This window comes from Rhodococcus sp. MEB064 (assembly GCF_000834565.1).
In the GTDB taxonomy this organism is placed as follows: Bacteria; Actinomycetota; Actinomycetes; order Mycobacteriales; family Mycobacteriaceae; genus Rhodococcoides.
The window spans coordinates 230,319-285,668 of record NZ_JXQS01000058.1; the positions used below are offsets into that span (position 1 = coordinate 230,319).

Annotated in this window: 57 protein-coding genes and 1 pseudogene (2 of these 58 running past the window's edge); 36 read left to right on the forward strand and 22 right to left on the reverse strand. The window is 67.3% G+C overall.

What is annotated here, in order from left to right; all coding sequences use genetic code 11:
* Positions 1 to 274, forward strand: partial view of a hypothetical protein gene (locus tag RU01_RS19705; RefSeq protein ID WP_042576257.1) — the 3' portion only. It extends 134 nt beyond the left edge of the window; only the last 274 of its 408 coding nucleotides appear in the window; the start codon falls outside the window, past its left edge; it ends in the stop codon at positions 272 to 274.
* Between the two features lie 3 nt (positions 275 to 277).
* On the opposite strand, the gene RU01_RS19710 is transcribed toward RU01_RS19705, so the two are convergent.
* A complete protein-coding gene (locus tag RU01_RS19710; protein ID WP_042576258.1) occupies positions 278 to 1,252 on the reverse strand; it encodes a pyridoxal-phosphate dependent enzyme in 975 nt (324 codons plus the stop codon).
* A gap of 24 nt (positions 1,253 to 1,276) precedes the next feature.
* Positions 1,277 to 1,705, reverse strand: a complete 429-nt coding sequence (locus tag RU01_RS19715; RefSeq protein ID WP_042576259.1) for a type II toxin-antitoxin system Rv0910 family toxin — start codon at positions 1,703 to 1,705, stop codon at positions 1,277 to 1,279.
* 108 nt (positions 1,706 to 1,813) lie between these two features.
* Here RU01_RS19715 and RU01_RS19720 point away from each other — a divergent pair, with 108 nt between their 5' ends.
* Together RU01_RS19720 and RU01_RS19725 are read left to right on the forward strand one after the other, a co-directional pair.
* The gene (locus RU01_RS19720; RefSeq protein ID WP_042576260.1) at positions 1,814 to 4,099 is read left to right on the forward strand and encodes an ATP-dependent DNA ligase; all 2,286 of its coding nucleotides are present in this window, start codon (positions 1,814 to 1,816) and stop codon (positions 4,097 to 4,099) included.
* Between the two features lie 189 nt (positions 4,100 to 4,288).
* A complete protein-coding gene (locus RU01_RS19725; RefSeq protein ID WP_042576261.1) occupies positions 4,289 to 5,497 on the forward strand; it encodes a lipase family protein in 1,209 nt (402 codons plus the stop codon).
* Between the two features lie 8 nt (positions 5,498 to 5,505).
* Here the strand turns inward: RU01_RS19725 and RU01_RS19730 are convergent, their stop codons facing one another.
* Both RU01_RS19730 and lon read right to left on the reverse strand, forming a co-directional pair.
* Positions 5,506 to 7,380, reverse strand: a complete 1,875-nt coding sequence (locus RU01_RS19730) for an ABC transporter ATP-binding protein (protein ID WP_042576262.1) — start codon at positions 7,378 to 7,380, stop codon at positions 5,506 to 5,508.
* Between the two features lie 123 nt (positions 7,381 to 7,503).
* On the reverse strand, positions 7,504 to 9,825 hold the full coding sequence (lon, locus tag RU01_RS19735) for an endopeptidase La (protein WP_042576372.1): 2,322 nt from the start codon (positions 9,823 to 9,825) through the stop codon (positions 7,504 to 7,506).
* 265 nt (positions 9,826 to 10,090) lie between these two features.
* Between lon and RU01_RS19740 the strand changes: the two genes are divergently transcribed.
* On the forward strand, positions 10,091 to 10,441 hold the full coding sequence (locus RU01_RS19740) for a DoxX family protein (protein WP_042576263.1): 351 nt from the start codon (positions 10,091 to 10,093) through the stop codon (positions 10,439 to 10,441).
* Here RU01_RS19740 and RU01_RS19745 read toward each other — a convergent pair whose 3' ends face one another.
* A complete protein-coding gene (locus RU01_RS19745; protein WP_042576264.1) occupies positions 10,442 to 10,837 on the reverse strand; it encodes an OsmC family protein in 396 nt (131 codons plus the stop codon).
* A 46-nt stretch (positions 10,838 to 10,883) separates the two neighbouring features.
* Positions 10,884 to 11,699 (reverse strand): alpha/beta fold hydrolase, encoded by an 816-nt coding sequence (locus RU01_RS19750; RefSeq protein WP_042576265.1) that lies wholly within the window; start codon positions 11,697 to 11,699, stop codon positions 10,884 to 10,886.
* A 116-nt stretch (positions 11,700 to 11,815) separates the two neighbouring features.
* Here RU01_RS19750 and RU01_RS19755 point away from each other — a divergent pair, with 116 nt between their 5' ends.
* Both RU01_RS19755 and RU01_RS19760 read left to right on the forward strand, forming a co-directional pair.
* Entirely contained in the window at positions 11,816 to 12,343 is a 528-nt protein-coding gene (locus RU01_RS19755) for a DUF4190 domain-containing protein (RefSeq protein ID WP_042576266.1), read from the forward strand.
* A gap of 43 nt (positions 12,344 to 12,386) precedes the next feature.
* Complete coding sequence (locus tag RU01_RS19760; protein ID WP_042576267.1) at positions 12,387 to 12,653, forward strand: hypothetical protein; 267 nt, start codon at positions 12,387 to 12,389, stop codon at positions 12,651 to 12,653.
* On the opposite strand, the gene RU01_RS19765 is transcribed toward RU01_RS19760, so the two are convergent.
* Entirely contained in the window at positions 12,650 to 13,135 is a 486-nt protein-coding gene (locus RU01_RS19765) for a ribonuclease H family protein (RefSeq protein ID WP_042576268.1), read from the reverse strand. The genes RU01_RS19760 and RU01_RS19765 overlap by 4 nt on opposite strands.
* A 117-nt stretch (positions 13,136 to 13,252) precedes the next feature.
* Between RU01_RS19765 and RU01_RS19770 the strand changes: the two genes are divergently transcribed.
* The 6 genes from RU01_RS19770 to RU01_RS19795 all read left to right on the forward strand — a co-directional run bounded on the left by RU01_RS19770 (position 13,253) and on the right by RU01_RS19795 (position 18,670).
* Positions 13,253 to 14,275, forward strand: coding sequence for an oxidoreductase (locus tag RU01_RS19770; protein WP_042576269.1), 1,023 nt, complete (start codon positions 13,253 to 13,255; stop codon positions 14,273 to 14,275).
* Complete coding sequence (locus RU01_RS19775) at positions 14,223 to 15,191, forward strand: DNA-3-methyladenine glycosylase family protein (RefSeq protein WP_042576373.1); 969 nt, start codon at positions 14,223 to 14,225, stop codon at positions 15,189 to 15,191. Before RU01_RS19770 ends, RU01_RS19775 begins: the two co-directional genes overlap by 53 nt.
* Positions 15,192 to 15,364: 173 nt before the next feature.
* Complete coding sequence (locus tag RU01_RS19780) at positions 15,365 to 15,880, forward strand: VOC family protein (RefSeq protein ID WP_042576270.1); 516 nt, start codon at positions 15,365 to 15,367, stop codon at positions 15,878 to 15,880.
* A 36-nt stretch (positions 15,881 to 15,916) separates the two neighbouring features.
* A complete protein-coding gene (locus RU01_RS19785; protein WP_042576374.1) occupies positions 15,917 to 16,864 on the forward strand; it encodes an aldo/keto reductase in 948 nt (315 codons plus the stop codon).
* Between the two features lie 10 nt (positions 16,865 to 16,874).
* Positions 16,875 to 17,351: a DUF309 domain-containing protein gene (locus tag RU01_RS19790; protein WP_042576271.1), complete on the forward strand. Its 477-nt coding sequence runs from the start codon at positions 16,875 to 16,877 to the stop codon at positions 17,349 to 17,351.
* Between the two features lie 62 nt (positions 17,352 to 17,413).
* Positions 17,414 to 18,670, forward strand: coding sequence for a multidrug effflux MFS transporter (locus RU01_RS19795; protein WP_042576272.1), 1,257 nt, complete (start codon positions 17,414 to 17,416; stop codon positions 18,668 to 18,670).
* On the opposite strand, the gene RU01_RS19800 is transcribed toward RU01_RS19795, so the two are convergent.
* From RU01_RS19800 to RU01_RS19815, 4 genes are all read right to left on the reverse strand, one after another.
* On the reverse strand, positions 18,656 to 19,420 hold the full coding sequence (locus RU01_RS19800; RefSeq protein ID WP_042576273.1) for a deoxyribonuclease IV: 765 nt from the start codon (positions 19,418 to 19,420) through the stop codon (positions 18,656 to 18,658). The two genes, RU01_RS19795 and RU01_RS19800, sit on opposite strands and share 15 nt — an antisense overlap.
* Before the next feature lie 9 nt (positions 19,421 to 19,429).
* Positions 19,430 to 19,771: a carboxymuconolactone decarboxylase family protein gene (locus RU01_RS19805; RefSeq protein WP_082043273.1), complete on the reverse strand. Its 342-nt coding sequence runs from the start codon at positions 19,769 to 19,771 to the stop codon at positions 19,430 to 19,432.
* Positions 19,772 to 19,812: 41 nt separating this feature from the next.
* Entirely contained in the window at positions 19,813 to 20,781 is a 969-nt protein-coding gene (locus tag RU01_RS19810; protein WP_042576275.1) for an NADPH:quinone oxidoreductase family protein, read from the reverse strand.
* Between the two features lie 66 nt (positions 20,782 to 20,847).
* Entirely contained in the window at positions 20,848 to 23,109 is a 2,262-nt protein-coding gene (locus RU01_RS19815; protein ID WP_042576276.1) for a putative bifunctional diguanylate cyclase/phosphodiesterase, read from the reverse strand.
* A gap of 186 nt (positions 23,110 to 23,295) precedes the next feature.
* Here RU01_RS19815 and RU01_RS19820 point away from each other — a divergent pair, with 186 nt between their 5' ends.
* Both RU01_RS19820 and RU01_RS19825 read left to right on the forward strand, forming a co-directional pair.
* Entirely contained in the window at positions 23,296 to 23,979 is a 684-nt protein-coding gene (locus RU01_RS19820; protein ID WP_082043259.1) for a TetR/AcrR family transcriptional regulator, read from the forward strand.
* Positions 23,976 to 25,181, forward strand: a complete 1,206-nt coding sequence (locus RU01_RS19825) for an acetyl-CoA C-acetyltransferase (RefSeq protein WP_042576277.1) — start codon at positions 23,976 to 23,978, stop codon at positions 25,179 to 25,181. Before RU01_RS19820 ends, RU01_RS19825 begins: the two co-directional genes overlap by 4 nt.
* On the opposite strand, the gene RU01_RS19830 is transcribed toward RU01_RS19825, so the two are convergent.
* On the reverse strand, positions 25,182 to 26,369 hold the full coding sequence (locus RU01_RS19830; protein WP_042576278.1) for an AAA family ATPase: 1,188 nt from the start codon (positions 26,367 to 26,369) through the stop codon (positions 25,182 to 25,184).
* A gap of 228 nt (positions 26,370 to 26,597) precedes the next feature.
* Here RU01_RS19830 and RU01_RS19835 point away from each other — a divergent pair, with 228 nt between their 5' ends.
* Positions 26,598 to 27,071, forward strand: coding sequence for an alpha-isopropylmalate synthase regulatory domain-containing protein (locus RU01_RS19835; RefSeq protein ID WP_042576279.1), 474 nt, complete (start codon positions 26,598 to 26,600; stop codon positions 27,069 to 27,071).
* Position 27,072: 1 nt separating this feature from the next.
* On the opposite strand, the gene RU01_RS19840 is transcribed toward RU01_RS19835, so the two are convergent.
* Positions 27,073 to 27,663 carry an Rv1733c family protein gene (locus tag RU01_RS19840; protein WP_156149009.1) on the reverse strand — a complete coding sequence of 197 codons (591 nt, stop codon included), beginning with the start codon at positions 27,661 to 27,663 and terminating at the stop codon, positions 27,073 to 27,075.
* 209 nt (positions 27,664 to 27,872) lie between these two features.
* Between RU01_RS19840 and RU01_RS19845 the strand changes: the two genes are divergently transcribed.
* The 3 genes from RU01_RS19845 to RU01_RS19855 are packed head-to-tail and all read left to right on the forward strand — an operon-like array spanning position 27,873 to position 30,747.
* Entirely contained in the window at positions 27,873 to 28,754 is an 882-nt protein-coding gene (locus RU01_RS19845; protein ID WP_042576281.1) for a metal-dependent hydrolase, read from the forward strand.
* Positions 28,751 to 29,815 carry a PDR/VanB family oxidoreductase gene (locus RU01_RS19850; protein WP_042576282.1) on the forward strand — a complete coding sequence of 355 codons (1,065 nt, stop codon included), beginning with the start codon at positions 28,751 to 28,753 and terminating at the stop codon, positions 29,813 to 29,815. The genes RU01_RS19845 and RU01_RS19850 overlap by 4 nt, the downstream gene beginning before the upstream one ends.
* A gap of 17 nt (positions 29,816 to 29,832) precedes the next feature.
* The gene (locus RU01_RS19855) at positions 29,833 to 30,747 is read left to right on the forward strand and encodes an alpha/beta fold hydrolase (protein ID WP_042576283.1); all 915 of its coding nucleotides are present in this window, start codon (positions 29,833 to 29,835) and stop codon (positions 30,745 to 30,747) included.
* Here RU01_RS19855 and RU01_RS19860 read toward each other — a convergent pair.
* Positions 30,729 to 31,073 (reverse strand): YchJ family protein, encoded by a 345-nt coding sequence (locus RU01_RS19860; protein ID WP_042576284.1) that lies wholly within the window; start codon positions 31,071 to 31,073, stop codon positions 30,729 to 30,731. The genes RU01_RS19855 and RU01_RS19860 overlap by 19 nt on opposite strands.
* Positions 31,074 to 31,367: 294 nt before the next feature.
* Positions 31,368 to 32,357 carry a malate dehydrogenase gene (locus tag RU01_RS19865; RefSeq protein ID WP_042576376.1) on the reverse strand — a complete coding sequence of 330 codons (990 nt, stop codon included), beginning with the start codon at positions 32,355 to 32,357 and terminating at the stop codon, positions 31,368 to 31,370.
* Between the two features lie 187 nt (positions 32,358 to 32,544).
* Between RU01_RS19865 and RU01_RS19870 the strand changes: the two genes are divergently transcribed.
* Positions 32,545 to 33,243: a FadR/GntR family transcriptional regulator gene (locus RU01_RS19870; RefSeq protein ID WP_042576285.1), complete on the forward strand. Its 699-nt coding sequence runs from the start codon at positions 32,545 to 32,547 to the stop codon at positions 33,241 to 33,243.
* Positions 33,244 to 33,516: 273 nt separating this feature from the next.
* On the forward strand, positions 33,517 to 34,935 hold the full coding sequence (locus tag RU01_RS19875) for a stealth family protein (protein WP_442970574.1): 1,419 nt from the start codon (positions 33,517 to 33,519) through the stop codon (positions 34,933 to 34,935).
* On the opposite strand, the gene RU01_RS19880 is transcribed toward RU01_RS19875, so the two are convergent.
* On the reverse strand, positions 34,932 to 35,852 hold the full coding sequence (locus tag RU01_RS19880; protein WP_042576286.1) for a phosphodiesterase: 921 nt from the start codon (positions 35,850 to 35,852) through the stop codon (positions 34,932 to 34,934). The genes RU01_RS19875 and RU01_RS19880 overlap by 4 nt on opposite strands.
* Positions 35,853 to 36,022: 170 nt before the next feature.
* Between RU01_RS19880 and RU01_RS19885 the strand changes: the two genes are divergently transcribed.
* The gene (locus tag RU01_RS19885) at positions 36,023 to 36,232 is read left to right on the forward strand and encodes a heavy-metal-associated domain-containing protein (RefSeq protein WP_042576287.1); all 210 of its coding nucleotides are present in this window, start codon (positions 36,023 to 36,025) and stop codon (positions 36,230 to 36,232) included.
* A complete protein-coding gene (locus RU01_RS19890; protein WP_269430159.1) occupies positions 36,229 to 38,451 on the forward strand; it encodes a heavy metal translocating P-type ATPase in 2,223 nt (740 codons plus the stop codon). Before RU01_RS19885 ends, RU01_RS19890 begins: the two co-directional genes overlap by 4 nt.
* Before the next feature lies 1 nt (position 38,452).
* On the opposite strand, the gene RU01_RS19895 is transcribed toward RU01_RS19890, so the two are convergent.
* A complete protein-coding gene (locus tag RU01_RS19895) occupies positions 38,453 to 38,863 on the reverse strand; it encodes a DoxX family protein (RefSeq protein WP_042576288.1) in 411 nt (136 codons plus the stop codon).
* 92 nt (positions 38,864 to 38,955) lie between these two features.
* Here RU01_RS19895 and RU01_RS19900 point away from each other — a divergent pair, with 92 nt between their 5' ends.
* Positions 38,956 to 39,942, forward strand: a complete 987-nt coding sequence (locus RU01_RS19900; RefSeq protein WP_042576289.1) for a sigma-70 family RNA polymerase sigma factor — start codon at positions 38,956 to 38,958, stop codon at positions 39,940 to 39,942.
* Positions 39,943 to 39,946: 4 nt separating this feature from the next.
* On the opposite strand, the gene RU01_RS19905 is transcribed toward RU01_RS19900, so the two are convergent.
* Together RU01_RS19905 and RU01_RS19910 are read right to left on the reverse strand one after the other, a co-directional pair.
* Positions 39,947 to 40,372, reverse strand: a complete 426-nt coding sequence (locus tag RU01_RS19905; protein WP_042576290.1) for a VOC family protein — start codon at positions 40,370 to 40,372, stop codon at positions 39,947 to 39,949.
* A gap of 89 nt (positions 40,373 to 40,461) precedes the next feature.
* Positions 40,462 to 41,454 carry an LLM class flavin-dependent oxidoreductase gene (locus tag RU01_RS19910; protein WP_042576291.1) on the reverse strand — a complete coding sequence of 331 codons (993 nt, stop codon included), beginning with the start codon at positions 41,452 to 41,454 and terminating at the stop codon, positions 40,462 to 40,464.
* A gap of 273 nt (positions 41,455 to 41,727) precedes the next feature.
* Here RU01_RS19910 and RU01_RS19915 point away from each other — a divergent pair, with 273 nt between their 5' ends.
* Positions 41,728 to 42,099, forward strand: a complete 372-nt coding sequence (locus RU01_RS19915) for a histone-like nucleoid-structuring protein Lsr2 (protein WP_042576292.1) — start codon at positions 41,728 to 41,730, stop codon at positions 42,097 to 42,099.
* Here RU01_RS19915 and RU01_RS19920 read toward each other — a convergent pair.
* Positions 42,093 to 43,371: pseudogene (locus RU01_RS19920) on the reverse strand (APC family permease). The gene RU01_RS19915 and the pseudogene RU01_RS19920 overlap by 7 nt on opposite strands.
* 97 nt (positions 43,372 to 43,468) lie before the next feature.
* On the opposite strand from RU01_RS19920, the gene RU01_RS19925 reads away from it, so the two are divergent.
* Positions 43,469 to 45,088: an AMP-binding protein gene (locus RU01_RS19925; RefSeq protein WP_042576293.1), complete on the forward strand. Its 1,620-nt coding sequence runs from the start codon at positions 43,469 to 43,471 to the stop codon at positions 45,086 to 45,088.
* A gap of 7 nt (positions 45,089 to 45,095) precedes the next feature.
* Here RU01_RS19925 and RU01_RS19930 read toward each other — a convergent pair whose 3' ends face one another.
* A complete protein-coding gene (locus RU01_RS19930) occupies positions 45,096 to 46,136 on the reverse strand; it encodes a type III polyketide synthase (protein ID WP_042576294.1) in 1,041 nt (346 codons plus the stop codon).
* A gap of 95 nt (positions 46,137 to 46,231) precedes the next feature.
* Between RU01_RS19930 and RU01_RS19935 the strand changes: the two genes are divergently transcribed.
* The 6 genes from RU01_RS19935 to RU01_RS19960 all read left to right on the forward strand — a co-directional run bounded on the left by RU01_RS19935 (position 46,232) and on the right by RU01_RS19960 (position 51,498).
* Positions 46,232 to 47,308, forward strand: a complete 1,077-nt coding sequence (locus RU01_RS19935) for a PLP-dependent cysteine synthase family protein (RefSeq protein WP_042576295.1) — start codon at positions 46,232 to 46,234, stop codon at positions 47,306 to 47,308.
* Positions 47,305 to 48,069, forward strand: coding sequence for a hypothetical protein (locus RU01_RS19940; protein ID WP_197074837.1), 765 nt, complete (start codon positions 47,305 to 47,307; stop codon positions 48,067 to 48,069). Before RU01_RS19935 ends, RU01_RS19940 begins: the two co-directional genes overlap by 4 nt.
* A 39-nt stretch (positions 48,070 to 48,108) precedes the next feature.
* Positions 48,109 to 48,942, forward strand: coding sequence for an SGNH/GDSL hydrolase family protein (locus tag RU01_RS19945; protein ID WP_197074830.1), 834 nt, complete (start codon positions 48,109 to 48,111; stop codon positions 48,940 to 48,942).
* A gap of 144 nt (positions 48,943 to 49,086) precedes the next feature.
* On the forward strand, positions 49,087 to 50,265 hold the full coding sequence (locus RU01_RS19950; protein ID WP_042576296.1) for a dihydrolipoamide acetyltransferase family protein: 1,179 nt from the start codon (positions 49,087 to 49,089) through the stop codon (positions 50,263 to 50,265).
* A 7-nt stretch (positions 50,266 to 50,272) separates the two neighbouring features.
* Positions 50,273 to 50,707, forward strand: a complete 435-nt coding sequence (locus tag RU01_RS19955) for a GNAT family N-acetyltransferase (protein ID WP_042576297.1) — start codon at positions 50,273 to 50,275, stop codon at positions 50,705 to 50,707.
* A complete protein-coding gene (locus tag RU01_RS19960) occupies positions 50,704 to 51,498 on the forward strand; it encodes an SDR family NAD(P)-dependent oxidoreductase (protein WP_042576298.1) in 795 nt (264 codons plus the stop codon). Before RU01_RS19955 ends, RU01_RS19960 begins: the two co-directional genes overlap by 4 nt.
* On the opposite strand, the gene RU01_RS19965 is transcribed toward RU01_RS19960, so the two are convergent.
* Entirely contained in the window at positions 51,474 to 52,403 is a 930-nt protein-coding gene (locus RU01_RS19965) for a DUF5996 family protein (RefSeq protein ID WP_042576299.1), read from the reverse strand. The genes RU01_RS19960 and RU01_RS19965 overlap by 25 nt on opposite strands.
* A 48-nt stretch (positions 52,404 to 52,451) precedes the next feature.
* On the opposite strand from RU01_RS19965, the gene RU01_RS19970 reads away from it, so the two are divergent.
* The 5 genes from RU01_RS19970 to RU01_RS19990 all read left to right on the forward strand — a co-directional run.
* Entirely contained in the window at positions 52,452 to 53,402 is a 951-nt protein-coding gene (locus tag RU01_RS19970) for a ring-cleaving dioxygenase (protein ID WP_042576300.1), read from the forward strand.
* Positions 53,399 to 54,028: an MSMEG_1061 family FMN-dependent PPOX-type flavoprotein gene (locus tag RU01_RS19975; protein ID WP_042576301.1), complete on the forward strand. Its 630-nt coding sequence runs from the start codon at positions 53,399 to 53,401 to the stop codon at positions 54,026 to 54,028. Before RU01_RS19970 ends, RU01_RS19975 begins: the two co-directional genes overlap by 4 nt.
* A 17-nt stretch (positions 54,029 to 54,045) precedes the next feature.
* A complete protein-coding gene (locus tag RU01_RS19980) occupies positions 54,046 to 54,450 on the forward strand; it encodes an Rv3143 family two-component system response regulator (protein ID WP_042576302.1) in 405 nt (134 codons plus the stop codon).
* A 146-nt stretch (positions 54,451 to 54,596) separates the two neighbouring features.
* Positions 54,597 to 54,956, forward strand: a complete 360-nt coding sequence (locus tag RU01_RS19985; RefSeq protein ID WP_042576303.1) for an NADH-quinone oxidoreductase subunit A — start codon at positions 54,597 to 54,599, stop codon at positions 54,954 to 54,956.
* Between the two features lie 27 nt (positions 54,957 to 54,983).
* On the forward strand, positions 54,984 to 55,350 hold the 5' portion of the coding sequence (locus tag RU01_RS19990) for a NuoB/complex I 20 kDa subunit family protein (RefSeq protein WP_042576304.1). The gene runs 188 nt beyond the window's last position; the window shows 367 of its 555 coding nt (coding positions 1-367); it begins with the start codon at positions 54,984 to 54,986; its stop codon lies off the right edge, out of view.

Consider the following 55,350-nt stretch of genomic DNA (forward strand, 5'->3'; position numbering starts at 1 on the left):
CGCGTACCTGCTCTCGGCGTTCGCCGCCCTCGTCTACATCGTCGGCACGGTCTGTCTGGCGCGAGCGTCCGTGGTGTCGCGCCGGATCGCCACCGTGTCGTGCATCGTGGAGATCGTCGGCGTGATCGGCGTGTCCATCGCGAGTTACGTGGTGCCGCAGGAGTTCCCGGAGCCCACCGTGTGGTCGCACTTCGGATCCGGATACGTGTTCATTCCGGTCATCCTGCCGATCGCCGCTCTGTGGTGGTTGCGCAGAACCGACGGACGGCCGTGACGATCAGTCGACGGTGAGGTCCTGCGCCTGCGGATGGCCGAACAGGCCGGGTAGACCACCGCTCACGAGGAACACGACGTCGGTTCCGGGTACGACGTCGCCGTCGGCGACTGCCGCGACGAGTCCGGCGAGTGCCCGCGCAGAATAGGTCGGATCGAGGACGAGGCCCTCCGTGCGCGCCGAGATCGTCGACGCGTGCCGGGCTCCCGCAGCGAGGCTCTCGTAGCCGGCACCCACCTGATCGGTGCGGATACGCAGTGCAGCCGTCGCCGACACGCCGTCCATGCCGCCCAGGATGTGCCGCACGCGATCTGCCGCATCGGGCACCGCGCCCGTGTCGACACCCAGCACGTGATCGGCTCCGAGGCCGGCGACCAGCCCGGCCATCGTGCCGCCGGACCCCACCGCGCACACCACCAGGTCGACGTTCGGCGCCTGCTCGAGGATCTCGTGCCCCGCGAGCCGGTACCCGTGTGCACCGACGCTGTTCGAGCCACCGAACGGAATGATCGCGGGGTGCCGACCCTGCCGTCGCAGCCTGTCGGCGACCCGCTGCGCTGCGGCATCGAGCTCGGTCTGCGTGTCGGACCCGCCATCGATCGGACCGATCCACTCGATGTCGGTGCCCAGCAGCGCGTCGAGCAGCAGATTCCCCACGAACGGTCGTGGATCACCCGGGAACACCAGGACCGAGTCCAGCCCCAGCCGGGCGGCCGCGGCCGCGGTCAGCCGCGCGTGGTTGGACTGTGGCGCACCGGTGGTGATCAGAACGTCGGCACCGTCGGCGACCGCAGCCCCCACCGTCCACTCCAATTTGCGGATCTTGTTGCCGCCCGCTCCGAGTCCCGTGAGATCGTCTCGTTTGAGTCGCAGATCGCCGGCCCGGAGGCCGATCGACTCGGACAACCGCGGCGCGGGTTCGAGGGGCGTCGGCCAGGTTGCGAGTCGGACACGTCGATCGTCGCGAGGAGCAGTCATCGGGGACCTTCCGGCCGGGGTGGTCTAACCCAGTTTCGCGAGATTGGTGACGCTGTCACGCACGTCGGACTCGAGCACCTTGGCAACGACCCCACCGATCGGCCCGGACAGCAAACCACCGCGGAAGTTCGCGTCGAGCGTGAACTCCGAGCCCGCATCCTTCGGTGCCACCGACATCTTCAGATCGATCTTGATGCCGCCCTTGCCTTTTCCGAGCAGCGCGATCTCGTAGGGCTTGTCGTACTCGGTGATGGTCCACGTGATGACGTTGCGGAAACCCTTCACCTTGATCAGCGAATCGATGGTCACGCCTTCGCTCAGGGTGGTCGGCACGGGACCGCGCCACCCGCCGAAGATGGTCATCCACTCCTGGAAACTCGACAGGTCGGACGCCCTGGCCCATGCCTCGTCCGGTGTCATCGTCGATTCCACCGACACGTTCACTCCGGCCACGCGGTCCTCATTCCTTGGTGCGGTGATGCTTGCAGGATGGATCCGGGAAGCCCCGGTCACCGTCTCGAACATACCCACCATGGCGGGCGTGCAACCTATCCTGGCGTCATGGCATCGCTCGACGTCGCAGGGCAGCGGATCCCGCTCACCAACGTGGACAAGGTGCTGTTCCCCGAGACCGGCACCACCAAGGGCGAGGTGATCGACTACTACGTCGAGATCGCCCCCGCCATGCTGCCTCACCTCGCGGGGCGGCCCGTCACCCGTAAACGCTGGCCGAACGGCGTCGAGTCGGGAGCGTTCTTCGAGAAGAACCTGGCAGCGTCCGCACCGGACTGGCTGGACCGTCGTCGTCTGCATCATTCCGACCGAGTGGTCGTCTACCCGGTGTTCCACACCGCCGCGGATCTGGCATGGCTGGGACAACAGGCCTCGCTGGAAGCCCATGTGCCGCAATGGCGTTTCGAGGGCGACGAGCAAGGGAAGGCGACGCGCATCGTCTTCGACCTGGACCCCGGCGAGGGGGTCGACCTCGACACCTGCGCGGAGGTCGCGCTCGAAGTGCGCAGCATGATCGACGGCATCGGACTGACCGCATTCCCCCTCACGAGCGGCAGCAAGGGAATTCACCTCTACGTCCCCCTGGACAAACCCGTGTCGTCGTCCGGCGCGTCGACGGTCGCGAAACGCGTTGCGACGCTTCTGGAAGAGCGGATGCCGGACCTGGTCACCGCCTCGATGTCGAAAGCCGTCCGGCCCGGGAAGATCTTTCTCGACTGGAGTCAGAACAACGGCAAGAAGACCACCATCGCGCCCTATTCACTGCGGGGACGTAGCCGGCCGACAGTTGCCGCACCACGGACCTGGGACGAGATCTCTGGGGGCGGCCTCGCACAGCTGAGCTTCGAGGACGTCCTCGAGCGATACCGCCGCGACGGCGACCTGCTCGCGGCACTCGACCCGGAGATCGATCCCACGCCCGACACCGACTCGCTCGGCCCGTACCGAGGCAAGCGAACTGCCTCGCGCACACCGGAACCCGTCCCCACACGCACCGAGAAGAAGGACGCCACCGACCCCGTCTTCGTCATCCAGGAACACCACGCGCGGCGCCTGCACTACGACTTCCGACTCGAACACGACGGGGCCCTGGTGTCCTGGGCCGTGCCGAAGAACCTCCCGACCGACGAGAAGAAGAACCACCTCGCCGTGCACACCGAGGACCACCCGATGGACTACGCCGACTTCGAAGGCACCATCCCGAAGGGTGAATACGGCGGCGGTGAGGTCACCGTGTGGGACCACGGCACCTTCACCACCGAGAAGTGGAGGGACGACGAGGTCATCGTCGAGCTCACCGGCTCACGCATCACCGGCCGGTACGCCCTGATCCGGACGGACGGGGACCAGTGGCTGGTCCACAGGATGAAACCTCGACCCGGGTCCGCCGGAGATCAGCCCGCTGCGGACCTCCCCAAGCATCTCCGCCCGATGCTGGCCTCCCCCGGCGACCTGGCGGGGCTCGATGCGGACGAGTGGTCGTTCGAGGGGAAATGGGACGGCGTCCGCGTCGTCGCGACGATCGACCACGGCGACATCGTGCTCGAGAGCAGGACGGGGCAGGACCTCACGCGTCGCTACGCAGGGATCGCGGCGTTGGCGGCCGATCTCAGCGATCACGCCGTCGTCCTCGACGGCGAGGCCGTCGTCTACCGGGAGGACGGGGTGACCAGCTTCCAGATGCTGCAGGACGCGCATCCGGACGACGTGCAGTTCATCTGCTTCGACGTGCTGTACCTGGACGGAACGGACCTGACGGGCAAACGGTTCTCCGACCGGCGGCGCATTCTCGAGCTCCTGCTGTCCGGGCTCGAGACGGTCACGGTGTCTGCGTTGATGCCGGGGACGGCCGCCGGGGCGTTGTCCGAGAGCGAGCGGCGCGGCTGGGAAGGCATCGTCGCCAAGCGCCGGGAATCGACGTACGAGGTCGGTCGCCGCAGCTCGGCATGGATCAAGGTCAAGAACTGGCGCACGCAGGAGGTCGTGATCGGCGGGTGGCGAGCCGGCCAGGGGTCCCGCAGCGGCGGTATCGGATCGCTGCTGCTGGGCATCCCGTCGGACGACGGCCTGCGCTATGTGGGACGCGTCGGCACCGGGTTCACGGCGCGTCAGCGCGACGAGCTGCTGGACGTGCTGACACCGACGGTGGTCGAGACGTCCCCGTTCGACCGGCCACTGCCGACGGCCGATCGTCGGGACGCGACATGGGTGACACCGACCCTGGTCGGAGAGGTCCGATTCTTCGAGTGGACCGACGGCGGTTCGTTGCGGCATCCGAGCTGGCGGGGCCTGCGCGAGGACAAGAGCATCGCGGATGTGCGGCGCGAAACCTGACCACACGCGAAACGAAGAACTTTGGAGCCTACACAGGAACCGCTTCTACTGGTTGCCTACGTCGGCGTGGCTGTTTACGGTTCGGTAACGAGGCGGGGGCGTCGGTAACTCGGGTGGAGTCAGACGCTCGGGCGGTGTTCAATGCATCTGTCGTTCGATAACCGCACAGTCGGTTCGTAGGAGTGTTCTGTGAGATCCATTCGTCGCCTCGTGTTGGCAACCGTCACTGCGGCGCTGTTCGCAGCCGCACTTCCCGGCACCGCATCGGCCGATGCGCAATATCCGATCCCCAACGCCGACCCGTTCTACTCGGCGCCGGGAGACATCTCCGGCCTCGCTCCCGGCACCGTGCTGGCCAGCCGTCCGATGCCGAATCCGCCGAACTTCGTCGGCGTGAACACCTGGCAGCTCGCCTTCCGCAGCACCGGCGGCGAGGGCAATCCCATCGTCGGCGTGACCACGGTGTTCATCCCGCAGGTCAAGGCCCCCGACGGCCCCTTGCTGTCGTACCAGCAGATCGTCAACGCACTCGGCCTCAAGTGCGCGCCGTCGCAGGCGCTGTACTCGGAGGATCCGAACGTCGTCATCCGCGACGCTGCAGCGCTGAACGTCGTCTTCTCCCGCGGCTGGTCGGTGGCTATGCCCGATCACCTCGGCCCCAACAGTGCATACGGCGCCGCCAAGATGGGTGGTCAGATCACCCTCGACGGCATCCGCGCCGCCAAGAACTTCGAGCCGCTGCAGTTGCGCAACAGTCCCGTGGGCATGGGCGGCTACTCCGGTGGTGGCATGGCCACAGCCTGGGCTGCCGCACTGGCACCGTCGTACGCACCCGAGCTCGACATCGTGGGAAGCGCGCAGGGCGGCGTTCCGATGAACCTGGTCAAGATGGCCTACATGCTCGGCGAGAACACCCCTCACCCCGTGTTCGGGCTCGCGCTCGCCGCGGCAATCGGCTTGGGCCGCGAGTACCCGGACCGGATGCCGGTGTCGCAGAGCCTGACTCCCCAGGGCACGTCGATGATGAACCAGATCGCCAACTCCTGCACCAACGACATCCTGTCCGTGGGTGCCAACCACAGCGCCGCGGAGATCACCGCGAACAGGTCGGTCTTCGCGGATCCGCAGGGACGCGCCGTGGTGGAGGAGAACAGCGTCGAGCTCTACCCCGGAGTTCCCCGCGCGCCCATCTTCGAGTGGCACAGCCCTACCGACGCGCTGATCCCCGTCGACGCCATCGACAGCTCCACCGCCCGGTACTGCCGCGCCGGAACCCCGGTGCAGACGCTGCTCACACCCAGCCCGGACCACCTCAGCGCTGCGCTGCTCGGATTGCCGGCAGCACTGCAGTGGCTGAACGACCGGTTCGCCCGACTCCCGGCGCCCAGCACCTGCTGAGCTGCTGCTCAGGCCCGGACGGGCTCGTCGAACTGCGTGCGGTACAGCTGCGCGTAGCGACCCGACCGGGCCAGCAGCTCCGCGTGCGTCCCGCTCTCCGCGACCCGCCCGTCCTCGATCACCAGGATCTGGTCCGCCGCGCGAATGGTGGACAAACGGTGAGCGATGACGATGGACGTCCGACCCACCAGGGCCTCGGACAGTGCTTCCTGCACCGCCGCCTCGGACGTGGAGTCCAGCGACGCCGTGGCCTCGTCGAGCACCACGACAGTCGGCTGAGCCAACAGCAGCCGTGCGATGGTGACCCGCTGGCGCTCTCCACCCGAGAAGCGGTAGCCGCGCTCACCGACCACGGTCTCGAGCCCGTCGGGCAAGGATCGGACCAGGTCTTCGAGTCGTGCGCGTCGGAGCGCGGACCAGATGTCGTCCTCCGTCGCATCGGGACGCGCCAATGTCAGATTGGAGCGCAGCGTCTCGTGGAAGAGGTGCCCGTCCTGCGTCACCATGCCGACGGTGTGGCGGATCGACTCCGCCGTCAGGTCTCGCACGTCGATACCGCCGATCCGCACGGCCCCGGAATCCACGTCGTACAACCGTGAGACCAGCTGTGCGATGGTCGACTTACCGGCACCCGAGGACCCGACCAGGGCCACCATCTTGCCCGGCTCTGCGCGGAACGACACTCCGTGCAGCACTTCCTCGCCGCCGCGCGAATCCAGCACGGACACGTCTTCGAGCGATGCCAACGACACCTTGTCCGCCGACGGGTAGGCGAACCGGACGTCGTCGAACTCGACGGTGACAGGACCCTCCGGAACCGTCCGGGCATCGGGCGCATCCGTGATCAGCGGATCGAGGTCGAGGATCTCGAACACTCTCTCGAAGCTGACGACCGCGCTCATCACGTCGACGCGCGCGCTCGCCAGAGCTGTCAACGGTGCGTACAACCTGGTGAGCAGCAGCGCCAACGTGACGACGGCTCCGGCGTCCAGCTGGCCGCGCAATGCATAGAACCCTCCGAGCCCGTAGACCAGCGCGAGCGCGAGAGCCGAGACGAGAGTCAGCGTCGTGACGAAGACGGTCTGCACCATCGCCGACCGAACGCCGATGTCGCGGACTCGGCCTGCACGCAGCGCGAACTCCGACGATTCGTGGTCGGGGCGCCCGAACAGCTTGATGAGTGTCGCTCCGGGCGCGGAGAAGCGCTCGGTCATCTGCGTCGACATGGCCGCGTTGTGGGCAGCGGCCTCCCGCTGCAGACGCGCCAACCGGGTGCCCATCCGTCGGGCGGGGAGGACGAACACCGGGAGGAGCAGGAGCGCGAGCAGTGTGATCTGCCAGGAGATGCCGACCATCACGACCAGCGTCAGCAGCAACGTGACCACGTTACTGACCACGCCGGAGAGCGTTCCACTGAACGCGCGCTGCGCACCGATCACGTCGTTGTTCAGCCGACTCACCAGCGCGCCGGTACGGGTGCGGGTGAAGAACGCGATCGGCATCTTCTGCACGTGGTCGAACACCCGCGTGCGGAGATCGAGGATCAGGTTCTCCCCGATACGCGACGACAGCCAGCGGTTGACCAGGCCCGTCCCCGCGTCGAGGAGCGCCACGACCGCGATGACGACGGCCAGGATCAGGACGATCCGATAGTCCTTGCCCTGCACGATGGCGTCGACCACGCGGCCGGCCAATACCGGCGTCGCCACGGCGAGGACCGCCGCGACGACGCTGAGCACGAGGAATCCGATGAGCAGCGTGCGGAGCGGCCGCGCGAACACCATGATCCGGCGCACCGTGACGCGGGAGAACGGACGTCTGCCCTTGTCGTCGGTATGCATGGACCGATACATCTGGTTCCACGCGGTCATTTCCATACTCATCGGGAATCCCCCTTGCTCGTTCGGCGCCTCTGGTGCGTGGTCCCCCCGGGTCGCATCGCGAGGTCGTCTGCCTGTGGGGCAACTGTCCGTGACAACCTCGGCGAGCTCCCCGTCATTCCGCCGTCACGCTGCGGCGGCCGCGTCCTCCGCACGGGGTTCGAGCGCCAGGGCGACGATATCGGCGACGTCCGACATCGGGCGCACCTCGACCGCAGCGAGCACGTCCGCCGACACGTCGTCCAGGTCCGGCTCGTTGCGGGACGGGACGAAGACCGTCGTCAGTCCGGCACGTTGGGCGGCCAGCAACTTCTGCTTCAGTCCGCCGATCGGCATGACCCGGCCGTTCAGCGACACCTCCCCGGTCATGCCCACGTCGGACCGCACGGGCCGTCCGGTCGCCATGGACACCAGCGCGGTCACCATGGTCACGCCGGCCGAGGGGCCGTCCTTCGGCACCGCACCCGCAGGAACGTGGATGTGGATGGCCTTGTCCAGCGCTGCCGGGTCGACACCCAGCTGCTCCGCGTGCGACCGGACGTAGGACAGCGCGATCTGCGCAGACTCCTTCATCACGTCGCCCAGCTGGCCGGTCAACGTGAGCCCGGCCTTGTCGCCCGTCGAGCTCGCCTCGATGAACAGCACGTCCCCGCCGAGACCGGTCACGGCGAGACCCGTCGCCACGCCGGGAACCTCGGTGCGTTCGTGCACCTCGGGCGTGAATCGGGGTCGACCCAGGTAGGTGCGGAGATCCGGTTCGTCCACCGTCAGCATCCGCTCACCGGTGGCCAGTTCGATGGCGACCTTGCGCAGCACCTTCGCCAGCAGTCGTTCGAACTGACGCATACCCGGCTCACGCGTGTAGTCGGCGGCGATCTTGCGCAGCGCCGCGTCGGTGACGGCCACGTCGGAGTCCGTCATCGCCGCACGTTCGAGCTGGCGCGGCAACAGGTAGTTCCGCGCGATGACCACCTTGTCGTCCTCGGTGTAGCCGTCGATGGTCACCAGCTCCATACGATCGAGCAGTGCCGTCGGAATCTGGTCGACGACGTTGGCCGTGGCCAGGAACACCACGTCCGACAGGTCCAGATCCAGGTCGAGGTAGTGATCTCGGTACGTGTGGTTCTGCGCGGGGTCGAGCACCTCGAGCAGTGCCGCGGCGGGATCCCCGCGGAAGTCCGATCCGATCTTGTCGATCTCGTCGAGCAGCACCACGGGGTTCATCGATCCTGCCTCGGCGATGGCCCTCACGATCCGACCGGGCAGCGCACCGACGTACGTGCGCCGGTGCCCTCGGATCTCCGCCTCGTCGCGGACGCCGCCGAGCGCGACGCGAACGAACTTGCGGCCCAGGGCTTTCGCGACCGATTCACCCAGGGACGTCTTGCCGACACCGGGAGGACCGGCGAGCACCATGACGGCTCCGGAACCACGTCCACCCACCACTGCCATGCTTCGTTCAGCGCGGCGCGAGCGCACGGCGAGGTACTCGGTGATGCGGTCCTTCACATCGTCCAGGCCGTGATGATCCGCGTCGAGCACGGCACGGGCCGCTTCGATATCGGTGGTGTCGACGGTGGTCACCGTCCACGGCAGCTCCAGCACCGTGTCCAACCACGTTCTGATCCAGCCACTCTCGGGGCTCTGGTCGCTGGACCGCTCCAGCCGACCGACCTCCCGCAGCGCGGCCTCACGCACCGCGTCCGGCAACTCGGCGGACTCGACGCGGCCGCGGTAGTCGTCGGCACCGTCGGGTTCACCCTCACCGAGTTCCTTGCGGATCGCGGCCAATTGCTGACGCAGCAGAAATTCCTTCTGCGTCTTCTCCATGCCGTCGCGGACGTCGCCGGCGATCTTGTCCGTCACCTCGACCTCGGCGAGGTGGTCGGTGGTCCACTCGGTCAGCACCGTCAATCGTGCTGCCACGTCCGGGGTCTCGAGCAACTGTCGCTTCTGGACATCGGTGAGCCACGACGCGTAGCCGGCTGTGTCGGCCAGCGCGGACGGGTCGAGAAGCTTGTTCACCGAGTCGATCACCTGCCACGCCTCACGGCGCTGCAACATGGCCAGAACGAGCTTCTTGTACTCCGCGGCGAGAGTGCGTACGGCCTCCGTCGGCTCCGGTTCCGACACCGGCTCGGCCTCCACCCACAGAGCGGCGCCGGGGCCACTGACGCCGGTGCCGATGTGCGCACGCTTCTCCGCCTTCAGCACCGCAGCCGGCTCACCGGTCGCGAGACGTCCGACCTGCACGATCGTCGCCACGACGCCGTAGGCGGGGTAGCGGTCGTCCAGTCGTGGGGCGATCAGCAGAGTGCCGTCGGCGCTGGTCCGCGCGGCGTCGACCGCAGCGCGGGCAGCATCGTCCAGTTCGACCGGCACAACCATGCCGGGCAGGACGACGGGGTCGGTCAGGAACAGAACGGGCAAGCGAGTCGATTCGCTCATGGGGTCCTCCAAGGTTGCGCGTGATCAGCTCAACTTATCGATGCGCCCGCGTGTTCCCGCTGGTGAGCACGTTCGCTGGAGGCGTACAGGACGGTGTGAACGGCCGGCGCACTGCCTGCTCCGGCGCCCCTGGCGTCATTCCCGCGCTAAATCCGTCTTTCCGCTGCTACTGCAGCAACCACGGTAAGACGGAACGGCCGCGGGAAGAGGAATGTGTCAGGGCATAGTCTTCCACCGGCGACCCAGCCGACCGGGAGGCACACCAATGACCATCGCTTTGTATGTCGTCACGATTTTCCTCGCCGTCGCACTGACCTTCTCTGCGATCGGCAAGCTGACCAAGAGCGCGTCGGTCATGCCCATCATGGACAGCGTCGGAGTGCCCGCGAACAGAGTGCCGGTCCTGGCGTACCTCGAGATCGCGGGCGCGGTCGGCCTGGTCATCGGACTGTTCGTCTGGCCCATCGGCGTCGCGGCGGCGATCGGGGTCATTCTCTACTTCGTGGGCGCCGTGGTCGCACATCTGCGAGTGAAGGACACGGCGGGCATCGGGCCGTCGGCCTTCCTCACCGTCGTGTCCGTCGCGGCACTCGTTCTGCGGCTCGTCACCGCCTGATCAGCTCTTCAGGGCTACATCCACACCGGTGACGGACTTGAGGAACGGGCAGATCGATCGCGCCTGCTCGAGCACATCCCCCGGATTGTCGACGCCTGGAAGGGTGACGGCCAGCTGGTATGCGGCGTCGTAGCCCGCTCCGTCGGCGTTGGAGAGGGTGACGCGGCCCTCGACGGCTGCACCGTCGAGTGATCCACCAGCCGTACCGACGGCGATGCGCAGCGATTCGAGAAGGCAGGAGCTCAGGGCAGCCGCCATCAGCTGCTCGGGGTTGGTCGCTCCGCCCGGCCCACCGAGGTCGGACGGCTCGTGGACGTCCAGGGACAGCACGTCGTCGCTCGAGGAGATCGATCCGTCGGTAGCAGTGACAGTAGCGGTGTACAGGTCTTGACTCATACGTCTCGGGTGTCCGCGAACAGGGGGATGCAAACCAGGGCGTTCGTCACCGATGTTCGGCCAGGAACGCGACGACCTCGTCCTCGAACTTCTGCGGTTCGTCGAGGAAGAGCGCATGACTGCTGTCCTCGAAGAGGACCGTGCGTGCTCCCGGAACGGTGTCGCCGACGTAGCGAGCCGCTTCCCACGGGAACGCCTTGTCGTGCTTGCCCACCATGACGAGGGACGGAAGATCGAGCGTCGGCAACAGGTCCCGCCAATCGTGATGGGTGTGATCGGCCATCACCGCGTTCCGGGCCGCGCCGGACATCTTCGCCATTTCTGCGTGAAGAATCTCGACGCGGTCGGCCGGGAGGTCCGTCGCCGTGATCTCGTCCAGCTGCTCCGCATCGAAGTTGTCGCGGTCGTAGAGAACTCGGCCCTGGACGGCAGCGAGGGATGCATCGTCGAAGATGCTGGTATGAGCCAGCGACCATTCCGGGGTGCGGTACTGCCGGGGAGTCTGGGCGACATAGATGGCCTGCGCGAGACGTTCGTTGCCGAATAGTTCCTGGTACGACCAGATGACCGGGCACCCCAGCGACCAGCCCAGCACGGTCACGTCGGCCAGGTCGAGTGCCGCAAGAACGTCGAAGAGGTCCTTCGCCAGACGCGAAACGCGGTAGCCGTGGCCAGGATCCTCCGAACCACCGTGCGCCCGCATGTCCAGCGCGATCACCCGGGAGTGCTCCGCCAACCGATCCATGCTGCCGGAGAAGAACTCCCCACTGAATCCCCAGCCGTGCAGCAGGACGAGCGGACGGCCGGCGCCCTGCTCTCGGTAATGCAGGACTGTTCCATCGCTGACGGTCACGGTGCTCATCGACAGCGGATACCCCGCGCCGAGTCGTCGGTAACGGTGCGGTCACACCTGCGCCGGGTCGGTCCGTGCGGGGTTACAGTGCAGCCGACCAGCCACGTTGCACGTCAGGAGGCACCATGAGCGGCCCCGCGTACCCGGGACAACCCGGCCCGGATGATCAGAACTATCCCGGCAATCAGTACGGACAGCAGCCTCAGTACCCCCAGTACGGCCAGGATCCGCAGTACGGCCAGCCTGCGTACGGCGGACCGCCGGTCGCTCCGAAGAACGGTCTCGGCATCGCGGCGCTGATCTTCGGCATCCTGTCCATTCTCGCGTTCTGGACGTTCGGCTTCGGCATCCTGCTCGGCATCATCGCTGTGATCCTCGGCGTCATCGGACGTGGCCGGGTCAAGCGCCGCGAGGCCACGAACGGCGGAGTTGCGACCACCGGCATAGTCCTCGGCATCCTGGGAATCATCGGCGGAGCAGTGTTCATCGCGCTGAGTGTCTGGGTGTTCAACGCTGTGGGCGGTCAGGACTTCGCATCGTGCGTGGCCGACGCAGGCGGGGACCAGGCCCGACGGGAACAGTGTGCGCGCGACTTCACCGGCAACCTGCAGGAGCAGCTCTCGGTAACGATCACTCCGTTGCCGACGCCGTGACCGCGCAGGGTTGACCGCCGGCTCGACAGGGCATTCCCGACGTATGAGCGATTCTGCAGACACCCCCGTCGATACCGCGTCCATCGATCCTCGTGAGGAATCGAAGGGAACGGGAGCCGATACCGCTCAGAGCTCGGGTGAGCGGGACGAGGCGATCCGCGAGTTCGACAACCATGCCGAGGCCGAGCCGGCGCCGACCCTCGATCGCAGTGAGGCCGCCGTGGACGAGGGCAAGGATCTACCCACGCCGAGTCCGCGCGACGTGACCGCCGGCGACAAGGACGACAAGCAGACCTCGCGCCAGGACTAGAACAGCGTGACGGGCTCCTGTGCGCCGACCGGCTCGGACGGCGTCAGGACTCCGTCGCGGATCTCGCGTGCCGCGATTCCCGCCAGTTCGTCCGCCATCTCGTTGAACTGATTTCCGACGTGGCCGCGGACCCAGCGGAACCGCACGGGCCCCTCACGCTCGGTGATCGCCCGATCGATCGCGCGGACCAGCTCGAGATTGCGGACGGGGGCGCCCGTCGACGTACGCCACCCCTTCCGCTTCCATCCCACGAGCCACTCGGACGCGCACTTGATGGCGTACTGACTGTCGGACTCGATGAGCATCGGCTCCGGCCCGGGATGCGCCTGGACTGCCTCGAACAACGCGCGCAGTTCGGCGATCTGGTTGGTGCCCGACGCTTCACCACCGGAGGCACTGGGGCCGGTGTGGTCGACCCAGGCCCAGCCGATGGCTCCGCCGGGGTTCTTCAGGCACGAACCGTCGGTACTCACGATGATCACCCTCGAGACAGTACGGGCGGCCACCGACAATCCTGTGGTCCCGCGCCGTACGACGCCGCGGCTCGGCAGGCATAGTCTCGATGTCGGCCGCCACCCGTCGATCGAGGAGTTCCCACCGTGAGCACCCAGCCCGGAAGCCTTTCCACCAGCGACACTTTCCGCGCGCTGGTCGCCCGCGAGTCGGGGGACCGGATCGACGTGGGCTTCGAGACCGTCGACCAGTCGTTCCTCCCGGAGGGTGAGGTGACGATCCGTGTCGAGTACTCCGGCGCGAACTACAAGGACGCCCTGGCCGTCACGCCGAAGGGCGGTGTGGTGCGCGAGTATCCGATCGTTCCCGGTATCGACCTCGCCGGCGTCGTCGTCTCCTCGAGCGACGACTCGATCGCAGTCGGAGATCGCGTCGTGGCGCACGGCTACGAGATCGGCACCGGCCGCCACGGTGGATACGCCGAGTACGCCCGCGTTCCCGCGGACTGGGTCGTCCCGCTCGCCGACGCACTCTCCACAGCGGACGCGGCCACCATCGGCACCGCCGGATTCACCGCCGCCATGAGCGTGCAGGCGCTGCTGGCACGCGGACTGACTCCCGAGGACGGTCCGGTGCTGGTCACCGGCGCGAGCGGCGGCGTCGGATCGGTCAGCGTCGACCTGTTGTCGCACCGCGGCTTCGAGGTCGTCGCATCCACGGGCAAGGAGTCCGCTCACGACCTGCTGACGACGCTCGGCGCGTCCTCGATCATCGGCCGGTTGCCGGAGGATCCCGACGCGAAGCCGCGCCCGCTGGGCAAGGCGCAGTGGGCGGCCGCGGTGGATTGTGTCGGAGGCAAGACCCTCGCGCACGTGCTGAGCACGGTGAAGTACGGCGGGGCCGTCGCGGCCAGTGGACTCACCGGCGGTCCGGGATTGTCGACGACGGTGCTCCCGTTCATCCTCCGCGGAGTGGCGCTGCTCGGCATCGACTCGGTGCAGTTGCCCATCGCCGCTCGACGCACGTTGTGGAGCGAGTTGGCCGACGAGTTCCGCCCGAGCCGTCTCGCGGACGTCACCACGGAGGTCGCTCTCGACGACGTCGAGGCAGTTCTGGATGCCCTGCGCGCCGGTGACAACACCGGTCGCACCCTCGTCCGCGTCCAGTAGTCGGGTCGCGGTGGACATCGTCCTGACCTCGGAGCACCCGCTGAGCGTGCGGTATTCGCTGTCGCCGCACCGACGTGGCGCCGGCGATCCGACCCACCGCGTGGACACCGACGGGTCGATCTGGCGGACAGCGCGGTTCCCGACGGGACCTGTCACATACCGCATCCGACAGGCCGGCCGCACCGAGGTGACGTGCGAGGCGTGGGGGCCGGGGGCCGCCGAGTTCCTGGACTCACTCCCGGGCCTCGTCGGACTGGAGGACGACGCCTCCGGATTCGAGCCCGAGCATCGCCTGCTCGCCGAGGCTCACCGGCGCTTCCCGCACCTGCGCATCGGTAGGACCGGCCGGGTCATGGAAGCGCTCGTACCGGCAATCCTGGAGCAGAAGGTGCACGGCATCGCCGCCTTCGCGTCGTGGCGATATCTCCTGTCCACGTTCGGTGAGCCGGCGCCGGGTCCCGCGCCACGCGGCATGCGGGTGCCGCCGCCCTCGGAGGTGTGGCGACGGATCCCGTCGTGGGAATTCCACCGCGCCAACGTCGACCCGAAACGTTCCAAGACCATTGTGCGGAGCGCGCAGTTGGCCGACAAACTCGAACAGATCACGACGATGGGACGCGAGGACGCCGAGCGGCGGCTGCGAGTCGTACCCGGTGTCGGGGCGTGGACTGCGGCCGAGGTGATGCAACGGGCGCTCGGAGACACCGACGCTCTGTCCGTCGGCGACTATCACCTGGCCTCGGTGATCGGGTGGACACTCACCGGCGCTCCCATGGACGACGAGGCCATGGTCGAGTACCTGGCGCCCCTTCGTCCGCACCGGTACCGGGCAGTGCGGTTGCTGGAGGTGAGCGGCACGGCCGTGCGGCCCAAGTTCGGCCCCAGGACACAGGTGACCGATCACCGGCTGCATTGAGCGCGCCTGTCGCTGGACGGGTGTGCGCACACCGCTGCTGGTGAGCGCACACCCCTTCCCGCACGCAGGAGCGGGTGTTCGGTTCACGCAGGCGGTGTACACACGGCTACGGGAACAACCGGAGTACGGTCTGAGTTGAAGCTTCAAGTCAACCTCGACCCGAAGGACACCCGATGGCCATCACTCGCCTCAACCACGCCGTTCTCTACGTCCGCGATGCCGGGCGGAGCGCCCAGTTTTACGCCGACGTCCTCGGCTTCCGCGTCGTGAACCGGATGGGCGACAGGGCGATCTTCCTGCAGGCACCCGACAGTGCGAACGACCACGATCTGGGCCTGTTCTCCATCGGCGATGCCGCGGGTGCACCCTCGGCGGGACGGTCCACCGTCGGCCTCTACCACCTCGCGTGGGAGGTGCAGACGCTGAACGACCTGGTCGGAATCCGCGACGCACTGGCCGCAGCGGGGGCACTGGTCGGTGCGACCGATCACTCCACGTCGAAGAGCCTGTACGGACAGGACCCCGACGGCATCGAATTCGAGATCGCGTGGCTCGTCCCCGCGGATCGCATCGACGCCGAGGTCATCGACCGTCGCAGCACGCTCGCCGCACTCGACATCGACGCGGAGCTCGCTCGTTACGGCGCCGATACCCTCGGCGGCATCGGAGTCAGCAGCCCGGCGCGGTGACAGGAATAGCGTCGCGTGGACCGCGTTGCACAGAACATGACGCGTATCGGAACTTCTGACCTGGACGTCTTCCCCCTCGCGCTGGGCGCCAACACCTTCGGGTGGACCAGCGACGAAACGGCATCACACGAGATCATCGAGGCCTTCCTCGGAGCCGGTGGTTCGCTGATCGATACCGCGGACTCGTATTCGGCCTTCGCTCCCGGCAACTCGGGCGGCGAGTCGGAGACGGTGATCGGGAACTGGTTCACCTCGACGGGTCGGCGCGACGATGTCGTCCTGGCCACCAAGGTCAGCCAGCACCCGCAGTTCAAGGGTCTGGCCGCGAGCACGGTCGCTGCCGCAGCCGACGCGTCGTTGCAGCGTCTGCAGACCGACCGCATCGACCTCTACTACGCGCACTTCGACGACGAGAACACTCCACTCGAGGAGACGGTCGCCGCGTTCGACGCCTTGGTCAAGGCCGGAAAGGTGCGCTACGTCGGCATCTCGAATTACACGGCCGAGCGAGCACAGCAGTGGATCGACATCGCCCGACGCGAGGGGTTCGACGCGCCGGTGGCGCTGCAGCCGCACTACAACCTGGTGCACCGCCGCAGCTACGAGCCCGATCTGATGGATCTCGCCGAGCAGAACCAGCTGGGTGTGTTCCCGTACTTCGCCCTGGCCTCGGGATTCCTGACCGGCAAGTACCGCACACGTGAGGACATCGAGGGAACTCCCCGCTCCAGCATCACCTCCGGCTACTTCACCGACGAAGGGCTCGACGTGGTCGGTGCACTCGCCGACATCGCCGCGGCGCACGACACGGCCGTTCCGACGGTCGCTCTCGCGTGGCTGCTGTCCCGCAACGGCATCGTGGCTCCCATCGCGAGTGCCAGCCGGATCGACCAGCTCGCCTCGCTGACCGATGCTCCTGCTCTGTCGTTGACTGCAGACGAGCTCGACCGTCTGACCGCACTGTCGGACAAAGTCGGCGCGTAGCGTCGGCGGGATGGGACGCGCGGAGGAACGCGAACGCAATCCGCAGGGACGGGCTCAGAACGCTCGTCCTCGTGACGGCCTCGGTCGCCCCTTGCCGCGTGGCTCCGAGGGCGTGGATCGAATCCCCGACGATGTGCAGCTGCCACCCGCGCAGTCACTCGTGCGAGCGCAGCAGCTGCTCGACGAGGGCAAGCCGTTCCATGCCCACGAGATCCTCGAAGGCACGTGGAAGATCTCCGAGCCCCACGAGCGCGAGTTGTGGCAGGGCCTCGCCCAACTCGCGGTGGGTCTCACCCACCTGATGCGCGGGAACGTCGTCGGTGCCGCGTCGCTGTTGACGCAGGGCAGGGACCGCATCGGCACCTATCCGGATGCGCCGCACGACATCGACGTCGCAGGTCTGATGGGGTGGGCGGACTCGCTGTCGGCAGCGCTGAGCCGCGGCGAGGTGCCGCAGCCGACCGTCCCGGAGCTGACACGCGGGTAGTTGTTCACCCAGCCGTCACACGGGGCGGGAACACATCGGCGCTCGGCGGTGCTGCACCCCGGGTGACGACGAACCCCACCCTCACGACCGACACCGGCACGGCGGCGCACACCGCCACCGTGCCAGGCCCCTCGACTCTGCGCACGATTCTCGTTCTCGGTGCGCTCGTCGCACTCGGACCGCTGACTATCGACGTCTATCTACCGGCGTTGCCGGCGATCACGACCGACCTCGGCTCGACGGATGCCGCCGTCCAGTTCACGCTGACGGGAACGCTCATCGGTCTTGCGGTCGGGCAGTTGGTCATCGGACCACTCTCCGATTCGCTCGGCCGTCGACGGCCGCTGATCGCCGGCACCGTCGTGCACATCGCGGCGTCTCTGCTGTGCATGATCGCGCCCAACGTCGCGGTCCTCGGGTTCATGCGCGCACTGCAGGGCTTCGGCGCCGCGGCCGCGATGGTCATCGCCATCGCCATCGTGCGTGACCTCTTCGACGGCAGAGCCGCCGCGACCGTGATGTCCCGGCTCGTCCTCGTCATGGGTGTCGCACCGATCGTCGCCCCCAGCCTGGGCAGCCTGGTGCTGATCCACGGGTCGTGGCGCGGCGTGTTCGCCGGTCTCGCCGTCGCCGGTGTGGCTCTGATGCTCGTCGCCATTTTCCTGCTGAAGGAGACCCTGCCGCAGGAGCGCCGTCGGCCGCCGGAGTTCGTCCCTGTCCTGCGGACGTACGGCTCGCTGCTCCGTGATCGACGATTCGTCGTGCTCGTCCTGGTGGCCGGGTTGGGCATGTCGGCACTGTTCGCCTACATCTCCGGCAGTTCGTTCGTCCTGCAGGACGGCTACGGACTCGGCGAGCAGCAGTTCGCCCTCGTGTTCGGCATCGGCGCCGTGGCGCTGATCAGCGCGTCGCAGCTCAATGTTCTGGCTCTGCAACGGTTCAGCCCCCAGCGCATCGTGACGGTCGCCCTCGTCGCGATGGCCCTGTCCGGAGCGTCGCTCATCGTCACGACGACCACAGGCTTCGGCGGGATCGTCGGCTTCATGGTTCCCGTGCTGTTCGTCCTCGCGTCCGCCGGATTCGTCATGCCCAACTCGCCGGCACTCGCGCTCTCACGCCACGGCGAGGCAGCCGGAACCGCCGCCGCACTTCTCGGTGCCGCCCAGTTCGGTATCGGTGCGCTCATCGCACCTCTGGTCGGCGTCCTGGGTAACGACGGTCCTGCGATGGCCATCGCGATGACCGGTGGCGCCACCATCGCACTGCTCGCGCTGGCGAGCGTCCGGTCCGAGACCGAGTCGGAGTCAGAGAGCGCGTAGGAACGCCACGTCGGCTTTCATTCCGTCGGCGGGCGTCTCGAGCATGATCGGGGCGCCTGCCGCGGATGCCACCGCCGCGAGAAGCTGTGGATCGATCTCACCGCTCTCGAGGTTCGCGTGCCGGTCCCGCGCGGAGTCGAACTCGTCGCGCGAATTGTTCAGATGGACCAGGTCGATGCGTCCGGTGATGGCCTTGATCCGCTCGACAGCGTCGACCAGGTCCTCACCGCCGGCCCAGGCATGGCACGTGTCCAGGCAGAAGCCTGCACCGAACTCTCCGACGGCGTCCCACAGGCGGGCGATGGCGTCGAAGTGCCTCGCCATCGCGAAGTCGCCGCCCGCGGTGTTCTCGATCCAGATCGGGACCGCGAATCCGCCCGACTCCGCTTGACGCTCGAAGAGCTTGCGCCAGTTAGCGACACCTTCCGCCGGGTCCTCCCCGTCGCGGACATGTCCGCCGTGGACGACCATTCCGAGCGCGCCGATCTCCGCCGCCACGTCGGCCTGCTGTGCGACCGCCTTGCGCGACGGAATGCGGATGCGGTTGTTCAGGCTGGCGACGTTGATGACGTACGAGGAGTGCACGACGACGTCGACATCGCTGGCGTGGATCGCGTCCAGGCCCTCGCCGACGACAGGCTTGTTCCACTTCTGCGGGTCGGTGACGAACAGCTGGACCAGATCGACGTCGAACTCGCCGGCCTCGCCGAGCGGGTTCTCCGAGTCACGTACGTGGGCACCTATGCGCATGGAACGAGCCTACTCGAGCCGGCCGAGCTCCTCGTCCAACACTCGCTGCACCACACGCATGGCCGCCAGCGCGGCGGGAGCACCGCAGTAACCGCTGGCGTGCACCACCGACTCGACGATCTCCTCGCGCGTGAGGCCGTTGGTCAACGCCCCGCGGATGTGTCCGCCCAGTTCCTGTTCGGCGCGCAGCGCGATCAGCATGCCGATGTTCAGCAGGCTCCTGCTGCGCCGGTCCAGGCCCGGCCGGTTCCACACCGCATCCCACACGTGCTCGGTGACGTGCGTCTGCAACGCTTCCGAATCGGTGCCCGCACTGCCCTCGAGAGCCGTGGTGACGAACGACTCGCCCATGACCTCGCGACGAACCGCCAAGCCGGCCTCGTACGCGTCGCTCACGCGAGCGACACCACGACTTTGCCGGTAGCCGTTCGGTTTTCGAGAGAAGCGATGGCGTCGCCCGCATCGTCGAGCGAATAGACCACCGGTTCCGGAGCCGACAGCTCACCCGAGGCGAAGAGGGGTTCGAGCTCGGCCCACTGGGTCGCGGTGTACCCGGGCCGGCTCATCCACCATGCGCCCCAGCCCGCGCCGACGACCTCCACGTTGCTCAGCAGGAGTCGGTTGACCTTGACCGTGGGGATGTCGCCGCCGGTGAAGCCGATGACCACCAATCGGCCGCCCGGTGCGAGAGAGCGGATGCTGTCGGTGAACCTGTCGCCGCCCACCGGGTCGATGACGATGTCGACGCCGCGGCCGCCGGTCAGATCCTTGACCGTGTCCTTCCACCCGTCCAGCATCACGACGTCCGATGCTCCGGCAGCGCGGGCGATCTCGGCCTTTCCCTCGCTGCTGACCACCGCGATCACGCGGGACGCACCCAGTGCGGGAGCCAGCCGCAGCGTGGAGGTTCCGATGCCGCCGCCGGCGCCGTGGACCAGAACCGTCTCGCCCTGCGCGAGCCGACCGCGCTGACGCAAGGCGAAGTGCACCGTCAGATCGTTGAACAGCAGGCCGGCACCCGCCTCGAACGACACCGCGTCGGGAAGTGCGAAGACGAGATCGGGAGTCACCACGGCTACCTCGGCCATACCGCCGCCGAATCCAGTGAGGGCCGCGACGCGATCTCCGGCAGCGAAGCCCGATCCCTCGGGCGCCGACCGCACGGTTCCCGCCACCTCGCTGCCCGGCACGAACGGCAGTTCCGGCTTGTACTGGTAGAGACCGCGACTGAGCAGCGCGTCGGGGAAGGCGACACCGGCGGCTCGCACATCGATCACGACGCCGTCACCTGTCGGTTCGTCGATGTCCACCACGGTCAGGGCTTCGGGGCCCTGAAGAGTGCTTACCTGAACTGCGCGCACGAGCGGTCCTTTCGTCGGGTCGACGCCCCCACGTTACAAAGGGTCTCCACGGCGGTGCGGCACGGGTCACACTCCGCTGATGGCCGCGCTGGTCGAGATGTTCACGGAACGCACGGTGGCCAGGACCTGGTCGGCTCGGACGGGACGGGCGATGTGGAAACCCTGCACCGCGTCGCACCCCAGCCCGTGCAGGACGCCGAGAGTGCGCGCGTCCTCCACACCCTCCGCCACGATGTGCAGTCCCATACTGTGCGCGAGGTCGATGGTGGACCGGACGATGGCCAGATTCGCCGAGTCGGTGAAGATCGAGGTGACGAACGACCGGTCCATCTTCAGTTGCTGGACCGGAAGAGACGCGAGATAGGCGAGGGAACTGTAGCCGGTGCCGAAGTCGTCGATCGAGATCGAAACCCCCAGTGAGCGAAGAGCTTCCAGGGTGTCGATGGAGCGTTCCGGATCCATCATCGCCGAGGTCTCCGTCACCTCGAACACCACCGCCGAACCCGGCAGGAGGTGTCGGTCGAGCGAGGTCTGCACCTGGTTCGCCAACGACGCGTCCACCAGGTCACGCACGGAGAGATTGATCGCGACGTCGACGTCGAGGCCCGCCAACCGCCACTGGCGGCATGCCGCCATGGAGGTGTCCAACACGAACGCGGTCACCGCCGGAAGCATGCCGGTCTGCTCCGCGCTGGCCAGGAAGGCGGCGGGCAGGAGCAAGCCTTCCGTCGGATGACGCCACCGCAGAAGAGCTTCCAGACCCGACACCCGTCCGGTCCGCAGGTCCAGACGTGGCTGGAACCAGACTTCGAGTTCGCCCGTCGCGATGGCGTCCTCGAGTTCGCCCATGCGCCGGAGCTGGTCCACCCGGTCGACGTCCATCGTGCGGTCCCACACAGCGAGTCTCGGTTGCCGCGTCTTGGCCGCCACGACGGCGGCGTACGCGCGCTGCACCAGCTCCTCCGACCCCACGCTGGGCCGATCGGCGGACAGCGCCACTCCCACGGAGCACTCGAGGGTGAGCTTGATGTCGCGGACAGTCATGGGTGCACCCACCGCGCGCTGCGCGGCCATCGCAGTCGCCACGGCGTCGTGTCGGTCGGAGGGGCCGGGGAGGACGACCGCGAACTCGTCGCCGCCGAGTCGTGCGACCAGTGCGTCCGGGCCGACGAGCGACGTCAGACGGTGTCCGATCTCGGCGAGAACCTGGTCACCGACGGTGTAGCCGAAGGTCTGGTTGATGTCGGAGAACCGGTTGAGGTCGATCAACACCAGGGCCACGCCGTCACGACCGGTGGGCCCGAGGATTTCCCCGAGTCGGCGGCCCAGAAGTGCACGGTTGGCCAGCCCGGTGACCATGTCGGTGTCCGCCGCACGCCGCAGCGCGGCCGACTGACGTTGGAGCAGAGCCAGGAACGACCACATCCGGAGGGCACCCAGGGCCACGATGACGGACGCCGCGACGACCAGGACGGGTCCCCACTGCGTCACGGGCACACCGCGAGCGAGTTGCACACTCATCGCGATCGGCGTCATCGCGACCGCGGTCGTCAGGATCACCAGGCGTGTCATGCCGGTTCGCGCTCTGCTGATCGTGCTCACCCGCGGACGTTCGTCCTTCCGCAACGCGGCGACTCCGAACAGCAGGTACGACGCCAGCCAGCAGATGTTGAGGACCCGCGTCGTGATCACGCCGTCCGCCTCGAGCACGTACGACGCGTAGTCCGCGATCACCATCAGCGCCATCGCCGAGCCGAGCAACCAGTGCGTGGGGGAGCCGGCGCGACGGTGCAGGACCACGAACACGACCAGTACGAGCAGGAACACGTCGAATTCGGTGTAGAAGATCCCGAGCCAGATCGACGCGTCCGGATACTTGTTTCCCGACGCGAACACCCACGACGCCAGACCGACGCCCGCGGTCATGATCGCCGCTTCGAGGATGTCGGGGAATCCGAGCATCGGTGTGCCTTCGCTTCGCACGGACACGAGAGCGAACCCGATCAGGAGGTAACCGGCCACGTAGGCGATGTCCGCGGGGGACGGAGTGGTCACGCTCGAGGTGTTCTCGGCGATGCCGTAGTAGATATCTCCCGCGACCCACAAGCCGAGTGCGACGACCATGAGCCACCACGAGTGCGCGCTGACCTTGCGGCCCGACAGGATCCCCACGGGAACGGCCGCGACGACGGCGACCGCGATCACGCAGTACACAGCGCTGGCGAGGATCCCGACGGGAAGAAACGCATAGACCGCGATGGCCGTGGACCCCAGCGCGAGAAATGCGGAGGGCGCGATGGATCTGGACGGCGAGGACACCGAGTTCATGTTCCCTCTCTCGTGACCCCGAGTACACAGTCGAAAACCAGCGCGAATACACGTTCAATGTACTGCCAACCGGGCGCGCGCCACGGCCGATCGTCAGGATAGCGTCGATACCCCTCTGCAAGTGAATCCCGACTAACCGAGTGCGGTAAACTGCGTGCTCAGCCGACGCGGAAGGGGAGCGAGACGATGGTGTCCCAGCGCCGCACCGCGGACGGTCCGACCGCGTCCACCGAGCGATCCCGCATGAAGGCCGAGCGCCGGACCAACCTCGTCGACGCCGCCGCCGTCCTGGTCGCCGAGCGCGGCTACCACGGCCTCCGCCTCGAGGACCTCGGAGCTGCCGTCGGAATCAGTGGGCCGGCCGTCTACCGACACTTCCCCAACAAGGAAGCCGTCCTCGTCGAGCTGCTCGTCGGGATCTCCGAGTACCTGCATTCCGGTGGAGCCGCGGTCGTCGCTGCAGGAACGCCGTCTTCTCTCGAGACGTTGAGAGCACTGGTCGACTTCCACCTCGATTTCGCCCTCACCTCACCCCGACTCATCGAGATCCAGTTCCGTGACCTCGCCAACCTCCCTGCGGACGCGCAGCGGACGGTGCGGTCTCTGCAGCGTCGATACATCGAGATCTGGGTGCGGACGCTGCGGGAGATCGACCCGGACCGCACCGAGGACGACGCACGAGTACAGGCCCACGCCGCGTTCGGATTGCTCAACTCGACACCGCAGTCCGTGGGACGTGTGTCGATCACCCTCCTGCGGCGTCGACTGTCGAGGATGGTCCTGCGCGCCCTGGAGATCGACGACCTGCCCGTCACGACAACCCCGCCCGTCACGACAAGCCAGTTCACCAGCAGTGAGGAATCAGCATGACCGCATCATCACGCCCCACATCCGTCATCGTGGCGGGCGCACGCACCCCCGTCGGCCGCCTCCTGGGGTCGCTGTCGACCCTCTCCGGCTCCGACCTCGGCGGCGTCGCCATCGCCGGTGCACTGGAAAAGGCCGGAATCACCGGTGACCAGGTCCAGTACGTCATCATGGGCCAGGTCCTCACCGCCGGCGCAGGTCAGATCCCCGCACGTCAGGCGGCTCATGCCGGTGGCATCCCGCTCAGCGTTCCCGCCCTGAGCATCAACAAGGTGTGCCTGTCGGGTGTCGACGCCATCGCCCTCGCCGATCAGCTCATCCGCGCCGGGGAATTCGACATCGTCGTCGCCGGCGGCCAGGAGTCGATGTCCCTCGCCCCGCACATGCTCGAGAAGAGCCGCAGCGGATTCAAGTACGGCGACGTCACCATGAAGGACCACATGGCCTACGACGGCCTGTACGACATCTTCACCGATCAGGCCATGGGCGCACTGACCGAGGACCGCAACGCCGACACGCAGTTCGTCACGCGCGAGGAGCAGGACGCGTTCGCCGCTGCGTCGCACCAGCGCGCCGCGCAGGCATGGAAGAACGGTGTCTTCGACGACGAGGTCGTGCCCGTCAGCATCCCGCAACGCAAGGGCGATCCCGTCGTCGTCACCAGCGACGAGGGCATCCGCGCGGACACCACCGCCGAGAGCCTGTCCAAGTTGCGCCCGTCCTTCGACAAGAACGGCACCATCACCGCCGGTTCCGCATCGCAGATCTCCGACGGCGCCGCAGCGGTGGTCGTGATGAGCCGCACCAAGGCCGAGGAGCTCGGTCTGACCTGGCTGGCAGAGATCGGCGCCCACGGCGTCGTCGCAGGACCCGACTCGTCGCTGCAGTCCCAGCCCGCCAACGCCATCACCGCTGCGTGCGCCAAGGAAGGCATCGCTCCGACCGACCTCGACCTCGTCGAGATCAACGAGGCCTTCGCCGCAGTCGGCATCGTCTCCACCCGTGAACTGGGCATCGACGCCGACAAGGTCAACGTCAACGGCGGCGCCATCGCGATCGGTCACCCCCTCGGCGCGTCCGGCGCACGCATCGCCCTGCACCTCGCCCTCGAGCTGAAGCGACGCGGCGGCGGAACCGGAGCCGCAGCCCTGTGCGGCGGCGGCGGTCAGGGCGACGCCCTCATCCTGCGGGTTCCGTCCGCCTGATCAGTCCGTCTGCGCGCGGAGGTAGCGGCCGAAGTGCGGGACGGTGAACCCGATGGACCCGCGCTCGGCGGAGTAGATCAAGCCCTTCTTGATCAACCCGTCGCGCGCGGGTGACAGCGAGGCAGGCTTACGGCCCAGCTCCACCGCGATCTTCGCGGTGGAGACGGGGCCGTCGTCGCCCGACAGGTCCGCCATCGCGCGCATGTACTCGCGTTCCGCGGGAGTTGCCCTCTCGTAACGGGATCCGAAGAATCCGACGGCCAATTCGTCCTCCGCGGTCGGTGCCGCCACCCGGACGTCGTCGACGGTGATCGGGCTGTCCGCCGCGTGATCCCAGGTCGCCTTGCCGTACGCCTGCACGAAGTACGGGTATCCGTCGGCGGCCTCGTACAGCGCATCCAGCGCCTCGGTCGTGTACTCGACGTCCTCACGTTCCGCGGGAGCGATGAGCGCACGATCTGCCGAGAGGCGATCCAACCGATCGATGCGGTGGTAGCTGAACAGCCGCTCCGAGTAGCTTTTCGACGCCGACAGCACGGCGGGGAGGTGCGGCAGCCCGGCTCCGACGACGATCAGCGGCGCGGCGTCCTGACTGAGTTCGTGGCAGGCACCGCAGATGGCCGAGATGTCCTCGGTCGCCAGGTCCTGCATCTCGTCGATGAAGATGGCGATGCCCACGCCGACATCTCGGGCGAGAGATGCTGCGTCCATCAGCAATTCGACCAGATCGATCTCGATGTCGCCGGTGTCGGCGCGGCCCTTCAGCGCCGGGGCGTCGATCCCCGGCTGCCACTTGTCCCGCATCCCCTTGTCGGCCGATGCGCGCAACGCGAACGATTTGAGGACGCCGAGGAACTGGTCCACACGCTCGGGATCACGGTGCGCCACAGCGATTTCCCGCACCGCCATGTGCAACGCGGACGACAGGGGGCGGCGCAGGTCCTGATCGGGTCGAGCCTCGATCTTCCCGGTGCCCCACTTGCGTGAGATGGCGGCCGACCGCAGATGGTTGAGCAACACCGTCTTGCCGACGCCGCGCAGACCGGTGAGCACGACGCTGCGTTCGGGGCGACCGCGAGCGATGCGCTCGAGCACCACATCGAAGGCGTCGAGTTGCTTCGACCGCCCCGCGAGCTCGGGTGGCCGCTGACCGGCGCCGGGTGCGTACGGGTTGCGAACGGGATCCATGACGGGACGGTAGCAACGATCGTAGCCATCTCTGCGACTCTCTAGCGCGTGTCCTAGAACCGAGCAGAAAGATATGTCTTGCCTGTGACCTCGATGAACGGCTAACCTGGAGCCATGTCGCGCATTCTCGTAGTTCGTCGCCGCAGCGGGGTCTGATCTCGGACCGACCCCCCGCTGCGGGTCGTCGGGTTGCGTGTCGGTCCTTCCTCTTCTCGGAAAGACCTCGCTATGAGTACCAGCGCACATTCCTTCACGCCGGATTTCTTCTCGCACAATTCGGCTGCCATTCATGCCTCCTCACCCCTGCCGCACGGTTTGCGCGCGGAAGCTGACGGCATGTTCTTCGCAGAGTTCGCCCGCACGTATTCGCCGACTACAGGTCCGATCCGGCTGGGTTCCGCGGAGTGCGCTCCGAAGGGCGCGGGCCGGTTCGAATTCACGGCCACTCTCGCCGTCGGCGACACGATCCGTAGCTCGTCGGTGACCTGCCACGGCCCCGCCGAAGCATTCACGTCGATGCTCTACGACGCCGGGGTGAACCTCGAGATCCTCTCGTTCCACCAGCAGATCACCGAGACGGGAATCGTCACGTTCATTCGCGGACAGCAGGATTCACGCATCGCGTGGGCGATGGGCACCGGATCGAATGCGACCGAGGCGACCGCGAAGGCCCTGGTGGCCGCGGCCAACCGCACCGCCTGAGTCAGGAGAGCAGTCGCGCGAGTGCGTCGTCCCAGTCGCGCTCGCGCGTCCGGTCGTAGACGCGCACGAGGGCCGAGCGAGTGACGACCAGGGCCAAAGCGATCAGGCCGATGAGGGCTCCCGCGCCGAAGACGCTGACAACGGCGACGTCGACACCTGTCGGCGGCGGCGATGTCCGACGGCCCTGGTCGTCGACGGTGATCGGCAGGGTCGTCCCTGCCGGGCTGTGGGCCGCAACCGGGACGGACCCGACGTGCTTCGTACCGTCGAGGGTCCACGTCGCGGGAGTGAGCACCGTCGGTTCGACGGGGGAGAACTGATCGGACGCCACCACGCCGGCAGGCGCCTCGATGGTCGTCGACGCCTGGACCGTCGAGGTACGGGCGGCCAGTTCCAGGGCGGACGACTGCTGCGAGTGGAAGAGAGTCACGCCGACGACGACGGCGAACGGCACGGACATCAGGAACAGCGTCACCAGGATCCGGTGCATGCGCGCCTCCGCTCGGTCGACGGGACGCATCAGCGGATGTCGAGAATCGAGCGGTCGTCCGGACGCATCCGTCCGACGTGCAGTTCTCTTGTTGTCCGCCATGTGGATGTCCTGACTGAGTGTCGCGCCGCGAGCGGCGTCCGAGGTTCCGACCTCTACCGAGGGTCCCGTCCCGTCGACGTCCTCGCAAGGTAGTTCGTTTCACATCACATGTGTTCCCGGTTACCCGAGGTGCTTTACCGTTACCGTCTGTCATAGTAATCTGTGTAAGCCGGACCACAGCCGGTGATCATGCATCGAAAGGACCTGCCATGACGGCCGACGCCGACAACTTGGTGCTGCAGGCACGCGACGTCCATTTCGACTGGGACGACCTCCCGATGCATTGGATCCCCGACGAGCCGTTCTCCACACATGCGCTCAACGTTCTGCATCTGCTGTTGCCCGCCGGCGAGGAATGGTTCGTCGAGACGTTCCGTCAGGCACTGCCCTTCATCGAGGACGAGAAGCTCCGCGACGACGTGATCGGCTTCATCGGCCAGGAAGCGATGCACTCGTCCGCCCACTCCGGCGTTCTCGAGCACCTCCAGCGCAGCGGCCTCGACCCCACGCCGTTCACCGACCAGATGAACTGGGTCTTCGGCAAGGTTCTCGGTCCGCGGCCCGTCACCAGCAGCCGCGAGAAGAACTACCTGGTCGAACGCCTGGCCATCATTGCCGCCATCGAGCACATCACTGCCTTCCTGGGCGACTGGGTGCTCAATGCCGAGGGACTGGACCGCGCCGGCATCCACCCGACCATGCTCGACCTGCTGCGCTGGCACGGGTCGGAGGAAGTCGAGCACCGGTCCGTCGCCTACGAGACGATGCGCTACTTCGATCGGCGTGAGGTCCGCCGGCTGCGGACGCAGGCCCTCGCCGCACCGCTGCTGGTCTACCTGTGGATCCGCGGCACCCGCTTCCTGATGCAGAACGACCCGACCCTGGCCGATGCACCCGCGTCGCATCGCCGACCCACGCCACTGGCATGGCGTCGTGCTGCCAAGAAGGGCACGGTGCCGGGACCCATCGACCTCGGCCTGCGGCTCTCCCGCTACTTCCGACGCAGTTACCACCCCAGCCAGGAAGGCTCGACCGCTCAGGCCGTCGCGTACCTGGCCTCGTCGCCCGCCGCGCGGGCCGCGTCGCGATGATCGACGCGCCTCGCGACCTCCGGGGCCGCCCACGCTCGGACCGGGCTCTCGGTCTCATCGGGCTCGTGGTCGGTAACTACCTCGGCGCCCTGTCGCGCATGCCGTACGACTCCCGGGTCGCACTCCGCCCGCCGGACACCGCGGCGACTCTCGTCGTCGATGCGGCCGTACCGATCACCGCCGACGGTGACGTCGTGCAGATCGACCTCGTCGACGTCGGCGGCTCTCCGCTGCCTCGGTGGCAGCCCGGGTGCCACATCGACATCCACCTCGACGGCGACGCGAACGGACCGCTCCGACGGCAGTACTCGCTGTGCGGCGACCCCGAGGACACCTCGCGCTACCGGATCGCGGTGCGCCACATCGGGGCCGTCTCCGCTCGGATGCATGCACTGCGCGTCGGCGACACCGTGACCGTGCGCGGTCCACGCAACGCATTCCTGTTCGCCGGGGAACCCGCCGTCCACTTCGTCGCCGGCGGCATCGGCATCACCCCGATCCTTCCGATGGTCCGCGCCGCGCGCGATGCCGGCCTGGACTGGACCTTCGTCTACTGCGGCCGCTCCCGGGACAGCATGCCGTTCCTGGAGGAGATCGAGAGCTGGGGCTCCTCGCGCGTTCGCATCCTCGACGGCGGAATCCCGACTGCTGCAGATCTTCTGGGCGCCGCGCCGGCGAACTCGGCCGTGTACTGCTGCGGCCCGACACCCATGCTGAACTCGGTGCGGACCTCGTTCGCCGACTGCGGGGCGTCCGCCCTGCACTTCGAACGGTTCGGAGCACCCCCCGTCGTGGGTGGAACCCCGTTCACCGTCACCCTCGCACGCAGTGGGCGCACCCTCGAAGTACCCGCGGACCGGTCGGCGCTGTCCGTCATCGTCGACCAGGATCCCACCGTCGCCTACTCGTGCCGCCAAGGGTTCTGCGGTACCTGCAAGGTGCGCGTCCTGGCCGGCGAACCCGACCACCGCGAGACCCGACTCGATCCCGCCGAACAGCGAGAGCACATGCTGCCGTGCGTCTCTCGTGCATACTCCGACACGTTGACCCTCGACCTCTGAGAGAAGAGAATTCCGCGATGACCGTTACCGACGTACGTTCGACCGTCTCGAACGGCGACGTGGACCTCGCGGTCTACACCTCGGGCACCGCCGACGGGCCGACGATCGTCCTGGTGCACGGGTGGCCCGACAGCCACACACTCTGGAATCACGTCGCGGCTCTGCTGGCCGATCGCTACCGCGTCGTCACCTACGACTCGCGCGGTGCAGGTGACTCCACCGTTCCGGCCCGCACCCGGGACTACAGCCTGGCGCACATGGCCTCGGACCTCCGCGCGGTCATCGACGCGGTGAGTCCCGATGCGCCGGTGCACATCCTGGGTCACGACTGGGGCGCCGTCGAGGCGTGGGAACTGGTCGCCGAAGCCGATGCACCGCTCCGCATCGCGTCGTACACGTCGGTGTCCGGCCCCAACCTCGACCATCTCGCGCTCTGGGCTCGATCACGGCTGCGCCGCCCGACCCCCCGCAATCTGGCGCAGGTGTTCGCGCAGACGCGCGCGTCCTGGTACACCGTCACCTTCCACATCCCGCCGCTCGCTCGCCTGCGGATGTACCGGATGAAGCGCAAGGGGTGGACCCAGTTCATCGGAGAGTTCTCCGACGTTCCCGCCTCGATGGTCGACGAGTCACCGACACTGCTGGACGACGCCTGGAACGGTCTGCGTATCTACCGGGCGAACCTGCTGCCTCGTTTCCGAAAGCCGCGTCGCCGCTACGTCACCCTCCCGGTGCACCTGATCGTGAACACGCGGGACGCTGCCGTGCGCCCGTTCCATTACGACGACACCGAGCGGTGGGTCGCGGAGCTCTCGCGCACGGATCTGGATGCAGGACACTGGTCTCCGCTGTCGCACCCCTGGGACATCGCTCGGATCACCGCCGACTTCGTCGACCGCATCGAAGCGACGCGTCAGACCGCGTCGACGTAGACCCAGGCTCCGTCGACGCGGGAGAACGTGCTGTTCTCCCGCTGCGAACCCGGCCGGCGCGCACCGGCGTCGCGGAAGTGTGCGACGAAGTCGACGGTGCCGGTGGTGTGCAGCATGCCGCCGCCCGTCGTGCCCAGGATCTCGAGGCCCGTCCATTCGCGGCGGTCATCGAGGTCCAGGGACGACGGTCGGGTGTCGGGATGCCATGTGCGCAGCAGGTAGTCGGCGTCGAGCACGGTGAACGCCGTGTACCGCGAGCGCATCAGACGCTCGGCGGTCGGCGCACTGATCCGGCCGTCGAGCAGCGGTCCGCAGCACTCGGACATCGGGACGGGGCGGCCGCAGGGGCAAGCGTCGGGCACGGCTGTAGAGACTACGGTCCGCGCAGCGGATCGAGATGCGCCGCCGTGCACGTAGACGCACCCGATCGTACGAATTTCTGCCAGATGGCAGAACATCCCCTCAAAAGGTGGCGAAACGTGCATCGCTCGCCTGCAACGACGGTCGAGCGTTCGACAGCAGGTTCTGCCGTGATCTACCACTATCGCTAGATACTTGTATATCGACCTGTGCACGCAGTGTTCCGGAATATTGCGCGGTCAGCCCCGCCGAACCCCGCGTCAGCTCGGCAGCATCCCGAGTTTCGTGACGGCGTCGCGCTCGGCCTGCAGTTCCGCGACGGACGCGTCGATACGGCGCCGGGAGAACTCGCCGATCTCGAGACCCTCCACGATCTGCCAGGCACCGCCGGAGGACCGCACGGGGAACGAGGACACCAGTCCCTCGGGCACTCCGTATGCGCCCGTCGACGGGAGCGCGACGGACGTCCAGTCGTCGGCGGGAGTGCCCAGGACCCAGTCGCGCACATGATCGATGGTGGCGTTCGCCGCGGAGGCAGCGGACGACGCACCGCGTGCCTCGATGATCGCGGTGCCTCGGCGAGCCACCGTCGGCACGAAGACGTCCTCGAGCCAGGTGGAGTCCGCGGCGAACTCGGCGCCCGACCGATCCCCGACTCGCGCGTGGAAGATGTCCGGGTACTGCGTGGCGGAGTGATTTCCCCAGATACTGACCCGCGAGATCTCACCCACCGGGACGTCCGCACGGGCGGACAGTTGCGCGACGGCGCGGTTATGGTCGAGCCGGGTCAGCGCCGTGAACCGATCCGCGGGGATGCTCGGGGCATGCGCCGCGGCGATGGCCGCGTTGGTGTTGGCAGGATTGCCCACGACCACCACCCGGATGTCGGACGCGGCGCCCGCCTCGAGAGCGGCGCCCTGCGGCCCGAAGATCGACCCGTTGGCCTCGAGCAGGTCGGCGCGTTCCATCCCTGCGGTGCGAGGACGAGCGCCGATCAACAGCGCGACGTTCGTTCCGTCGAAAGCGTCGACCGGGTCGTCGTGGATCTCGACCGACCGAAGCAGGGGGAACGCACTGTCGTGCAACTCCATCGCCGTGCCCTCGGCTGCTCGCAGTGCCGGCGGGATTTCGAGAAGCCGCAGCGTGACGGACGTGTCCGGACCGAGCATGGCACCCGATGCGATGCGGAACAGTGCCGCGTAGCCGATGCTGCCGGCCGCGCCCGTGACGGTGACGATGCTGTGCGTCATGTGAACTCCTTCGTTCCCTCCGACCGTAGATCCCGCAGCCGACCGAGTGCACGGATGTGTGTCGGACTGCACCGGATCACCGTCCATCGGGCTCTCTTCGGCTTTCTAGCTCGCGAGCAAGAAAGACGAATATCGACCTGCGTTCGCCCGATTTGCCCAACACCCGATCCTCGTCCACAGTGACGCCATGACCCTGTCGGACAGTTGGGCCAGCAAACAGGCCACGGTGACGCGCGTGGGGGCGGCCGAGGCCGTTCTCCGTGAGCTCCGCTCGGCGATCGAGAGCGGCGAGCTCGAGGTCGGCACGCGCCTGCCGTCCGAGGCTGCATTGGCCACACGGTTCGGTGTCAGCAGGTCCGTCGTCCGGGAGGCGCTGCGGTCGACGACCGCTCTCGGTCTGACCGAGACGCACACGGGCAAGGGCACGTTCGTCCTCGCGTCGACGGTGGAGACCAACGCCGTCTTCGGCAATCACTCGGTGGCGTCCCTGCGCGAGGCCCGACCCCACATCGAGGTGCCGGCAGCCGCACTGGCGGCAGAGCGCCGTACTCCGGAGCAGATGGCTGCCATGCGCGCGTTGCTGCAGACGATGATCGCGGAGACCGACCCGAAGGAGTGGGTGCGGCTCGACGCCGAGTTCCACCTGCTGATCGCCACGGCCAGCGGCAACGACGTGTTCGCCGCCGTCATCGCCGAGATCCGCGAGGCGCTGGCGCAGCAGTCCGAAATGGTCAACCTGCTGCCGGATCGCCAGCACCGCTCCAACGTCGAGCACGAGAGCATCGTCGACGCCATCGAGTCCGGGTCCGGCGAGGCCGCATCGGACGCGATGGACCGGCATCTGACCCACGTCCAGGACGCGATCGGACAGCTCCGCGGCGACTGAGCTCGTGGCCGGGAGCACCGCCGTCTGCCCGTAGAATAACCAGGTCACACGGCCGTCGCGCCCACACCGGGAAGGTTCACCATCACACAGCCACCAGCCCTCCACAACGTCGAGACACCGGACGTCTACCTCGTCCCGCCGGACGGCGACGAGATCGAACGCGCACGGGTGGCATCGGCGGCATCCCGAGCCCGTCTGACAGAACGCTCGGACATCTCGCTGGTGAAGGACAAGTTCGCGTTGTCCATCACGACGACCACTCCGCACGAGGCCATGGTCGAGGACCTGCTCTTCGTGCGCGACGTCCTGGATGCGACCGCGATCGAGTACCTGCTGGTGCGTGGCAACGACGAACGTCCGGTCATCGCGATCGATCGACACGACCGACCCACGCTTCGCGACGCCCTGGTGGCAGCCTGCGCGAACGAGCCGTTCTACTCCAAACCGATGGACGTCAAGGGCGGCACCGCGCTCCTGATCGCCGACGGACTGCTGGCCTCGGCGTCGCAGGCGCGCATCTTCCGGCTGTTCCGTCCACGAGCGCATCGCACCAGCGGATTGTTCTACGGCTCCGCCAAGGGCATTCAGGTCGAACTGTGGGAGTTCTCCGACGACACCATCGTGCTGCCCGTGGAGAACTCGCTGACACGGCGCACGATCCGGGAGGACGAGGCGGTGCGCGGCACCGTCGAACGTTTCGGTCGGCACTGGCCCACCATCGAGAACATGTTCGCCGATCACGCATCGGACATCGACTTCGACATCGACCTGGTCTTCTCGTGGGTCGACGGCTCGGACGCCGAGTGGCAGGCAGAACGCGCCGCGCACCTGCGCGAGTTCGTCGTCGGCGAGGGTGACGACCACGAGGCGCGGTTCCGTCAGATCGACGAATTGAAGTACGCGCTGCGCTCGGTGCATCTGTACGCGCCGTGGATCCGGCGGATCTTCGTCGTCACCGACTCACCGAAACCTGCATGGTTGGCCGAGCACGCCGACGTCACGTTCGTGCGCAGCGAGGAGTTCTTCACCGACACCTCGGTGCTCCCGACGTACAACTCTCAGGCAGTCGAGTGCCAGCTGCACCACATCGACGGTCTCGCCGAGCATTTCCTGTATTCGAACGACGACATGTTCTTCGGACGCCCGGTGGGCCCGCAGATGTTCTTCTCGCCCGGCGGGATCAGCATGTTCGTCGAAGCGGGAACTCGAATCGGGTTGGGCAGCAACGACGAACAGCGCAGCGGCTTCGAGAATGCCGCCCGCGTGAATCGACGGCTGCTGCACGAGCGGTTCGGCCGCATCACCACCCGGCACCTCGAACATGCGCCGGTTCCGTTGCGGCGCAGCGTGATGTTCGAGCTCGAGAAGGAATTCCCGGACGAGTTCACCGCCACTGCGGGCAGCAGATTCCGGGCGAGCTCCAACATCTCGGTGACCAATTCGCTCTATCACTACTACGCGCTGCTCACCGGCCGTGCCGTGGTGCAGACTCGCGCTGCCGTGAAGTACGTCGACACCACGATGCGCAGTGGACTCCGCGACATGGATCGCCTGCTGGCGAAACGCTCGATGGACTTCTTCTGCTTGAACGACGGCAGTTTCCCCGAGATCGGCGCCGACGAGCGCGCCACGAAGGTCACGGCGTTCCTCGAGACGTACTTCCCCGTTCCGGCACCGTGGGAGCAGAACTAGCGCTGAGTGGCCAGCTTTCCCGGAGCATCGGCGATGACGATTCCGGCGTCGTGCAGACGTCGGGCGGTCTCGTCGGCCGAGACGTAGGTGCCGACCGTCGTTCCGGTCCCGATGGGGACGACCGAGTGCACGACGGTGTCCTCGTACAGGTGCACGAGGTTGTATGCCTGGGCTCCGTCCCGTCCGCGCTGCGCACCGACGGGCACGTTCAGGTCCTGGGTGTAGCAGGTGGCAGAGGCGACGGACACCGGGATGCCGGCGAACGTCGAACTGGTGGAGTAGTGCAGGTGGCCCGCGAGAATCGCACGCACGTCGGTGCCCGCGAGAACGTCGGCGAGGGATTTCTGCTGCCGGAGTTCGACCAGCACCGCCAGATCCTGGACGCAGGGGACCGGCGGGTGGTGCATGGCCAGGACCGTGCCGTAGGGAGCCGGTGACGCGAGGACGTCCGCGAGCCAGCGCAGTTGAGCCTCGGACACGGCTCCGTAGTGGTGCCCCGGCACTGTCGAGTCGAGCGTGATCACGCGGAGGCCGCCCACGTCGTAGACGATGTCGACCGGATCGGCGGAGCCCTGTTCGTCCAGCAGCGCCCGTCGGAACGTCGTCCGATCGTCGTGGTTGCCCATCGCCCAGACCACTTGCGCGCCGAGCGCATCCGCCACCGGCTCGACCATCGCGCGGAGCGACCGGTAGGCGTCGGACTCGCCCTTGTCGGCCAGGTCGCCGGTGAAGACCAGCGCATCGGGACGGGCGCCGCTCGCCTCGAGCTCGTCGAAGATCTGACGCAGCCGCGCCTCGCTGTCCACGGCGCCGTACAGCTCACCGTCGACGACGAGGTGCGTGTCGCTGATGTGCAGGAGGAAGTGCTCGGGCCTGGGGTGCTCGGAGGTACGCCAGGTGTGCTCGGCCGACTCCATGAGTTCTCGCTTCCCGGTGCTGCCGCATCGCCGTTCGGCGCGTGGCATGAAGCTGTCCGGCTCCGCGGGAGAGCCGGGCACCGTCCACCCTAACCACACCGGGTGTCGGGCTGCCGAACGGAAGGCGACACGGGGTTGACGGCATACCGTAGGGGGGTATGGTAGGTCTCATGAACACGAAGACAGTCACCGTCGTCGGAATGACCTGCCAGCACTGCGTCTCGGCCGTGACGGAGGAGGTCGGCGCCCTGGACGGAGTCACCGGAGTGACGGTCGACCTCGCCTCCGGACGTGTCGATGTCGCGTCGGACACACCCATCGACGACGCTGCCATCGCCGCCGCAGTGGACGAGGCCGGGTACGAAGTAGCGCAGCCGTGACCACCGGGGAGAAGGCTGCGAACATCCAGCTCGACATCGGCGGCATGACCTGCGCGTCGTGCGCCAACCGCATCGAGAAGAAGCTCAACCGCCTCGACGGGGTGACGGCCACGGTCAACTACGCCACCGAGAAGGCGAGCATCGTCAGCGACGGGGCGGTCGGCCCCGAGGACATGGTGGCCGCGGTCGAGAAGGCCGGATACACCGCGACCGTCCCGCGCAAGGACGACCCGGCGGACACCGCCGCGCCGAGCGATCCGCTCCGCACACGGCTGATCGTGTCCGCGGTGCTGTCGATCCCGGTCATCGCGATGGCCATGATTCCCGTCCTCCAGTTCGACAACTGGCAGTGGCTCTCGCTCACCCTCGCCGCACCCGTCGTCGTGTGGGGCGGACTGCCCTTCCACCGCGCTGCCTGGACCAACCTGCGTCATGGCGCCGCGACCATGGACACGCTCGTGTCCGTCGGCACGCTGGCCGCCTTCGCGTGGTCCCTGTACGCCCTGTTCCTCGGTCACGCCGGCATGCCGGGCATGCGGCACGCCTTCGAGTTGACCGTCGCACGCACCGACGGCAGTTCGAACATCTACCTCGAAGCCGCCGCGGGAGTCACCACCTTCCTGCTCGCCGGCCGCTACCTCGAGGCACGGTCCAAGCGCAGCGCCGGCGCTGCCCTGCGCGCGCTGCTCGATGTCGGCACCAAGAACGTGACCGTCCTGCGCGACGGCCGTGAGTCGAGCGTCCCCGCCGAGTCGGTGGTGGTCGGCGACCGCCTGCTGGTCAGGCCCGGCGAGACCATCGCCGTGGACGGCACGGTCGAGAGCGGGACATCCGCAGTGGACACCTCGACGATGACGGGTGAGTCCGTCCCCGTCGAGGTCGGTCCCGGCGACACCGTGATCGGCGGAACCGTCAACGTAGGCGGCGCACTCACCCTGCTCGCCGAGCGCGTGGGGTCCGACACCAACCTGGCGCGGATGGCCCGCATCGTCGAGGACGCTCAGAACGGCAAGGCCGAGGCGCAGCGCCTGGCCGACCGTGTCTCCGGCGTCTTCGTCCCGGTGGTGATCGGGCTGGCACTCGCCACCCTGGTCGCCTGGGTGCTGCTCACGGGCAGCTGGTCCGCCGCCTTCACTGCGGCGGTGGCCGTCCTGATCATCGCGTGCCCCTGCGCCCTGGGTCTGGCGACACCCACCGCTCTGATGGTCGGCACGGGTCGCGGCGCCCAACTCGGCGTCCTGATCAAAGGCCCGGAGGTGCTCGAGCGCACCCGCGTGGTCGACACGATCGTGCTCGACAAGACCGGCACGGTGACCACCGGGATCATGAGCGTGCGCTCGGTGGTCGGCGACGATGTCGACACCGCACTGCGTCTCGCGGCGGCGGCGGAGTCGGGTTCCGAGCATCCGGTCGCGCGGGCCATCGTCGACAAGTACCGGGCGTCGTTCGGCGAGCCGGTGGAGGCGACCGAGTTCACGACGACGGCCGGTCGCGGAATCTCCGCACTGGTCGAGGGACACCGCGTCGTGGTCGGACGTCCCGGCCTCGCATCGTCGGGATCGTCGACCACAGACCTCCCCGACGACCTCCGACGCGCGTTCACCGACGCCGAGTCCGGGGGCGCGACCGCCGTGGTGGTCGCATGGGACGGTCAGGACCGAGCAGTCGTCGCCGTGGCCGACTCGGTCAAGGAGACCTCGGCCTCCGCTGTCGCGGGTCTCCGCAGACTGGGCCTGGAGCCCATCATGCTCACCGGGGACAACGAGTTCGCAGCTCGCGCGGCGGCCGACGCCGTCGGTATCGACACCGTGATCGCAGGAGTCCTCCCCGAGCAGAAGGCGGACGCGATCCGCGAGCTGCAGGCGTCGGGCAAGACCGTGGCGATGGTCGGGGACGGCGTCAACGATGCTGCCGCGCTGGCGACATCGGATCTCGGACTGTCCATGGGCACGGGGACGGACGTCGCCATCGAAGCCGGTGACCTCACTCTGGTCCGAGGCGACCTGCGCGTCGCCGTCGACGCCGTACGCCTGGCACGGGCCACACTGCGCACCATCAAGGTCAACCTCTTCTGGGCGTTCGCCTACAACGTGGCGGCCATCCCGCTCGCAGCAGCCGGTCTGCTGACCCCGATGTTCGCCGGTGCAGCGATGGCGCTGTCGTCGCTGTTCGTGGTGACCAACAGCCTGCGCCTACGGTCGTTCCGCTCCACCATCTGACTCAGGGCAGGAGCAGGGCGCGAACTCTGCTGTCGCGCAACCACACCCCGAGCCACGCGAAGATCCCGACGTAGACCGCGAACAGGACGGTCGAGACCAGCGGTTGGTCGGTGCGCCAGTTCGTGATCACCGCTCCGCCGAGGTAGCCGGTCAGCAGGACGGCGCCCAGCGGAGCAGTGCGGGGAATCGCGTACAGCACGATGATGATCAGCGCGATGATCCCGATCTTCGGCGCCATGTCCACGGGCAGACCCAGGTCGGCGGACGAGGTCTTCACCACGTCCAGGTTCAGCAGGTGGATGATCGAGTCGAACAGCATGAAGGCGATGACGAGGAGGCTGATGATCCAGCCCGCTCGGACGGCTCCACGGGAGGGAGCCGACGTGGTGGTTCGCGTGAGGTTCGTAGTCATAGTTCTGATGACCACGGCGGGTCCCGGAACTCATCACGGAGCCCCGGAAAATTTCCTCGGCGAGTCGTCCCTGCGAGGACTATCCTCCTCGCATGACTGCGACGCAGGAGCTCGGCAGCGACTTCATGACCCTCGCGGAACCGTATCGACGCGAGCTCCTGGCGCACTGCTACCGCATGACCGGATCGATCCACGATGCCGAGGATCTGGTTCAGGACACCCTGGTCAGAGGGTGGAAGGGATACGCGAACTTCAAGGGCGACTCGTCCCTGCGCACATGGCTGTACCGCATCGCCACGAATACGTGCCTCACCTCGCTCGAAGGTCGCAAGCGCCGGCCGCTCCCGTCGGGGCTTGGCACGCCGTCGTCGGATCCGTCGGACGAGCTGGTCGAGCGCCACGAAATCGCGTGGCTCGAGCCGGCGCCGCCGTTCGGCGATCCTGTCGACGACGACCCGGCGTCGATGGTCGGCTCGCGAGAATCGGTGCGCCTGGCGTTCATCGCCGCGCTCCAGCACCTGTCCGCTCGGCAGCGCGCCGTGCTGGTGCTGCGAGAAGTACTGCAGTGGAAAGCATCCGAGGTGGCAGAGCTACTCGGTACGACGCCGGCGGCAGTCAACAGTCTGCTCCAGCGTGCACGAGGGCAGATCGACGCGATCATGCCCGACGAGAACTCCGTGGTGGAGCCCGAGTCGGCGGAAACACGCGAACTACTGAAGCGGTACGTCGACGGATTCGAGAACTACGACATCGACGGCATCGTCAAGCTCTTTGCCGCAGAAGCGGTCTGGGAGATGCCCCCGTTCGTCGGGTGGTACCGCGGCCCGGTCGACATCGGCGCCCTCATCTCGACGAAGTGCCCCGCGACCGGCCCCGAGTCGATGAGAATGATGGCGACCACCGCCAACGGGCAACCGGCCTTCGGCCTCTACATGCTCGGAGAGGACGGAGTGCATCATCCGTTCCAGCTCCACGTCCTCGAGGTCGTCGACAATCGAGTCGCCCACGTCGCGTGCTTCTTCGACACGACTCTCTTCGAGCGGTTCGGCCTGCCCGCGGCGTACACCGCGGGCGGCTGAGCGCTCACATGTCGGGAGGAGACGCCTCGCCCGAGGCGACGGCCGGGTCCATCCAGGTCACTTCCCACACGTGACCGTCGAGGTCGCGGAACGACCGCCCGTACATGAAGCCGTGGTCCTGGGGATCCATCCAGTCACTGCCGCCCGCGGCGAGCGCCGCGTCGGCCATGGCGTCGACGGCCTCCTTGCTGTCGGCCGACACGGCCAGCAGCATCTCGCGCGAGGTGGAGAGGTCCGCGACGTCGTCGCGGATGAAGTCCTTGAAGCGCGGGACGTTCAGCAGCATCACGACGGCCTGCTCGTTGATGATCAGGCAGGCGGTGTTCTCGTCGCTGAAGGTGTCGTTGAAGCCGAACCCCAAGGACGAGAAGAACGCGCGGCTCGCGGCGACGTCCTGGACGAAGGTGTTGACGAAGATCATGCCGGACATGGTGTCTCCTGGTGTGGTGTCGTCGGCCCCGGCATCAGGGCCACTCACCACTACCGACACCGCTGACCCGCTAAATTCATCGCGGCCGGTCAGGCTGCGTTCGCGTGCAGGTGCTGCTCCGCGAGCAGCCGGTAGGACTCGAGTCGCTCCTCGCGGTCGTCGACGGCGCTGGCCACGATGACCTCGTCCGCCTGTGCATGTGCGGCGAAACGATCGATGTAATCCGATGCCTCGGCCGGGGTACCGACTGCGGAGTACCGCACCATGCCCTGGATCTGGCGTCCTGCCGGCGAATCCATGATCATGTCGACCTCCTCCTCGGAGAACGACCGACCGCGGCCCACCATCATGACCACGCGACGGCGCACGCTCGCGGTGAAAATTTCCTGCGCACGGGCGGTCGTCGGCGCGACGACCGCGTTGACGGCGGCAATGACGTACGGCTCGGACAACTGTGCGGAGGGGCGGAAGGTCTCGCGGTAGACGGCTACCGCTTCCTCCAGCGACTCGGGGGAGAAGTGCGACGCATTGGCGTAGGGAAGTCCGAGCTGCGCGGCCAACTGCGCACCGAACAGCGAGGATCCGAGAATGTAGAGCGGCACCTCGGTGCCCGCTCCTGGGATGGCCTGCACCCCGGGAACACGACTGGACGACGACAGATATCCCTGCAGTTCGAGCACGTCCTGCGGGAAGGTCTCGGCGGACGACGGGTCACGGCGCAGCGCGCGCATGGTGGTCTGGTCCGAGCCGGGCGCGCGCCCGAGTCCGAGGTCGATACGGTCGGGGTGCAGTGTCGCGAGTGTCCCGAATTGCTCGGCAATGGTCAACGGAGAATGGTTCGGGAGCATGACTCCGCCACTTCCCAGACGGATGCTCGACGTGTGCGCTGCCACGTGTGCGATCAACACCGACGTCGCGGACGACGCGATGGACGGCATGTTGTGGTGCTCGGCGTACCAGACCCGTCGATAACCACTCGTCTCCGCGAGTTGGGCCAGAGCAACACTCGCGTCGAAACTGTCGCGAGGCGTCGTGCCCTCGCCGACCTGTGCGAGATCGAGTACGGACAGCGGAACAGCCACGAGCGTTCACCCTTTCGACGACAACTACTTCTTCACTGTCGCAACGCTCACCGCCGTCCGGATATTTCCGCGCACGCTGCGGCCGTCGACCGGACCATTCGGTTTCACCTGACGCCCGATACCCGAATTGCGCCGTAACTCGCTTATTGCACGTCGACGTGGATAAACTCGGTCCAACTGGACCGTGACACACCGAATCCCCATCGCGAGTTCCATGGGGAATTCGGGTCGCCGGTTCGGTCGGGGACATCACACATCGAAAGGACATTCGTCATGGCTAAACAGGTCTACGTAGAATTGGTCGACGATATCGACGGCGCGCCTATCAAAACAGGTAAAGGCGAGACCATCGGATTCTCGGTGGACGGCGTGGAGTACGAGATCGATCTGGGCGTGAAGAACGCCAAGGAATTCCGCAAACAACTCGACTACTGGGCCGAGCATGCGACCAAGGTCAGCTCGCGCGGCAAGAAGGCGACTGCGAAGAAGTCGTCCGCCACGGCATCGACCGCATCGACCGTTCCGGCACGTGACCCGTTGCAGACCAAGGCAATTCGTGAATGGGCGAACCAGAACGGTTTCACCGTGTCGAGTCGCGGCCGCATTCCCGCAGACGTCGAGCAGGCGTACAACTCCGCTCAGTGATGTGAGCCGCGCCTGGTCACCCACCGACCGACCGCACCGACCGTCAGCACGCACGATCCGGTGACGAGAGCGGTGGTCGGGAGGGTGAATACCAGGGCGGCGCATCCGAGAAGCCCGACGATCTGCAGCACCGGGGAATAACGCCGATCGCTGCCGGATTGGGTGAAGGCCGCGACATTCGCGACGGCGTAGTAGACGAGCACGCCGAACGCGGAGAAACCGATCGCCTCCCGCAGATCGACGGTGAGGACCAGCGCGACGATCACGGCGCACAGGGTCAGTTCCGCAGCGCGTGGCACCGATCGGGACACATCGACGCGTGCCAGATATACCGGCAGATCCCGTTCACGGGCCATCGCCATGGTCGTGCGCGACACCCCGGTGATCAACCCGAGCAGGGCGCCGAGGGACGCTGCGGCAGCTCCGACGCGCACCACGGGATCGGCCCACTGCGCGCCGACCGCGCTCATCGCGGCGGCGACAGGAGCGCTCGACCGCGCCACACCGTCGGCGCCGAGGACGTGCAGAACCATCAGCGCCACGGCCGTGTAGACGACGACCGCACACGCGAGTGCGACGACGATCGCGCGGGGAATGGTGCGAGCCGGGTCGCGCACCTCCTCGCCCAGTGTCGCGATGCGTGCGTACCCGGCGAATGCGAAGAACAGGATTCCCGCCGATTGCAGGATCGCGACCGGTGATCCGGTGAATCCGACGTCGACTCCGGTCGGCCGCCCTGTGGTTCCGACGACGACCGCGACCAGAAGAACAGCCAGCACGATGCCGACGAGAATTCCGGTGACGAAGGCTGTGCGCGTGATTCCGACCAGGTTCACGCACGTCAGAACCACCACGGCGCCGACGGCGACGATGCGTGCGTGGTCGGGCCACGCGTAGGCGCCGAACGTGAGTGCCATCGCCGCGCAGCTGGCCGTCTTCCCCACCACGAAGCCCCACCCGGCGACGAAGCCCCAGAAATCGGACAGACGGGCACGTCCGTAGGCGTAGGTACCACCCGACGTGGGGTAGGCCGCGGCGAGCTGCGCGGAGGAGGTCGCGTTGCAGAATGCGACGACGGCAGCGACGGCGAGCCCGATCAGCAAACCCCTGCCCGCTACGGCAGCGGCCGGCGCGAACGCCGAGAACACCCCGGCGCCGACCCCGCCCTTCGACTGGAACCTAGCCGACTCCGATGACCACCGCGTCGCGGGTTCCCAGCCGTCTCTCGAGTGTCACCTGCGACAGCGTAGGTGTTCTGTGTGGTAACGCGATTTCGATGAATCGTCGTTAACCGAATTCGTGGAAACGCCACGCAGCGACCACAGCGGTGCGTTAGCGTCGTCGACGAACCGAGCCGTCAGGAGCGTCGATGTCCCCCCAGCTTTCCTCCTCGTCAGGACCGACCGACACCCCGTTGCTCGACGAGACGATCGGACAGAACTTCGATCGCACGGTCGAGCGCGTCGGATCCTCCGATGCCCTCGTCGACGTTCCGTCCGGGCGTCGATGGACCTACGCAGAGTTGCAGGCCGACGTGAACGTCGTCGCCGCCGGACTGATCACGCGTGGCATCGGCCACGGTGACCGCGTCGCCATCTGGGCACCGAACTGTCCCGAGTGGACGATCACGCAGTATGCGACGGCCAAGATCGGCGCCGTGCTGGTCACCGTCAATCCTGCGTATCGGGCGCACGAGCTGCAGTACGTGCTCGATCAGTCCGGCGCGTCCATGCTGGTCGCGGTCCGCGCGCACGCCACCTCCGACTACGCCGGCATGATCGACACGGTCCGGGGAGAGTGCCCGACGCTGCAGAACGTGGTGTACATCGGGACCTCCGACTGGGAGGACCTGACCGAGGCGGGAGCCGCCGCCGGACGCGACGCCCTCATCGAGCGAGCCGGCCATCTCGCACCCGACGACGCGATCAACATCCAGTACACCTCGGGCACAACGGGATTCCCGAAGGGTGCGACGCTGAGCCATCGCAACATCCTCAACAACGGCTTCTTCGTGGGCGAGCTGTGCCATTACACCGATGCTGACTCGGTCTGCATTCCCGTGCCGTTCTACCACTGCTTCGGCATGGTGATGGGCAACCTGGCATGCACGTCGCACGGGTCGACCATGGTCATCCCCGGACCGTCGTTCTCGCCGGCCGCGACGCTGGCGGCCGTGGCCTCGGAGCGATGCACGTCGCTCTACGGTGTGCCTACCATGTTCATCGCCGAACTGGCTGTCCCGGAACTGGACTCGTACGATCTGAGCTCCCTCCGGACGGGAATCATGGCCGGCTCTCCCTGCCCCACCGAAGTGATGAAGCAGGTCATCGACATCATGGGGATGGCCGAGGTGTCCATCTGTTACGGCATGACCGAGACCTCACCGGTGTCGCTGCAGACCCGCTCGGACGACTCGATCGAACAACGCGTGTCCACCGTGGGCCGCGTCGGCCCGCACCTCGAGGTGAAGATCGTCGACCCGGTCACCGGGGAGACGGTTCCGCGCGGGGAGCCGGGGGAGCTGTGCACGCTCGGGTACTCGGTCATGCTCGGGTACTGGGACGATCCCGAGAAGACAGCGGAGGCACTCGACGCCGACAAATGGATGCACACCGGCGACATCGGCACCATGGACGACGACGGCTACGTGGCCATCACCGGACGCATCAAGGACATGGTGATCCGCGGCGGCGAGAACATCTACCCCCGCGAGATCGAGGAATTCCTCTACTCGCATCCCGACATCCTCGACGCCCAGGTCATCGGGGTCCCGGACGAGAAGTACGGCGAGGAACTGATGGCCTGCGTCCGACTGCGTGACGACGCTCCCGTCATGACCGTGGACGACCTCCGGGAGTTCTGCGACGGTCGGATCGCCCGCTACAAGATCCCGCGGTACCTGCGCGTCATGGACGCGTTCCCGATGACGGTCACCGGCAAGATCCGCAAGATCGATCTGCGGCGCGACGCCGAGGAGTTCCTCGCCTGACCTCGGATCAGGACGCGTGGAACAGCATCGTCTCCGCGGTGAGTCCGGGGCCGAAGGCCATGGCGCACCCCGACCCGGTGTCCCCACGCTCGAGCATGTCGGCGAGCACGAACAGCACGGTGGCCGAGGACATGTTGCCGTAGTTGTCCAACACCGAGCGCGACGACGTCAGTGCGTCCGCGTCGAGGTGCAGCGCGCCCTCCACGGCGTCGAGAATCGACCGGCCGCCGGGATGTACCGCCCACAGATCGATCGACGAGGTCTCGGCCCCGTCGAGCACCGTCTTCATGGTGGTCTCGTCCAGCGCTCGCGAGAGCGACCCCGGGACCTTGCCGGACAGGACCATGTCGAAGCCCATGCCGCCGATGCGCCACGTGATCAGGTCGCGGGAGTCCTCGATCATCAACGCGCGGAACGAGTCGATGGCGAGTCCGGTGGGTTCCGCGGTCACCAGGACCGCAGCTGCACCGTCACCGAACACGAGGAACGACAGCATCGTCTCGAGATCGTCCGTCTTCTGCATGTGCAGCGAGCACAGCTCCACACTGACCACCAGGACGCGTGCGGACGGCTCGGACCGGACGATGTGATGCGCGAGCTTGAGACCGTTGATGCCGGCAAAGCACCCCATGAAACCCACCTGCGTGCGCTCGGCCGACGTCGGCACACCGCACTGCTTCATGATCTCGAAATCGATTCCAGGAGTGTAGAACCCGGTGCAGGTCAGAACGATGAGATGAGTGATGTCCGCCGCGGTGTCGCCCAACCCCAGACCGTCCACGGCGCGGACCGCGAGTCCCGGCGCGGTGCGTTCGAACTCCTGCATGCGAGCCTGCGTGTCCACCGCGTTCGGATCGTCGCCGTAGAAGGACGCGATCGACGGGAACGCCGAATACCGATGCGAGATCTGCGCCCGGTCGGCCATTCTGCGGAACAGCAGCTGTTTGCGCCGCAGCGTGAAGGTGCTGTCGGCGTAGGCGACGAAATCGTCGTGCACGTCGTGCTCGGGTACAGCTGTCGAGATCGAGTTGATGTACGCAGTAGTCACTGGTGCCTTTCCTGCAGGGTTGCTCGTCGGGTTCCCTACCGCCTCCCGAGTCAATCACCGGTCGCGGTGTGACGCTGGTCGGACAGAATGGCCGCATGAGAATCGAAGACCGCGCCTGGGTCGAGAACGCCCTCCGCATCGTCGAGGCCGATGCCAACCGCAGCGCCGACACGCACCTGCATCCGTTCCCGCTGCCCGCCGAATGGGGCATCGACCTGTACTTGAAGGACGAGTCCGTACACCCCACCGGCTCGCTGAAGCACCGTCTCGCGCGTTCGCTGTTCCTGTTCGGGCTCGCCAACGGTGACATCGGCCCGCGAACCACGCTGGTCGAGGCCTCGTCCGGGTCCACGGCGGTGTCGGAGGCGTATTTCGCCCGGTTGATCGGTCTCGAATTCGTCGCCGTGATGCCCGCCGCGACCAGCCCCGCGAAGATCAAGCTGATCGAGCGGTACGGCGGCATCTGTCGCCTTGTCGACCATTCCGGCGCCGTGTACGACGTGGCCGAGGACCTGGGCCGCCAGCGAGACTGGTTGTACCTCGATCAGTTCACCAACGCCTCCGTGGTCACCGACTGGCGCGGGAACAACAGCATCGCGGCGTCGATCTTCGACCAGATGGCCCTCGAACGCTTCCCCGTCCCCACCTGGATCGTTGTCGGCGCCGGCACCGGAGGAACCAGCGCCACCATCGGCAGGTACTGCCGGTATCGCCGCGTCGTCACGCGGGTGTGTGTGGTGGACCCGGAAGGCTCCGCGTTCTTCGAGGCCTGGCGGGACGACACCCGTGACGCGGTCGGAACCGGATCACGCATCGAAGGCATCGGGCGGCCTCGCGTCGAGCCGTCGTTCGTTCCCGCGGTCATCGAGCACATGATGCAGATTCCCGACGCCGCCTCCGTCGCGGCCGTTCGCATGCTCGACGACATCACCGGACTGCATGCCGGTGGGTCGACCGGCACGAACCTGATCGGCGCGTTCCGATTGGCCGCGGACATGAAGAAGCGAGGCGAGAAGGGAAGCATCGTCACGTTGCTGTGTGACGGCGGTGAACGGTACGAGGGGACCTACTACGACGATTCCTGGGTAGAGAGCCATGGCATGGACCCGCGGGCGCACCGTGCCCGCATCGACCGTTTCCTGGCGACGGGAGACTGGACGGAGGACGCATGATCAGGCTCTACTCCGATCTACCGACTCGCCGCGCGCGGCAGGTGATCGCCGACGTCGTGGCCGCGGTGTGGACGATCTTCTGGATCCGCACCGGCATGTCGCTGCACGACGCGGTCGCCTCTCTCGCCGCGCCGGGACGTGAGATAGCCGACGCCGGAAGCGGATTGGAGAACAATTTGCGCGCGGCGGGGGAGAAGGTGTCGGGCGTACCGCTCATCGGTGACGACGTCCGCACCCCCTTCGACCGCGCGAGCGACGCCGGTGCCGCGTTGCGGTCGGCGGGCGAGGCGCAGGTCGACGCCGTGCAGACCCTGGCAACGTTCCTCGGTGTCACGATTGCGCTGCTCCCCATCGCGCTCCTGCTGCTCGTGTGGCTCCCTCGGCGTCTCCGCTTCGCACGCCAGGCCACTGCCGCGGCAACGCTGCTGGACTCGGGCGCCGACCTCGACCTGTTCGCGTTACGTGCGTTGACCCGCCGACCGCTGACGGATCTCGCGACGGTGCACGACGATCCCGCGGGAGCGTGGCGGGGCGGCGACACCGACGTCATCAGGGAACTCGCGAGGCTCGAACTGTCCGCGTCGGGCCTGCGCCTCCCGGACTACGCTGCCATCATGGCGACCGACAAGAAGAAGAACGACGAGACCGAACCGAAGGGTGGCCGCCCGGGCCCGTCGGATCAGGGTGGTGCCGGCGGCATGGCGACGCGCGAGAACGCCCCCGAGGTTGCCGATGCCGAGGCCCGCGAGGGCGCAGACTAGGTTTCGGTCGACGTATCGGGGCTTTCGTTCGGGGGAAACATGTCACGCAGTCGCATCGGAATCGTCCTTATGGCGGCAGTCGCCGCGGTCGTGCTGACGGGTGGAAGTGCCACGGCCGCGCCCACTCCCGAGGTGTACGTCGCACTGGGTGACTCCTTCGCCGCGGGTAGTGGCATCGCGCCGCAGACACCGTCGGGAATCTGCGGTCGATCCGGCGTCAACTACCCCAGTCTCCTCGCACGTGACCTGCAGATCCCGGTGGTCCGGGACGTGACGTGCGGGTCGGCCGAGTCCGCGAACCTCGCCGGACCGCAGCGCGGGCCGGGCGGCATCGCCGAACCGCAGTACGACGCTCTGAGCGCGGACACGACGCTGGTCACCGTCGGCATCGGGGGCAACGACATACAGCTGGTGCAACTGGCCGCGCGCTGCATCGCGCTGCCCCTCAGCGCGCCGTGCGCCACGCTTGCCGACGACACCTACCCCTCGCGTATCGACGCCTTCGCCGCCACCTACGACACGGTGCTCGACGAGGTTGCTCGCCGGGCCCCGGCCGCGCGCGTCCTCATGGTCGGGTACCCGACCGGCATCAGACCCGGCGGTTGCCCCGATCGTCAGCCCGTCCGGCCCACCGATGCGACCTACCTGCAGGCACGCATCGACCAGCTGAACGACGTCATGGAGGCCGCGGCCGATCGGCACGGCGCCACCTACGTCGATCTCGCCGAGTCCTCGCGTGACCACGACGTGTGTGCCGAGGACAGCTGGATGGTCGGCATCGTTCCGACCTCCCTCGACGCGTTCGTCCCCCTGCATCCGACGGCGGCGGGTCACGCGAACGCCGCGCGGCAGATCGAGGCCGTGCTGCGCTGAGTGCACCCGCGATGCGCCCGCCGAGGACCCCTCACTGGTCATCGTGCTCATCGCGGCTGCTTTCTCTTGCGCACAGTGACAGTCGGTGCTTGTGTGATGTGACACACAGCTTCACACGACGTGCACTCACGAGGAGCATCCGCCATGTCCACGGTCAAGACCTTCCTGCTTCCCGACCTCGGTGAGGGACTCGCCGACGCCGAACTGCTCGCGTGGTCCGTCGACATCGGCGACACCGTCACCTTGAACCAGACCATCGCCGAGGTGGAGACCGCGAAGGCATCGGTCGAACTGCCGTCTCCCTACGCCGGCGTCGTCGTCGCACGGCATGCGGAGGAGGGCACGACCGTCGACGTGGGCGCACCGTTCCTCGACATCGAGGTGCCGTCCACCGACACGGTCGACGTCCCTGTTCCCGCCCCTGCAGATCCACCGGCAGATCCCCCGAAGCGCACACCCGTTCTGGTCGGCTACGGCGTCGCGGAAGAGTCGTCGTCACGCCGGCCGCTCGCGGCCCCGCCTGTCCGTAAGGAGGCGCGTGATCGCGGCATCGACCTGTCCACGATCGTCCCGACGGGTTCCCACGGTGACGTGACCCGCGCCGACCTCGCGTCGTCGCGACTCGACGAGGACCGCACGCCGATCAAGGGCGTGCGTAAGCACACGGCCGAGGCGATGGTGCGCAGCGCGTTCACCGCGCCGCACGTGACCGAGTTCGTCACCGTCGACGTCACCCCGACGATGGAGCTGCTCGAGCAGCTGAAGAGCAGCCCGCTGCTCGCCGACGTCCGCGTCACACCGCTCGCGCTCGTCGCGAAGGCACTCCTCATCGCTGTGCGTGAGCACCCCAGCCTCAACTCGCACTGGGACGAGGCAGCCGACGAGATCGTCACCAAGAAGTACGTCAACCTGGGCATCGCCGCGGCGACTCCGCGCGGACTCATGGTGCCCAACGTCAAGAACGCGCACGCTCTCGGTTTCCGGGATCTCTGCGCCGCCCTCGCGGACCTCACGTCCGTCGCCAAGGAGGGAAAGACCGGTCCGGCCGACCTCGCAAACGGCACGATCACGATCACCAACATCGGGGTGTTCGGCATCGACTCCGGCACCCCGATCCTCACGCCCGGCGAGGCGGCGATCCTGTGCTTCGGAGCGATCCGTCGTCAGCCGTGGGAATACCGAGGTGAGGTCGCGTTGCGACACGTCACGACGCTGAGCCTGTCGTTCGACCACCGACTCGTCGACGGCGAGCAGGGCTCGAAGTTCCTGTCGACGGTCGCGACGCTGCTGTCGGATCCGGTGGGGTTCACGGCCCTGGGATAGTGGGGAGGTGACCACCATTCACCACGCCACCGTTCGCGACGTCGATCCCGTTGCGCTATACCGCATCCTGCAGTTGCGCACCGAGGTGTTCATCCACGAGCAAGGCATCGTGGGCGACCAGGAGATCGACGGCCGTGACCTCGAACCGACCACCACGCTCTTCTGGGCGGAGGACGACGGGCGCGTCGTCTCGACTCTGCGTCTGCTGCAGGACGAGCTTCCCGCCCACCTCGGCCGCGTCGCCACCGCGACGTCCGCTCGCGGTCGGAGGGTCGCGGCCGAGGTGATGCGCGCCGCCATGGAGTACGCCGGTACCGACATCGCCATCTCCGCGCAGGCTTACCTCGAGCAGTGGTACGGCCGATTCGGTTTCGTCCGTACCGGCGCGAACTACATCGAGGCGGGCATAGACCACGTGCCGATGCTGTTCACCCGGGCATGATCATCGACCTCTCCGGCAAGACTGCCCTCGTGACCGGTTCGACCCAGGGCATCGGCTACGCCATCGCGGCCGGCCTCGCGCGCAGCGGGGCAACGGTGCTGGTGAACGGCAGAACCGACGCCTCGGTCGGCGCGGCCATCGAGCGACTGACCGCGGAGGTCGTCGACGGCACCTTCGTCGCCGCGCCCGCCGACGTCGGAACCGAATCGGGGTCGCGATCCCTGACCGACGCGCATCCCCGGGTCGACATCCTGGTCAACAACCTCGGAATCTTCGGCGCGCAGCCGGCTCTCGAGATCGACGACGACGAATGGCGTCGCTACTTCGAGATCAACGTCCTCGCTGCCGTGCGCCTCATCCGCGCCTACCTGCCGTCGATGAAGGACGCCGGATGGGGACGCGTGCTCAGCATCGCCAGCGACTCGGCCGTCGTCGTTCCCACCGAGATGATCCACTACGGCATGACGAAGACGGCGCTGCTGTCCGTCTCCCGCGGATTCGCCAAGGACGCCGCCGGGTCCGGGGTGACGGTCAACTCGGTCATGGCCGGTCCGACCCACACGGGGGGAGTGGAGACCTTCGTGCGCGAGCTGGTCGGCGACGACCTCCCGTGGGACGAGGCCCAGCACGAGTTCATGGTGAAGTACCGCCCGCAGAGCCTGATCCAGCGACTGATCGAGCCCGAGGAGATCGCGAACATGGTGGTCTACCTGAGTTCTCCGCTGGCGTCCGCGACCACGGGCGGGGCACTACGTGTCGACGGTGGTTACGTGGACTCGATCCTCCCCTGAGTCGCGTCGCCGTCCGAGGACGGCCACTCCGCCAACTCGGCTGCCACCCGCGCGGTGCTGTCCAGGAACGTCCGCAGGGTCGCGTCGGGGTTCTCCGACTGCCGGACCACCGAGTACGGGAGGACGAATTCGCCGAGCGCGGTGTCGAAATAGGCGGCCTCGGGTTCGACTGTCGCAGTGTCGAATCCGTCGGGCTGGGGGTAGGCGTAGGAGTAGAAGATGCCCTCCGATGCGCCTCCTGGCCAGTAGCCGGCGCTCGAGACCTCGTCGCTGTAGGCCTCGTGCATCACCCAGTCCGGGCAGTTCGGCACGCCGCCGGGGTGCTGCGCCGCGCGTCGACCCGAGAAGCGGGTCACCGCGAGATCGAAAGCACCCCAGAAGAAGTGGGACGGGCTCGTCTTGCCGCGGAAGTCACCGCGGAACGCCGAGAACACCCTGTCGGCGGACACCAGCGACATCCAGTACCGGTGCATCGCGTCGGCGTCGTAGCTGCTGTGCACCGTGTCTTCCGCGAACGGGATCGCCGGGTCGACCTCGACGGGTGATCCCATGATCGTCACCTCGATCCCGAGGGCGCGCAGATGCTCGAACAGTTCGTCGTGGAAGCTCGCCACGGTGCGCGCCCGCAGTTCCAGCTCCCGGGAGGTGCCCTGCGTCGTCGCGACGATCAGCCGGTGACAGACGAAGTCGAACCTGATCTCCACACCCATGGTGCGGTACGGCATCAACGACGTCGTCAGTCCGGTCGCGTCGACGTAGAAGGTGACGTTCCACCAGTGGTTGACGTGCGGCGACAATGCCATCCGCACCTTTCCGACGATCTGTGTCCACATGTGCACGGTGTCGCGTGTGTCCTGCCAGGAGGCGACGTCGAGCTCGGGCCAGGGTTCGAACTCTGGTGACACGGGCGTCCTTTCCGAGAAGATTCTGCGATCACGGTGGACGATATCCCCATGACGACGATTGCTCCCCTCGGTCTGCACCACGTCACCGCCATCGCCTCCGATCCCGGCCGGAACGTCGAGTTCTACACGCGAGTGCTCGGCCTCCGGTTGGTGAAGCAGACGGTGAACTTCGACGACCCCGGCACGTACCACCTGTACTACGGCGACGAGCACGGGAGCCCGTCGTCCCTGATCACCTTCTTCCCGTGGAAGGACGTCGAGCGAGGGCGGCAAGGAACGGGTCTGGCCACCTCGACCGCGTTCAGCGTGCCGGGGTCGTCATTGTCCTTCTGGCACGACCGTCTCCGAGCGATGAACGTCCGCGTCGACGATCCGGTCACGCGGGGCGACGACGAGGTACTGCGCCTGTACGACCACGACGGGATGGTCCTCGACCTCGTCGCGTCCGACGGGGACACCCGCTCCGGCTGGGACGGCGTGGGATCGATCCCCGCGGAACACGCGGTGCGCGGACTGCACTCGGTGACGCTGACCGAGAAGACGCTCGACGCCACGGCCGAACTCCTCACCGGACGCATGAGCATGACCGTCGCGAGCGAAGCGTCGGGCAGCGCGCGGTTCGCGATGTCGTCGGGCGGCGCCGGCGCACTGGTCGACGTCGCCGCCGACCGCGCCGACAAAGGCCTGCAAGCAGGCGGAACAGTCCACCACGTGGCCTTCCGCGCACCCGATCACGAGACGCTGACGGCGTGGCGCGCCGAGCTGCTCGACAGCGGCGCGCATGTCACGGAGATCCTCGACCGGCAGTACTTCCAGTCGATCTACTTCCGCGAACCCGGCGGCGTCCTGTTCGAGATCGCGACGGAGGCCCCCGGCTTCGACGTCGACGAGCCGCTCCTCGAACTCGGCAAGTCGCTCAAACTGCCGCCGTGGCTCGAACCGACGCGGGAACAGATCCAGCAGAACCTGCCGGCGCTGCCCCCGAGCGACGAGTCGTGACCTGGACCGAGGTGACCGACAGCGACCAGCTGACGGCGATGTACGGCACCCCGTCCTTCCGCGCCGCGCACAAGGACCGTCCGAGGCTTCATCCGCTCGATCGGGACTTCCTCGCGGCGTCGCCGTTCTGCCTGGTGGCGACCGCCGACGACACCGGGCGGTGCGACGTCTCCCCGAAAGGCGACCCGGCGGGCTCGCTGGTCCACGTCCTCGACGACGCGACCATCGCGTTGGCGGAGAGGCCGGGCAACAAGCGCATGGACGGCTACCGCAACGTCCTGCTCAACCCGTTCGTCGGCCTCGACTTCCTGGTGCCCGGCCGAGGCGACACCCTGCGCATCAACGGCCGCGCGCGCCTGATCTCGGATGCACCGTTCTTCGACGACCTCGTCGTCAAGGGGCACCGGCCGATCCTGTGTCTGGTCGTCGACATCGAGCAGATCTTCCACCACTGCGCGAAGGCGTTCATGCGCTCGCGGCTGTGGGAACCCGAGACGTGGAACCCGTCCGTTCTTCCCACGGTGGCCGAGATGACGAAGATCCTGATCCCGGAGTCCCCCGAATCCCTCGACCAGCTCCGGGAGTACTACGGGCCCGCGTACGAGGAGTCGCTGTACCGGTCCTAGATTTCCGTCACGGGGGTATGGTTCGCCTCGTGGCGAATGCGACGCTGTCGGTGCTGGTCTACAGCAGTCACGCCCGCACGCGCGACGCCGTCCACGGCGCTCTGGGCCGGCGTCCACACCCCGACCTCCCCGAAATCGAGTACCTCGACGTCGCTACCGCGCCCGTCGTCCTCGAGCGGTTGGACCGCGGCGGCGTCGACCTGGTCATCCTCGACGGCGAATCCGCTCCCGTCGGCGGCATGGGGCTGGCCAAGCAGCTGCGCGACGAGATCGACCCATGTCCACCACTTCTCGTGATCACCGGCCGCCCCGACGACGCGTGGCTCGCCACGTGGTCGCGCGCCGACGCGTCGGTCACGCATCCGATCGACCCGCTCGAACTCTCGCGCGCCGTGGTGTCGCTGCTCCGCCCTCCTGCCTGAGGTCACCGATCCGTTGCGATTGTCGTGACAACGCTCGAAATCAGACCCATCGCGCCGTCGAACGTCCTACTGTGTGGCACAGGTCACTTCCACTGATGGTTTCGACTCCCTCGGGAGCCGACACGACAGGCAGGAGTTCGAGCGGCATGAATGCTTATGTGCCAGTCCTCGTACTCGGTGTGATCGCTGTCGCCTTCGCCGTGTTCTCGGTCTTCGTCGCGTCCGCGGTGGGCCCGAAGCGCTACAACCGCGCCAAACTCGATGCCTACGAATGCGGCGTCGAGCCCACACCGCAGCATCCGGGTGGTGGCCGCTTTCCGGTCAAGTTCTACCTCACCGCAATGCTTTTCATCATTTTCGACATCGAGATCGTGTTCCTCTACCCGTGGGCTGTGCACTTCGAGGCGCTGGGCGTCTTCGGCTTGGCTGCGATGGCCCTCTTCATCGTCAACGTTTCCGTCGCCTACGCATACGAGTGGCGTCGTGGAGGTCTCAGCTGGGACTGATCCACACGTCGTGGAAGAAGTGATCGAATGGGATTGGAAGAGAAGCTGCCGAGCGGCTTCCTGCTGACCACTGTCGAAGGACTGGCCGGCTTCGCGCGCAAAGGGTCCCTGTGGCCCGCGACGTTCGGGCTGGCCTGCTGCGCCATCGAGATGATGTCCACCACGTCGGGCCGCTTCGATCTGGCACGGTTCGGGATGGAAGCGTTCCGAGCCTCACCCCGCCAAGCCGATCTGATGATCGTCGCCGGACGCGTCAGCCAGAAGATGGCTCCCGTCCTGCGGCAGGTGTACGACCAGATGGCGGAGCCCAAATGGGTTCTGGCCATGGGTGTCTGCGCATCGTCGGGCGGCATGTTCAACAACTACGCCATCGTCCAGGGCGTCGATCACGTGG

What these genes read in the sequence shown, in the direction of transcription:
- RU01_RS19710 (WP_042576258.1), bottom strand. Translation starts at nt 1,252, where the DNA reads ATGACTGCTCCTCGCGACGATCGACGTGTCCGACTCGCAACCTGGCCG.
- RU01_RS19720 (WP_042576260.1), top strand. Translation starts at nt 1,814, where the DNA reads ATGGCATCGCTCGACGTCGCAGGGCAGCGGATCCCGCTCACCAACGTG.
- RU01_RS19730 (WP_042576262.1), bottom strand. Translation starts at nt 7,380, where the DNA reads ATGAGTATGGAAATGACCGCGTGGAACCAGATGTATCGGTCCATGCAT.
- lon (WP_042576372.1), bottom strand. Translation starts at nt 9,825, where the DNA reads ATGAGCGAATCGACTCGCTTGCCCGTTCTGTTCCTGACCGACCCCGTC.
- RU01_RS19740 (WP_042576263.1), top strand. Translation starts at nt 10,091, where the DNA reads ATGACCATCGCTTTGTATGTCGTCACGATTTTCCTCGCCGTCGCACTG.
- RU01_RS19745 (WP_042576264.1), bottom strand. Translation starts at nt 10,837, where the DNA reads ATGAGTCAAGACCTGTACACCGCTACTGTCACTGCTACCGACGGATCG.
- RU01_RS19750 (WP_042576265.1), bottom strand. Translation starts at nt 11,699, where the DNA reads ATGAGCACCGTGACCGTCAGCGATGGAACAGTCCTGCATTACCGAGAG.
- RU01_RS19755 (WP_042576266.1), top strand. Translation starts at nt 11,816, where the DNA reads ATGAGCGGCCCCGCGTACCCGGGACAACCCGGCCCGGATGATCAGAAC.
- RU01_RS19760 (WP_042576267.1), top strand. Translation starts at nt 12,387, where the DNA reads ATGAGCGATTCTGCAGACACCCCCGTCGATACCGCGTCCATCGATCCT.
- RU01_RS19775 (WP_042576373.1), top strand. Translation starts at nt 14,223, where the DNA reads ATGCCCTGCGCGCCGGTGACAACACCGGTCGCACCCTCGTCCGCGTCC.
- RU01_RS19780 (WP_042576270.1), top strand. Translation starts at nt 15,365, where the DNA reads ATGGCCATCACTCGCCTCAACCACGCCGTTCTCTACGTCCGCGATGCC.
- RU01_RS19785 (WP_042576374.1), top strand. Translation starts at nt 15,917, where the DNA reads ATGACGCGTATCGGAACTTCTGACCTGGACGTCTTCCCCCTCGCGCTG.
- RU01_RS19790 (WP_042576271.1), top strand. Translation starts at nt 16,875, where the DNA reads ATGGGACGCGCGGAGGAACGCGAACGCAATCCGCAGGGACGGGCTCAG.
- RU01_RS19800 (WP_042576273.1), bottom strand. Translation starts at nt 19,420, where the DNA reads ATGCGCATAGGTGCCCACGTACGTGACTCGGAGAACCCGCTCGGCGAG.
- RU01_RS19805 (WP_082043273.1), bottom strand. Translation starts at nt 19,771, where the DNA reads ATGGGCGAGTCGTTCGTCACCACGGCTCTCGAGGGCAGTGCGGGCACC.
- RU01_RS19815 (WP_042576276.1), bottom strand. Translation starts at nt 23,109, where the DNA reads ATGAACTCGGTGTCCTCGCCGTCCAGATCCATCGCGCCCTCCGCATTT.
- RU01_RS19820 (WP_082043259.1), top strand. Translation starts at nt 23,296, where the DNA reads ATGGTGTCCCAGCGCCGCACCGCGGACGGTCCGACCGCGTCCACCGAG.
- RU01_RS19825 (WP_042576277.1), top strand. Translation starts at nt 23,976, where the DNA reads ATGACCGCATCATCACGCCCCACATCCGTCATCGTGGCGGGCGCACGC.
- RU01_RS19830 (WP_042576278.1), bottom strand. Translation starts at nt 26,369, where the DNA reads ATGGATCCCGTTCGCAACCCGTACGCACCCGGCGCCGGTCAGCGGCCA.
- RU01_RS19835 (WP_042576279.1), top strand. Translation starts at nt 26,598, where the DNA reads ATGAGTACCAGCGCACATTCCTTCACGCCGGATTTCTTCTCGCACAAT.
- RU01_RS19840 (WP_156149009.1), bottom strand. Translation starts at nt 27,663, where the DNA reads ATGGCGGACAACAAGAGAACTGCACGTCGGACGGATGCGTCCGGACGA.
- RU01_RS19845 (WP_042576281.1), top strand. Translation starts at nt 27,873, where the DNA reads ATGACGGCCGACGCCGACAACTTGGTGCTGCAGGCACGCGACGTCCAT.
- RU01_RS19850 (WP_042576282.1), top strand. Translation starts at nt 28,751, where the DNA reads ATGATCGACGCGCCTCGCGACCTCCGGGGCCGCCCACGCTCGGACCGG.
- RU01_RS19855 (WP_042576283.1), top strand. Translation starts at nt 29,833, where the DNA reads ATGACCGTTACCGACGTACGTTCGACCGTCTCGAACGGCGACGTGGAC.
- RU01_RS19860 (WP_042576284.1), bottom strand. Translation starts at nt 31,073, where the DNA reads ATGTCCGAGTGCTGCGGACCGCTGCTCGACGGCCGGATCAGTGCGCCG.
- RU01_RS19865 (WP_042576376.1), bottom strand. Translation starts at nt 32,357, where the DNA reads ATGACGCACAGCATCGTCACCGTCACGGGCGCGGCCGGCAGCATCGGC.
- RU01_RS19870 (WP_042576285.1), top strand. Translation starts at nt 32,545, where the DNA reads ATGACCCTGTCGGACAGTTGGGCCAGCAAACAGGCCACGGTGACGCGC.
- RU01_RS19875 (WP_442970574.1), top strand. Translation starts at nt 33,517, where the DNA reads ATGGTCGAGGACCTGCTCTTCGTGCGCGACGTCCTGGATGCGACCGCG.
- RU01_RS19880 (WP_042576286.1), bottom strand. Translation starts at nt 35,852, where the DNA reads ATGGAGTCGGCCGAGCACACCTGGCGTACCTCCGAGCACCCCAGGCCC.
- RU01_RS19885 (WP_042576287.1), top strand. Translation starts at nt 36,023, where the DNA reads ATGAACACGAAGACAGTCACCGTCGTCGGAATGACCTGCCAGCACTGC.
- RU01_RS19895 (WP_042576288.1), bottom strand. Translation starts at nt 38,863, where the DNA reads ATGACTACGAACCTCACGCGAACCACCACGTCGGCTCCCTCCCGTGGA.
- RU01_RS19900 (WP_042576289.1), top strand. Translation starts at nt 38,956, where the DNA reads ATGACTGCGACGCAGGAGCTCGGCAGCGACTTCATGACCCTCGCGGAA.
- RU01_RS19905 (WP_042576290.1), bottom strand. Translation starts at nt 40,372, where the DNA reads ATGTCCGGCATGATCTTCGTCAACACCTTCGTCCAGGACGTCGCCGCG.
- RU01_RS19915 (WP_042576292.1), top strand. Translation starts at nt 41,728, where the DNA reads ATGGCTAAACAGGTCTACGTAGAATTGGTCGACGATATCGACGGCGCG.
- RU01_RS19925 (WP_042576293.1), top strand. Translation starts at nt 43,469, where the DNA reads ATGTCCCCCCAGCTTTCCTCCTCGTCAGGACCGACCGACACCCCGTTG.
- RU01_RS19935 (WP_042576295.1), top strand. Translation starts at nt 46,232, where the DNA reads ATGAGAATCGAAGACCGCGCCTGGGTCGAGAACGCCCTCCGCATCGTC.
- RU01_RS19940 (WP_197074837.1), top strand. Translation starts at nt 47,305, where the DNA reads ATGATCAGGCTCTACTCCGATCTACCGACTCGCCGCGCGCGGCAGGTG.
- RU01_RS19945 (WP_197074830.1), top strand. Translation starts at nt 48,109, where the DNA reads ATGTCACGCAGTCGCATCGGAATCGTCCTTATGGCGGCAGTCGCCGCG.
- RU01_RS19950 (WP_042576296.1), top strand. Translation starts at nt 49,087, where the DNA reads ATGTCCACGGTCAAGACCTTCCTGCTTCCCGACCTCGGTGAGGGACTC.
- RU01_RS19960 (WP_042576298.1), top strand. Translation starts at nt 50,704, where the DNA reads ATGATCATCGACCTCTCCGGCAAGACTGCCCTCGTGACCGGTTCGACC.
- RU01_RS19970 (WP_042576300.1), top strand. Translation starts at nt 52,452, where the DNA reads ATGACGACGATTGCTCCCCTCGGTCTGCACCACGTCACCGCCATCGCC.
- RU01_RS19980 (WP_042576302.1), top strand. Translation starts at nt 54,046, where the DNA reads ATGGTTCGCCTCGTGGCGAATGCGACGCTGTCGGTGCTGGTCTACAGC.
- RU01_RS19985 (WP_042576303.1), top strand. Translation starts at nt 54,597, where the DNA reads ATGAATGCTTATGTGCCAGTCCTCGTACTCGGTGTGATCGCTGTCGCC.